This window comes from Burkholderia sp. IMCC1007 (assembly GCF_027257875.1).
In the GTDB taxonomy this organism is placed as follows: domain Bacteria; phylum Pseudomonadota; class Gammaproteobacteria; order Burkholderiales; family Burkholderiaceae; genus Burkholderia.
In genome coordinates this window covers 75481-121543 of record NZ_JAPVQY010000017.1, presented here as the reverse complement: position 1 = coordinate 121543, position 46063 = coordinate 75481, and the positions used below count along the sequence as shown (strand labels likewise).

The 46063-nt window shown below is 66.7% G+C and carries 38 protein-coding genes; 15 read left to right on the top strand and 23 right to left on the bottom strand.

Annotated elements, in window-relative coordinates:
• Positions 1-343 (top strand): 4-alpha-glucanotransferase (locus O1Q03_RS17385; RefSeq protein ID WP_269505003.1); only part of this gene is annotated, 343 nt, incomplete at its 5' end.
• Positions 340-3105: a malto-oligosyltrehalose synthase gene (gene treY, locus O1Q03_RS17380; protein ID WP_269505002.1), complete on the top strand. Its 2766-nt coding sequence runs from the start codon at positions 340-342 to the stop codon at positions 3103-3105. The genes O1Q03_RS17385 and treY, both read left to right, overlap by 4 nt.
• 427 nt (positions 3106-3532) lie before the next feature.
• Here treY and O1Q03_RS17375 read toward each other — a convergent pair whose 3' ends face one another.
• From O1Q03_RS17375 to O1Q03_RS17350, 6 genes are read right to left on the bottom strand one after another with little or no spacing between them, the layout of a single operon-like run.
• Positions 3533-4921, bottom strand: coding sequence for an aspartate aminotransferase family protein (locus tag O1Q03_RS17375; protein WP_269505000.1), 1389 nt, complete (start codon positions 4919-4921; stop codon positions 3533-3535).
• Positions 4922-4925: 4 nt separating this feature from the next.
• On the bottom strand, positions 4926-6566 hold the full coding sequence (locus O1Q03_RS17370) for an amidase (protein WP_269504998.1): 1641 nt from the start codon (positions 6564-6566) through the stop codon (positions 4926-4928).
• Positions 6509-7546 carry an extracellular solute-binding protein gene (locus tag O1Q03_RS17365; RefSeq protein WP_269504996.1) on the bottom strand — a complete coding sequence of 346 codons (1038 nt, stop codon included), beginning with the start codon at positions 7544-7546 and terminating at the stop codon, positions 6509-6511. The genes O1Q03_RS17370 and O1Q03_RS17365 overlap by 58 nt, the downstream gene beginning before the upstream one ends.
• 37 nt (positions 7547-7583) lie before the next feature.
• Entirely contained in the window at positions 7584-8402 is an 819-nt protein-coding gene (locus O1Q03_RS17360; protein ID WP_269504994.1) for an ABC transporter permease, read from the bottom strand.
• Positions 8399-9349, bottom strand: a complete 951-nt coding sequence (locus O1Q03_RS17355) for an ABC transporter permease (protein ID WP_269504992.1) — start codon at positions 9347-9349, stop codon at positions 8399-8401. The genes O1Q03_RS17360 and O1Q03_RS17355 overlap by 4 nt, the downstream gene beginning before the upstream one ends.
• A gap of 1 nt (position 9350) precedes the next feature.
• Positions 9351-10457, bottom strand: a complete 1107-nt coding sequence (locus O1Q03_RS17350; protein WP_269504990.1) for an ABC transporter ATP-binding protein — start codon at positions 10455-10457, stop codon at positions 9351-9353.
• Positions 10458-10691: 234 nt separating this feature from the next.
• On the opposite strand from O1Q03_RS17350, the gene O1Q03_RS17345 reads away from it, so the two are divergent.
• Positions 10692-12281, top strand: coding sequence for an IclR family transcriptional regulator (locus tag O1Q03_RS17345; RefSeq protein WP_269504988.1), 1590 nt, complete (start codon positions 10692-10694; stop codon positions 12279-12281).
• A gap of 247 nt (positions 12282-12528) precedes the next feature.
• Positions 12529-13785 (top strand): serine hydrolase domain-containing protein, encoded by a 1257-nt coding sequence (locus O1Q03_RS17340; protein ID WP_269504986.1) that lies wholly within the window; start codon positions 12529-12531, stop codon positions 13783-13785.
• A gap of 462 nt (positions 13786-14247) precedes the next feature.
• On the opposite strand, the gene O1Q03_RS17335 is transcribed toward O1Q03_RS17340, so the two are convergent.
• The 14 genes from O1Q03_RS17335 to O1Q03_RS17270 form a co-directional block, all read right to left on the bottom strand.
• A complete protein-coding gene (locus tag O1Q03_RS17335) occupies positions 14248-15222 on the bottom strand; it encodes a type II secretion system F family protein (protein WP_269504985.1) in 975 nt (324 codons plus the stop codon).
• A gap of 37 nt (positions 15223-15259) precedes the next feature.
• Positions 15260-16237, bottom strand: coding sequence for a type II secretion system F family protein (locus O1Q03_RS17330; RefSeq protein WP_269504984.1), 978 nt, complete (start codon positions 16235-16237; stop codon positions 15260-15262).
• A 33-nt stretch (positions 16238-16270) separates the two neighbouring features.
• On the bottom strand, positions 16271-17638 hold the full coding sequence (locus tag O1Q03_RS17325; RefSeq protein WP_269504983.1) for a CpaF family protein: 1368 nt from the start codon (positions 17636-17638) through the stop codon (positions 16271-16273).
• A gap of 19 nt (positions 17639-17657) precedes the next feature.
• Positions 17658-18866 carry an AAA family ATPase gene (locus tag O1Q03_RS17320; RefSeq protein WP_269504982.1) on the bottom strand — a complete coding sequence of 403 codons (1209 nt, stop codon included), beginning with the start codon at positions 18864-18866 and terminating at the stop codon, positions 17658-17660.
• A gap of 21 nt (positions 18867-18887) precedes the next feature.
• On the bottom strand, positions 18888-19331 hold the full coding sequence (locus tag O1Q03_RS17315) for a TadE/TadG family type IV pilus assembly protein (RefSeq protein WP_269504981.1): 444 nt from the start codon (positions 19329-19331) through the stop codon (positions 18888-18890).
• Positions 19328-19861, bottom strand: a complete 534-nt coding sequence (locus O1Q03_RS17310) for a TadE/TadG family type IV pilus assembly protein (RefSeq protein ID WP_269504979.1) — start codon at positions 19859-19861, stop codon at positions 19328-19330. The genes O1Q03_RS17315 and O1Q03_RS17310 overlap by 4 nt, the downstream gene beginning before the upstream one ends.
• A 13-nt stretch (positions 19862-19874) precedes the next feature.
• Positions 19875-21146, bottom strand: a complete 1272-nt coding sequence (locus O1Q03_RS17305; RefSeq protein ID WP_269504978.1) for a pilus assembly protein TadG-related protein — start codon at positions 21144-21146, stop codon at positions 19875-19877.
• Between the two features lie 25 nt (positions 21147-21171).
• The gene (locus tag O1Q03_RS17300) at positions 21172-21468 is read right to left on the bottom strand and encodes a hypothetical protein (RefSeq protein ID WP_269504977.1); all 297 of its coding nucleotides are present in this window, start codon (positions 21466-21468) and stop codon (positions 21172-21174) included.
• Positions 21469-21488: 20 nt separating this feature from the next.
• Entirely contained in the window at positions 21489-23465 is a 1977-nt protein-coding gene (locus O1Q03_RS17295; protein ID WP_269504976.1) for a type II and III secretion system protein family protein, read from the bottom strand.
• Between the two features lie 113 nt (positions 23466-23578).
• Positions 23579-24421 carry a Flp pilus assembly protein CpaB gene (gene cpaB / locus O1Q03_RS17290; protein WP_269504975.1) on the bottom strand — a complete coding sequence of 281 codons (843 nt, stop codon included), beginning with the start codon at positions 24419-24421 and terminating at the stop codon, positions 23579-23581.
• A 35-nt stretch (positions 24422-24456) separates the two neighbouring features.
• Complete coding sequence (locus O1Q03_RS17285; RefSeq protein WP_269504973.1) at positions 24457-25857, bottom strand: ATP-binding protein; 1401 nt, start codon at positions 25855-25857, stop codon at positions 24457-24459.
• Between the two features lie 31 nt (positions 25858-25888).
• A complete protein-coding gene (locus O1Q03_RS17280; RefSeq protein WP_269504971.1) occupies positions 25889-26422 on the bottom strand; it encodes an A24 family peptidase in 534 nt (177 codons plus the stop codon).
• Positions 26423-26447: 25 nt separating this feature from the next.
• Positions 26448-26744: a Flp family type IVb pilin gene (locus O1Q03_RS17275; RefSeq protein WP_332112539.1), complete on the bottom strand. Its 297-nt coding sequence runs from the start codon at positions 26742-26744 to the stop codon at positions 26448-26450.
• An 80-nt stretch (positions 26745-26824) separates the two neighbouring features.
• Complete coding sequence (locus tag O1Q03_RS17270; RefSeq protein WP_269504969.1) at positions 26825-27007, bottom strand: Flp family type IVb pilin; 183 nt, start codon at positions 27005-27007, stop codon at positions 26825-26827.
• Between the two features lie 1033 nt (positions 27008-28040).
• Between O1Q03_RS17270 and O1Q03_RS17265 the strand changes: the two genes are divergently transcribed.
• The 8 genes from O1Q03_RS17265 to O1Q03_RS17230 all read left to right on the top strand — a co-directional run bounded on the left by O1Q03_RS17265 (position 28041) and on the right by O1Q03_RS17230 (position 38718).
• Positions 28041-29276, top strand: coding sequence for a glycosyltransferase family 87 protein (locus O1Q03_RS17265; protein ID WP_269505012.1), 1236 nt, complete (start codon positions 28041-28043; stop codon positions 29274-29276).
• Positions 29276-30655, top strand: a complete 1380-nt coding sequence (locus O1Q03_RS17260) for a glycosyltransferase family 87 protein (protein WP_269504967.1) — start codon at positions 29276-29278, stop codon at positions 30653-30655. Before O1Q03_RS17265 ends, O1Q03_RS17260 begins: the two co-directional genes overlap by 1 nt.
• Before the next feature lie 25 nt (positions 30656-30680).
• Positions 30681-31724, top strand: coding sequence for a glycosyltransferase family 2 protein (locus tag O1Q03_RS17255; RefSeq protein ID WP_269504965.1), 1044 nt, complete (start codon positions 30681-30683; stop codon positions 31722-31724).
• Positions 31725-31739: 15 nt separating this feature from the next.
• On the top strand, positions 31740-32123 hold the full coding sequence (locus tag O1Q03_RS17250) for a GtrA family protein (RefSeq protein WP_269504962.1): 384 nt from the start codon (positions 31740-31742) through the stop codon (positions 32121-32123).
• 335 nt (positions 32124-32458) lie between these two features.
• Entirely contained in the window at positions 32459-33886 is a 1428-nt protein-coding gene (locus O1Q03_RS17245; RefSeq protein WP_269504960.1) for an MFS transporter, read from the top strand.
• A gap of 383 nt (positions 33887-34269) precedes the next feature.
• Positions 34270-35478, top strand: a complete 1209-nt coding sequence (locus O1Q03_RS17240; RefSeq protein WP_269504957.1) for an AAA family ATPase — start codon at positions 34270-34272, stop codon at positions 35476-35478.
• 4 nt (positions 35479-35482) lie between these two features.
• Positions 35483-37186, top strand: coding sequence for a cobaltochelatase CobT-related protein (locus tag O1Q03_RS17235; protein ID WP_269504954.1), 1704 nt, complete (start codon positions 35483-35485; stop codon positions 37184-37186).
• A 419-nt stretch (positions 37187-37605) separates the two neighbouring features.
• Positions 37606-38718: an extracellular catalytic domain type 1 short-chain-length polyhydroxyalkanoate depolymerase gene (locus tag O1Q03_RS17230; RefSeq protein WP_269504952.1), complete on the top strand. Its 1113-nt coding sequence runs from the start codon at positions 37606-37608 to the stop codon at positions 38716-38718.
• A gap of 156 nt (positions 38719-38874) precedes the next feature.
• On the opposite strand, the gene O1Q03_RS17225 is transcribed toward O1Q03_RS17230, so the two are convergent.
• Positions 38875-39777 carry an NAD(P)-dependent oxidoreductase gene (locus tag O1Q03_RS17225; RefSeq protein WP_269504950.1) on the bottom strand — a complete coding sequence of 301 codons (903 nt, stop codon included), beginning with the start codon at positions 39775-39777 and terminating at the stop codon, positions 38875-38877.
• 64 nt (positions 39778-39841) lie between these two features.
• Positions 39842-41170 carry an MFS transporter gene (locus O1Q03_RS17220; RefSeq protein WP_269504947.1) on the bottom strand — a complete coding sequence of 443 codons (1329 nt, stop codon included), beginning with the start codon at positions 41168-41170 and terminating at the stop codon, positions 39842-39844.
• A 394-nt stretch (positions 41171-41564) separates the two neighbouring features.
• On the opposite strand from O1Q03_RS17220, the gene O1Q03_RS17215 reads away from it, so the two are divergent.
• The 3 genes from O1Q03_RS17215 to O1Q03_RS17205 all read left to right on the top strand — a co-directional run bounded on the left by O1Q03_RS17215 (position 41565) and on the right by O1Q03_RS17205 (position 45337).
• Positions 41565-42485 (top strand): LysR family transcriptional regulator, encoded by a 921-nt coding sequence (locus O1Q03_RS17215; protein WP_269504946.1) that lies wholly within the window; start codon positions 41565-41567, stop codon positions 42483-42485.
• Positions 42486-42781: 296 nt separating this feature from the next.
• Positions 42782-43885 carry a tartrate dehydrogenase gene (locus O1Q03_RS17210; RefSeq protein ID WP_269505010.1) on the top strand — a complete coding sequence of 368 codons (1104 nt, stop codon included), beginning with the start codon at positions 42782-42784 and terminating at the stop codon, positions 43883-43885.
• 3 nt (positions 43886-43888) lie between these two features.
• Complete coding sequence (locus O1Q03_RS17205; protein ID WP_269504944.1) at positions 43889-45337, top strand: aldehyde dehydrogenase family protein; 1449 nt, start codon at positions 43889-43891, stop codon at positions 45335-45337.
• Positions 45338-45398: 61 nt separating this feature from the next.
• On the opposite strand, the gene O1Q03_RS17200 is transcribed toward O1Q03_RS17205, so the two are convergent.
• Positions 45399-45836 (bottom strand): tetratricopeptide repeat protein, encoded by a 438-nt coding sequence (locus tag O1Q03_RS17200; RefSeq protein ID WP_269504942.1) that lies wholly within the window; start codon positions 45834-45836, stop codon positions 45399-45401.
• Between the last annotated feature and the right edge of the window lie 227 nt (positions 45837-46063).

The following is a 46063-nucleotide window of genomic DNA, read 5'->3' as shown; positions in this document are numbered from 1 at the left end:
CGCCGCCGCGCACGCGGAACGCGCGAGCGACCGCGCGGCGCTGTGGCGCGCGTTGCAGGACGCCGGCTGCGCGCCGGCCGCCGACCCCGTGCCGCCCGCCGATGCACCGCCGGTCGGTCCCGTGCTCGCGTACGTCGCACGCAGCCCGTCGCCGCTCGCGATCGTGCCGCTCGAGGATCTGCTCGCGCTGGATGCGCAGCCGAATCTCCCCGGGCCGCCGTGCGGCCACCCGAACTGGCTGCGCCGGCTGCCGCGCGCGGTCGACACGCTGTTCGACGACGACGTCCGCACGCGCATCGCGGCGCTCGAGCACGCCCGCCATGCACCGGAGGACGACGCATGACGCCGCGCGCAACGTTGCGCCTGCAACTGCACGCCGGGTTCACGTTCGACGACGCGGCCGCCCACGTGGACTATTTCGCGCGGCTCGGCGTGAGCCACCTGTACCTGTCGCCGATCACGACGGCCGAGCCTGGCTCGATGCACGGCTACGACACCGTCGACCACCACGCAATCAGCGCGGAACTCGGCGGCGAAGCCGGCTTCGAGCGGCTCGTCGACGCGCTGCGCGCACGCGGCCTCGGCGTGATCGTCGACATCGTGCCGAACCACATGGGCGTGGGCGGCGTATCGAACGGCTGGTGGAACGACGTGCTCGAATGGGGGCCGGCGAGCCCGTACGCGCACTATTTCGACATCGACTGGCATCCGCCCGACCGCGCCCTCGACGGCAAGGTGCTGCTGCCCTGCCTCGGCGCGCCGTACGGCGACGCGCTGGCGGCCGGCGACATCACGCTCGGCGCCGACCTGTCGGCCGGGCGCTTCTTCATTGCGTGCCCGGGCAGAAAGCTGCCGGTTGCCGCCGCCACCTACGCGGACATCCTGCGCATCGCGAACCGCGCGGATCTCAACGCGCTCGCCGAGCGTTTCGATGCCGCGGCGGTGCGCGGCAGCACGCGCGTCGCGGCCGCGCACGCGGCGTTGCGCGACTACGCCGCCGCCCAGGGCCCGCATGCGCTCGACGCCGTATTGCGCGGCGCCGATCCGCGCCGCGCCCGCTCGCGCGCTTGCCTGCATCGGCTGCTGGAGCGCCAGTGCTATCGGCTCGCGTGGTGGCGCACCGCCGCCGACGAGCTGAACTGGCGGCGCTTCTTCGATATCGCGACGCTCGCGGGCGTGCGGGTCGAGGACGAAGCCGTGTTCGACGCGGTGCATGCACTGCCGCTGCGGCTTCATGCGCAAGGACGGATCGACGGATTGCGCGTCGATCACGTCGACGGCCTCGCCGATCCGCGCGCGTACTGCCGGCGCCTGCATGCGCGCCTGGCCGCGCAGCGCGACGCGCGGCCCTACGTCGTCGTCGAGAAAATCCTTGCGCCCGGCGAGACGCTGCGCGAAGACTGGCACGTCGCCGGCACGACCGGCTACGACTTCATGAACGACGTCGCCGCGCTGCTGCACGATCCGGCCGGCGCCGAGCCGCTCGCCGCGCACTGGGCGGCCGTGTCCGGCTCCGCATGGTCGTTCGCGCAGGAAGGCGTCGCCGGCAAGCGGCGCGTGCTGAAACGGCAGCTCGCCGGCGAGCACGAGCGCGTCGCGCGCGCCTTCCACCGCATCGCGCGCGCGGCCCCCGCGACCCGCGACGTCAGCCGGATCGCGCTTCAGCGCGTGCTCGCCGAGCTTGCCGTGCATCTGGCCGTGTACCGGATGTACCCAACGCCCGGCGACGAGCCGAGTGCCGCCGATCGTCACGTGCTCGCGCAAGCGTACGACGCTGCGTGCGCCGCGATCGATCCGTCCGATCGCTACGCGCTCGATCGCGTCGCCGGGTGGCTCGGGCTGCCGGGCATACGCGCGCCACGGGCGGATGCCGCCGCGCTGCAGGCCGCGCGCGTCGCGTTCGCGCAGCTCACCGCGCCGCTCGCGGCGAAAGGCGTCGAGGACACCGCCAACTACCGCTACGGGCGATTGCTGTCGCGCAACGAGGTCGGCGCCGATGCGGGCGACTTCAGCCTGTCGCGCGGCGCGTTCCATGCACGCAACCGGCGGCGCGCGCGCACCGTCCCGCATACGCTCGTCGCCACGGCGACACACGATCACAAGCGCGGCGAAGATGCGCGCGCGCGGCTCGCGGTGCTGAGCGAGGTGCCGGATGCCTGGCGATCGGTATCGCTCGACTGGTCCGCGCTGAACCAGCCGCACCGTGGCCGCGCGCATCGCGATCTCGCATGGACGCCGGGGCCCGCGGCGGAAGCAATGCTGTACCAGACGCTCGTCGGCTGCTGGCCGCCCGAGCTCGCGCCGGACGATGCGGCCGGCCTCGCGGCGCTCGCGGAGCGCGTGGTGGGCTGGCAGACGAAGGCGCTGCGCGAAGCGAAACGGCATACCGACTGGCTCGCGCCCGACGCGGACTACGAGCGTGCTTGCGAACGGTTCGTGCGCGCGATCCTGCATCCGCACGGCGCGGGGGATTTCGTGCACCGGCTGCATGCGTTCGTCGCGCGCATCGCGCCAGCCGGGGTCGTCAACAGTCTTGCGCAGGCGGCGTTGCGGATGGCGTCGCCAGGCGTACCCGACCTGTACCAAGGTACCGAGTTATGGGATCACTCGCTCGTCGATCCGGACAACCGGCGCGACGTGCCGTTCGCACGACTGGCGGCCGAACGCGTCGACGAGCCCGTTTCCGCGTATCTGCGGGATTGGGTCGATGCGCGCGTGAAGCGTGCGCTCGTCGAGCGGATGCTCGCGCTGCGGGCGCGCTGGCCGACGACGTTTGCGGAGGGTGCGTATGTGCCGCTGCGCGTGCGCGGGAGGCTCGGGCGGCACGCGGTGGCGTTCGCGCGGTGCGATGACAACGCGACGATCGTGGTCGTGACGACGCGGCTCGCGTGCCGGCTGCTTGGCGACGTGCCTGAGGTGCCGCGTGTAAAGCCTGATGAATGGGGGGATACCGCGGTCGTGGTGCCGAAGGGGGCTGGCGCGCGGTGGAGCGACTGGTTGGACGACGGGCGAGAAATCGATGCGGCGTACGGGATGATACGGCTCGATCGATGTCTTGCGGCGCTGCCGGTTGCGGTGCTGGTGGCGGGACACGCGCGGAAGTGAATGCGGTATGGATATGTGTGGTTCGTGGTCCGACGAGCAACCCGCTCGACGCGCCATCAACATCGCGGTGGCAGCGGCTGGACACATGCGCTGCCAACGCGATCGGCCTCCTCACTTCGCTCGCGCTCAACAGCGCGATGTCCCCCAGTCGCAGCCGGTAAGCGCCGATCACGGCATCAATCGGTTCAAGTCTTTCGTTGTTCGTCGCGCGTCCGTACTTGTGGAACGCTCACCGCGGGGTAGCGACAGCCCGATCCGCATCGCGCGCCGATCCCGCGGCCACGCGCGCGATCACGGCCTCCGTCGCCGGTTGATGACGGGCAGCACGCGCGCCGCCTCCGACGGTTCAACCCAAGCTCCGTCCACGTAAAACCGTTCATGCCGGCGCTCGGCGACGGCTTCCGCGCCAGCAAGATTCGCCGTCATCCTAATCTCCCAGCAGCCCCTGCTGGCCGGCCCACACGTATGTATCGTCGAGCGCGCGTTCGATGGCGCGGAACATTTCGTCAAGTTCGGCCGGTGTAATGACGAGCGGCGGGCACAAGGTCACTGTGTCGTTCAACCCGCGTGTGACAACACCATGCGCAAGCGCGCGTTTCGCCGCATAAGCTGCCACGCCGGCGGCCGGAGCGAACGGCTCGCGCCGCGCCTTGTCCTTCGCCACTTCGAGGCCGCCCAGGAGCCCGATACCGCGCGCCTCGCCGATCAGCGGATGCGCGCCGAGCCGCTGCAACTGCGCCTGAAACGCCGGCGCGAGTTCGCGTACCCGGGAAACGATGTCGCGCTCTTCATAAATGCGCAGCGTTTCCAGTGCCACGGCCGCCGCCACCGGATGCCCGGTATAGGTATAGCCGTGCCCGAACGTGCCGGTCGTGCGGCTCTGCTCCACCAGTGCGCGGTATATCTTTTCGTTGACCATCAACGCGGAAATCGGCTGATAGCCGGCCGACAGCTGCTTCGCCATCGTGATCATGTCGGGCTGCAGATCATAGGTCTGCGAGCCGAACATATTTCCGGTTCGACCGAACGCGCAGATCACTTCATCGGCAATGAACAGAATGTCGTACTTCCTGAGAATCTTCTGCACCTTCTCGAAGTACGTGCGCGGCGGCACGATCACGCCGGCCGACCCCATCACCGGCTCGGCGAAGAACGCGCCGACTTCGTCCGGCCCCTCATCGAGGATCAACTGCTCCAGCGTCTCGGCGCAGCGGGTCGCATAATCCTCTTCGGTCTCCCCGGGTTGCGCGAAGCGATAGTGATGCGGGCAGTCGGCATGCACGATACGATCGATCGGCAGATCGAATTCGCGGTGCGCATACGGCAGGCCGGTGAGGCTTGCGGCGGCCACCGTGACGCCGTGGTAAGCCTTCTGGCGCGAGATGATCTTCTTCTTGCGCGGCTTGCCAATGGCATTGTGGTAGTACCACACGAGCTTGACGGCCGTATCGTTCGCCTCCGACCCGGAGTTCGCAAAGAACACCTTGGACATCGGCACGGGCGCCATCGCGATCAGCTTCTCGGCAAGCTCGATACCGACATCGGTCGATTTGTGGCCGAATGCGTGATAAAACGGCAGCTTGCGCATCTGCTTGTCCGCGGCATCGGCAAGACGCGCTTCGCTGAAGCCGAGCGATGCGCAAAACAGGCCTGACAGCGCTTCGAGGTAGCGGTTCCCGTGTTCATCGCATACGTAGCACCCGTCGCCGCGCGTGATGACGAGCGGCCCCTCCTTCTCGTGCACCGCAAGGTTCGTATACGGATGAAGATAGTAAGCGACGTCGCGCTCGTTGTTCGACTTGAAGATTGTGGTCATGGCATTACTCCTGAAGTGCTGAAGATTCGATCTGTTCTTTCAATAAAACGTCGAGTTCCTTCTTCCCGCTGGCCCACGGGCCGATGATGGCCTCGATGGCCGCCGCGACGGACAGCAGGTCCGCCTCGCCGCGCGCTCGCCCCACGATCTGGATGCCGACCGGCAAGCCGTCGGCGGTCATTCCGCACGGAATCGAAATCACCGGGAGGCCAAGCAACGTCAGCCCGTATGTGATCGAAAGCCAGTCGATATAGGTATCGAACTGCCTGCCGGCCGCGCATGCGACGAACGGAAGCCCCGCATCGAAGGCCGGAACGATCGAGGCCGGGCATACGAGCACGTCGTATTGCCGGAGCAGCGCTTCCACGCGATGCGTGAGCTCCCCGCGTGTGCGTATCGCGTCAGCGACGGCGGGGACACCAAGTGCCAGCCCATACTCGATGTTGCCGACGACGTTTGCCCCCAGCGTCTCCCGGTGCTGCCGGAGCACGGGCGCATAGTTGGCCGCGAACGAAACGCCGCGCAGTACGTGAAATGCGCGGTGCCCCGCCGACAGGTCGACATCGGGCCGTTCGACGCCGATACCCGACGCGCACAGACGGTCCATCGTTGCGGCGCAAATCGCGAGCACCTGCGTCTCCGGCACGGCAATGCCGAGCCCGTCGCTATAGGCGATGCGCACCGGAACACGCGGGCGCCGCGCATGGTCGAGAAACGTTTGGGCCGAACGCGGCATCGACAGCGGCGAACGCGGATCGGCGCCAACCATCGCATCGAACAGCAGCGCCGTATCCTCGACGTTGCGCGCCATCGGCCCCTGAACCGCCATCGTGTCGAAGGGATCGCGCGCGGGGCCCGACGGCACGCGGCCGGGCGTCGGGCGCAGCCCGACGACCCCACAGAACGCCGCCGGCGTACGCAGCGAGCCGGCCAGATCCGAGCCATGCGCCACCCACGCGGTGCCCGACGCGAGCGCCGCCGCCGCGCCCCCCGACGAACCGCCCGACGAACGCGAGAGCCGCCACGGGTTGCGTGTCAGTCCAAGTACGTCGTTGACCGTATGTCCACCCGCGCCGAATTCCGGCGAGTTGGACTTCGCGTAGACGATGCCGCCGCTTTCCTCCAGGCGCGCCGGCGTCACGTCGGTCGCGGCCGGAACGAAGTCGCGATAGACCCGCGAACCGTATGTCGTGCGCACGCCAGCCACGGCGGACAGATCCTTGACGGGCACCGGCAGTCCACACAGCGGCCCGCGTTCCGTCACGGGCACGCGCATCAGCCTTTGCGCATGTTCGTGCGCCCGCTCCCAGCACAGCGTCGGCAATGCGTTGATATGGGGTTCGACGAGTTCGACCCGCGCAGCCAGCGTATCGAGCAGCTCGTGTGGACTGACCTCTTCGCGACGAAGAAGATCGACCACCTCACAAGCGGTTCGGTCAATCAGGGTGGTGTCAACAGTCATGGTGCAATCTGTGCTTCTTGTTGAACGGGCGCATCGATTCCGTCGCGTGCATGGCCACCATGCACGAGCGGAAAAGCGTGTTTCCTCGCATGCGGGTATCGACGCGCCCGGAGGCCGGTTACCGGTTACTTCAGGAGACTCGTCCAGACCCGGTCGTGGAGGCGGATCGCCGCTTCGGAGCAAGACTGTTTGAACACGAACTTCGTGCCGGATGGCGGATTGAGCTCGGGCGCACGTTTCACGCTGTCGGTGACAAAAGCAGCGGAACCCGTCACGGCATTTTGATATTTGAGGAAATTCGTATTCGTCGCGGCAGCCTTCGGCGTCAGAAGAAACGCGATGAATTTCCGGGCGTTATCCATATCGGGCGCCCCCTTGGGGACGACGATATTGTCGACCCACGCGAGCGAGCCTTCCTTCGGATACGCGTAGCGAATCGAGCGCTTCATATCCGACGCACGCTGCGCCGTACCGCTCCAGACCGCCGACATCGCAATCTCGCCGGACACCATCGACTCGCGAATCGCACCCGCCTTCGAGCTATAGGTTTTCACGAACGGCTTCTGCTTCTTGAGCACGTCGAGCACTTTCTTCATTTTTTTGGGATCCTCACTGCAATACGGCACGTCGGCGGCAACGGCCGCGAGCGCAATGGCGTCGTCGGCGGAATCGAACATGTTTACCTTGCCGCGCAACGGGCCAGGCGGATCGAACAGCACGTTGATTGCATTGATGTCGCCGTTGTACACGGCAGAATCGACGGCGAAATTCATCGTGCCCCACAGATAGGGAACCGTGTAGTCGCCCTGCGGATCCCATTGCGGCTTGCGAAAGCGCGCTTCGATATTGTCGTAGCCCGGAATCTTCGATGCCTGGATCCTTTCGATCAGCCCCTCACGCGCGAGCACCGGCACCATGGCCTGCCCCGTGACCGCGATGTCGTAACCCGCGCCGCCCTGCTTGAGCTTCGCGAGCAGCGTTTCCTCCGAATCGTAGTTGTCGATCTTGACCTTGATCCCGGTTTGCTTCTCGAACTGCGACACGAGATCGGGCGCGATGTAGCCCGACCAGATATAGAGATTCAGGTTCCCCTGCGCATGTGCGGCAATGACCGGAACCGCGCATGCAGCGGCAATGCATGCGGCTTTCAGAATTCCTTTCATGGATTCTCCAATCGAATACGCTGCGTTGATGTAAGACTCATGAGGCAAGCTTGCGCCCGCTCTTTCCGACGAGATGGGATGCAACCACGAGCACGACCGACACCGAAAGAATGATCGTGGATGCGGCATTGACGTCAGGCGTGACGCCCATGCGCATCAGACTGAAAATGAAGATCGGCAGCGTCGTCGAGCCGGCTTGTGCGATCAGCACCGAGATGATGAAGTTGTCGAGCGACACGACGAACGCGAGCATCAGACCCGACACGATTCCGGGCATCAGGAGCGGCAGTGTCACGTAGCGGAGCGTCTGCCATTCGCGTGCGTAGAGATCCATCGCCGCCTGCTCGAGACGGGTGTCCATGCCCTGCAGCCGCGCACGAACCGGCAGATACGCGAACGGAATGCAAAATACCGTGTGCGCAATGACGAGATTGCCGACCCCAAGCGAAAGACCGATCGCACTGAAGAACCCGAGCGTGGCCACGCCGACGACGATTTCCGGCAGCACGAGCGGCAACATGATCAGACGTTCGGCCGAGCCGGTGAGTCGGGTGCGCTGCCGGCGAGAGATCGCCAGGGCCGCCATAGTGGCAAACACCGTGGCGAGCACCGCGGCCGTCAGGCCGATCGTGACGCTGTTCCGGGCCGCATCGCGCAATCCGTCGTTGTGCAACGCGACCGAATACCACTTGAGACTGAACGACTGCCAGACCGTCGCCGAAACGCTGCTGTTGAAGGACAGCGCCACGAGTACCACGATGGGCAGATACAGATAAACATAAAATGCGGCGGTAAAGATCCCGAATCCGGCGAAATGACGGGCGCGAAATCCGGCGCGCATGGACACCTTGCTCATTGGAACCTCCGTGCTCGCGAAGCTTCGAGGCTTCTGCGCATCAAGGTGATCAAAATGCCGGCCATCGTGATGGCCAACAGCAGCACGACGGCGAACATCGCGCCGAACGGCCAGTCACGCGCCTCGGTGAACTGCCGATAGATGAGGTTGCCGAGCATGAGCTTCTTCCCGCCGCCGAGGAGCTCCGGTGCGATCATGGCGCCGAGGCACGGAATGAACGTCAGCATGCAGCCCGCCACGATACCGGGTGCCGCGGCCGGCAAGACCACACGCAGCAGTGCCTGGCGCTTCGACGCATAGAGGTCGTGCGCGGCCTCGAGCAACCGGATATCCATCTTCTCCACGCTCGAATAGATGGGCAGAACCATGAACGGCGCATACGTATAGACAAGGCCGACCAGCACGGCGCCGTCGGTATAGAGCAGCGGCAGCGGGTGAGCAATGAGGCCGGTCGCCTGCAACGCACCGTTGATGACGCCCGTGTCGCGCAGCAGGAGAATCCACGCATAGGTACGGACCAGCAGATTCGCCCAGAACGGAATCGTGATCCACAGGATCAGCCTGCTGCGACGCGCCGCGGGCTGCATCGCGATGTAGACGGCGACGGGAATGCTCGCGGCCATCGTGATGAGTGTCGTCGCGCCGGCCACGGCGATCGAGCGCAACGCAATCGTCAGATACGCATCCGTAAATTCGAGGTTGTTGTCGAGATTGCGTTCGAACAGCAACTGGACATATGCATCGACGCTGAACTTGTGGATCACGCCGCCGTAGCCGCTTGCCTGCATGAACGAATAGGCAATGACGAGCAGAAGCGGCACGACCAGAAAGATCGCGAGCGTGAGCGTGGCGGGCAGCAGGCTCAGAATCTGGTTGACACGCTCGCGGTCGGCGAGCGATCTGCGCGGCCCGGCCGCCCGAAGCGAATGATCGACGTTGGCGGCCATGTCAGTCCTTGAGCAGGTTGATGGCGTCGGCGGGCAAGGTCAGCGTAACGGGCTGCCCCGCTTCGGGTGTCGCAGCCGTGCGCGCGGCCGCCATGTCGCGAACCACGATGCGCTGCCCGCTGCCGAGCCGCACGTGACAGGCGGTATCGGTGCCGAGATATACCGTGGCGTCCACCTTGCCGTCGATCCGGCTACCGTCCTGCGGCCCGCCGTTGCCGAGGACGATGCGTTCCGGACGAATCGCCAGCGTGACCGCGTCGCCGACGGCATGGTTGCCCGCGCATGTCGTATCGATCTCGCCGACCTGCGGCACCGCGATCCGCACACGGCCGGCCTCGCGAGCCGCGATGCGTCCCGACAGCAGATTGTTCTCGCCGATGAAATTCGCGACGAAACGGGTGGCGGGACGGTTGTAGATTGCCTCCGGCGTATCGATCTGCTGAACCAGTCCGTCCGACATCACGGCGATCCGGTCGCTCATCGCAAGCGCTTCCTCCTGATCGTGCGTGACGAATACGAACGTGATACCGGTTTGCTCCTGAAGCGTTTTCAGTTCGAGCCGCATGGCCTGCCGCAGCCGCAGATCGAGCGCGGACAACGGTTCGTCGAGCAGCAGCACGCGCGGCTGCGGCGCCAGCGCCCGGGCGAGCGCGATGCGCTGCTGCTGGCCGCCGGAAAGCTGATGCACACGCCGCTCGGCGAATTTTTCCATCTTCACGATCGCGAGCATCTCGGCCACCCTGCGCTTGATGTCGGCGCCGTTGCGCTTGAGCATCTGCATGCCGAACGCGATGTTCTGCGCGACCGTCATGTTGGGAAACAGTGCGTAGTGCTGAAACACCGTATTCACCGGGCGCCGGTACGGAGGCAGTGCATGAACCGGCTCTCCGGCAAGCAGAATCTCGCCCTCCGACGGCTGCTCGAAGCCGGCAAGCAGTCGCAACAAGGTCGTCTTGCCGCATCCCGACGGACCGATCAGCGTGAAAAATTCGTTGTCCTTGATGGATACGGTGACCCCTTTCAGCGCATGCGCGGCACTCGTGCCGTCGCCCTGATAGATCTTGTGGACGTCACGCACGTCGATGATTGGGATACGCGCGCGGGGCACGGCATTCTCATGCTCGCCCACCTGACGAACGGCGGCTTCCTCCGCACCCACGAACCGAGATGCAGGCCGGTGCGCCCGTTTCATGAAGATCGACACGATGTTGCTCCTCGAATATCTCGAAAAACTTTACTTTTTACCGCCATCCGATTACCATACTCGCAATACGATTTTTACAATCATTTTACGGTCAAAAGTCGGTGTCAATGCTTTTTCTGCATTTGAGGGGAATCCCTAGTGAGTGAAGACCGTCGCGCCCGAATCGGAACGCTCGAGAAGGCGCTGGCAGCATTGGAAGCCTTCGGGCCAGCCACGCCGGACCTGCGCATCGCCGAACTGGCCGAAGCCACCGGAATGAATCGCAGCAGCGCTCAGCGTGTCGCGCACACGCTCGAGAAATGTGGGTACCTGCGTCGCGATCCGGTGTCGTCCGCGTTGTCGATGACGTATCGAAACGCGTACATGGCCCACACCTTTCTGTCGACCAGCAATCTGATCGATCTGGCCGTCCCGGCATTGGTGGAGTTGAGCGCGCAAACTCACATGCGTGCGGACCTGTGGGTCAGGCAGGGCGACGACGTGATCAATATTTCGCGCATCCCGTCGGCCGCACACTCGCGCGCCATGGTGCCGATCGGCGAGCGCCTGTATGCCCTCACGTCAGCGCCGGGAATGGCGATGCTCGCGTGCGGGCCGGAGAAATCGTTTGCGGATTGCGTGGCATCGCTGTCGGCGAGCCAGCGCTCCGACGCCACGGCCGACGAGCGGCATCGTTGGGTACTCGCGCTCAAGACGGCGGCCAAAGCCGGTTACGTCTACGAACCCGGACTCAACCCGCATGACGAATCGACGATCAGCGCGGCCGTCCTGGATGCGGACGGACACTCTCTTGCGGCTGTCTCTATTTCGGGAAGATTCGGCGAGAAAAGCGGGAACGAGCTGACGACGCAGTTCGTGCTCCCCGTCCTCAATACCGCGCATGCGCTGTCGCAATTGAGAATCCAGCCCTGGGCGCGCGCACTCTCCCGGCCTGCCGAGGAGCGCATTGCCACGCCGCCCATTTCGGAAAACGATGCCGATCCGCTCTTCATCGAATCCGTGGCACGCGGATTGTTCGTACTGGAAAGCTTCTCGCCGACTCGTTCGGTCATGACGCTGACCGAGCTGCACCGGTTGACCGGGTTGCCGGTCGCGACGGTCCAACGGGTCGTCGACACCCTGATCGCATGCGGCTATATCGAAAAGGACCCGCGTCTGAAAACGTTCCGCCTGAGTGTCAAGACGCTCGATTTGCTGTTCCGCTTCCAGATGAGCGACCACACCATCAAGGCAGTCTGGCCGCGTCTTGTGCAACTGCGCGACGAATGCGGATTGCGTTGCTCGTTCTGTGTGCTCGCGGGCTCGGAAATCGTCCACCTGCTTCATGTGCAGAGCCATCCCCACAGCCATTTTCGGACAGCGTTCGTTGGCCGCAGACTCCCGACACTTTCGACCTCCGGCGGCCTGGCCATATTGTCGACGCGTTCGGACACGGAATTGGACATGATGCTCTCGAGTATCGAGGTGAAGCCAACGACGCCCTTTACGATCATGGATAAATCGATGCTGCGCGAACGCATCATGACGGCGCGCGAAAAGGGATATGCATTTACCGATCAGCAATCCATTCCAGATGAAGTCAATATCGCCGCGCCCGTCTTCGATTCCAACGGGTGCGCGCTCGGCGCAATCGTGGTTTCCGCTCCGCGACGCGATTGGAACGTTGCGCGACTGGAAAGCGAGGTTGCCCCGCCTTTGCTTGCCTACTCGCGGTCGATATTCAATTAGGTAGAGGTGCTCGTGTATTGCTCAGATGGGTCGCGCCGCAGGCCGGCCAGACCGTTCATGCGAACTGGCCGCAGGCACGCGAATGGCGCTGCGTGACGTCATCACTTCCCGTGACGCGCGAACCCGGCCCGCCTCCCCGCACCCATTCATCCGACGAATAAACGCATCGTTCGCCGCGGGATGCGTGTCCTATAGTTCTGGAGATGGCAAGGAGGCCAACGCATCACGAACAGGAAGGGAACACGCGATGACAACTTTTGCTCCTCCCCCGCTTTTCCCGCGCGCCACGAAGCGGCTGATGCATCGCGTGGCGGCACTTGCGCCGGCGCTGGCCGTCGGCATCGCCGTCACCGCCTGCGGCGGCGACGTCAACTCCGACGAACCGGCTTACGCGACCGAGGCGCGCCCGCAGATCAACGCGTTGCTCGCGCAGACGATGACGCCCGGCGCGGTCGTCTATGTGCAGTCGCCGCACGGCAACTGGCTCGCGTCGTTCGGCACCGCCGTGCGCGGCACCAATACGCCGATTCCGACGAACGCGCATTTTCGCATCGGCAGCGTGACGAAGACCTGGACGGGCACCGTGATCCTGCAACTCGTCCAGGAGGGCAAACTGAAGCTGACCGATCACGTCAGCCAGTACGTCGCGAACGTGCCGAACGGCGACTCGATCACGATCGAGCAGTTGCTGACGATGCGCAGCGGCCTCTACAACTACTCGACGAGTCTCGCGTTCAACCAGACGCTCGATGCGCAGCCGGACAAGGTGTGGACCACCGGCGAACTGTTGAGCATCGCGGAGAACCAGCCCGTCTATTTCGCGCCGGGCGCGGACTTTCGCTACTCGAACACGAATACGGTGCTGCTCGGCCTGATCATCGAACAGCTCACCGGCATGAGCGCCGCCGATGCGATCCGGACGCGTCTGTTCGCGCCGCTCGGCCTGACGGAAACCTCGCTGCCGCCGCAGGACAATACGGCGCTGCCCGCGCCGGCGCCGCACGGTTACCAGTGGGGCACCAATACCGAGACGATCGACAGCGATGCGCTGTCGCCGGCACGCCAGGCGGCCGCCGCGAACGGCACGCTGCAGCCGACCGACGTGACGACCGTCAATACGTCGTGGGCCTGGACGGCCGGCTCCGGGATCTCGACCGCGACGGAGCTGGGCGCATACGTGCAGCGGATGGTCGGCGGCGGATACCTGAATGCCGACCTGCAGGCGCAGCGGCTCGCGAGCTGCACGTCGACCGATCCGTCGGATCCGGCGGCGGCGAGTTACTGCATGGGGCTCGCGAAGTTCGGCACGTTTTACGGGCATACCGGCGAAATACCGGGTTTCAATACCTTTGCGGGCTACGATCCGCTCACGCAGACGACGATCGTCACGTGGACGAACACGGCGGCCGCTCCCGACGGACACGCACCGGCCAACCAGATCGCGCGGATCATCATGGGCGAGCTCAGCAAGGCAGCGGACGTACCGAGCGAGGGGCGGCCGTGACGGGGAGCGTGTTGCTGCTTGCGGACGACGAGCGAGCGGCGTATTGACACGCGACGCCGGCGGACAGCACCGGGCAGAATTCGATGTGCGGAACGTCGTCTGCGCGCCCGCCGTGCATCGCGCGGTCGATCAGCGACTCACGGAGACTGCCGAGACGCCGGCCGGTAACGCGAACGAGGTCGTACGGGCCTCGTTCCGTCACGGTCGGTTGCTTGCCTGCGGTTGCATCGATAGCCGTAGGGGGCCACCCGCGCGGGCAGTGGACTACGGCTGTGTCCAGGGTCGACCATGGGTCCGGGTTGCATTGACGCCGCTATGATCAACCTGTCTCGCGACGCCGCCCGGGGGGGAGAAGGAGCCTCCCATGAAGACGGTGGTCGTGCCGGCCAGGCGGTGCTGCCGAGCCGACACACGAATTCCGTTGCTCCCGTTACGTCCGTCACATGCGGTCGCTCGGGATGCTCACTGCGACATGCCGACGAAGGTCGGCAGCAACACGCGATACACGTGAATCATCGCCGGCCCGAGCAACACGCACATCAGCGCGGGGAAGATGCAGAAGATCAGCGGGAACAGCAGCTTCAGCGCGATCTTCGCGGCCCGCTCCTCGGCGCGCATCCGGCGCCGCGTACGCAGCATGTCCGACAGCACGCGCAGCGATTCGGCGATGCTCGTGCCAAAGCGATCGGCCTGGATCAGCATCGCGCAGAACGACTCGATGTCCTCGACACCGGTCCGCAGCGCCAGATTGCGCAGCGCGGTTTCCTTCGTGAACCCGGAACGCATTTCGAGCAGCAGCAGGTCGAACTCGCTCGCGACCACTTCGCTGCGAAAGCGCAGTTCCTCGCTCACCCTCATCAATCCGGCGTCGAGCCCGAGCCCCGCTTCGACGCACACCGTCAGCAGATCGAGTGCATCCGGAAAGTCCTCGAAGATCGCCCGCTGCCGCGCCGCGATCCGCCGCGACAGGATCAGGTTCGGCACGTAGTAGCCGATCCCGGCCAGCGCGACGAGGATGAACGACAGCAGCATGCGCTGTTCCGCGAGCCGCGTGGTGATCAGCGCGAGCAGCGCGGCGCATGGCAGCGCGAGTGCCAGCAGCGTCTTCGCCGTGAAATACAGCGCCGCCGCGTTCGAATCGCGCCATCCGGCATTCATCAACCGCACACGCAGCGGAGAGTTCTCCCAGCCGTCCTGCGGCAACGACAGCTTCGAAATCGGCTTCGACATCTCGACGAGCTTCTCGACCCAGCGCGGGGTCGATTCGCCGCCGTCGGACGCGCCGATGCCGACACCCACGGCGGCCCCGCCCGCCTGCTGGATCCGGCGTTGCATGTTGCGCGGCGCGAACACCAGCATCGCGACGAGCACGCCGCCGGCCACGAAGATGAACAGGCCGGCCAGCATCACGGTATGTACTACGCTCAGGTTTTGCATGACAACCTCGAAAGGTTCGTGAAGCCTGTGACGCGCGTCAGACGCGAATCCGGATGATGCGGCGAATCCAGAAGAGACCCATGAGCATCGACACCATCAGGGTGCCGACCATCTTGATCCCCGCCGGGTCGGTCCAGAGCACGGACAGAAACTCGCGGTTCACCAGCGCCATCACGGCGGCGGTGCCGAACGGCAGCAGCCCGAGGATCCAGGCCGACAGCCGCCCTTCTGCCGACAGCACGCGGACCTTGTCGAACAGCTTGAAGCGTTCGCGCACCAGCGACGCGATGCCGTCGAGCAGTTCCGCGAGATTGCCGCCGGTCTCGCGCTGGATCAGCACCGCGATCACGAAGTAGCGCAGATCTTGCGCCGGCACGCGCGTCGCGAGGTTCACCAGCGCATCGTGCAGCGACACGCCGTAGTTGATCTCGTCGAACGTGATCCGGAACTCGCCGCCCATCGGGTCGGGAAACTCCTCGCCGACCATCCCGAGCGCGCTCGTGAACGAATGGCCGGAACGCAACGCGCGCGCGATCATGTCGCAGATGTCCGGCAGCTGCCGCTGCAGCTTGGCCATCCGCCGGTTGCGATGGCGCGTCAGGTACAGCGCCGGCAGGCACGCGGACAGCAGCGCAACGAGCGGCACGACGAGCATCGGCAACGGGGTAACGCTCAGGATCAGGGCCACCGCCGCCGGAAACGCGGCAGTCAGCGTCGCCAGCTTCGCGACGCTCCAGTCGAGGCCCGACTGCTGCAGCATCAGGTCAAGCGCCTGGATGCGCGGCACCCGCATCAGCAGCCGGTCGAACGGCTTCGACTCGTCGAGCATCCGCTTCTTGAGGATCGACAGCCGCTCCTCCTGCACGTTGCCGCCGGCCGACATCGCGCGCAGCCGCGACTCGATCCGGCGCGCGGCCGCGCCGTGCCGCGCGTTCCACCATTGATAGGCGCCTTCGATCGTGAGCACGACCGCGATGAAGGTGAGAATCACAAAACCGTAAAAGATCGAGTCCATGTCGCCTCCCCAGGATCGGACAGCGGCCGCCCGTCAGTTCGTCTCGTAGTGCCGGGACGGGTCGTACAGCGAATCCGGCAGGTTGATGCCGAACGCCTGCAGCCGCTCGGCGAACTTCGGCCGCACGCCGGTCGCGCAGAAGTGTCCGCGCACCGTGCCGTCGCGATCCATGCCGCTGCGCTTGAACGTGAAGATCTCCTGCATGTTGATGATGTCGCCTTCCATCCCGGTCAGCTCCTGGATGCTGACGATCTTGCGCTTGCCGTCGGTGAGCCGCGTCGCCTGGACCACCACCGAGATTGCCGACGCGATCTGCTGGCGCATCGTCTTCGGCGGCAGCGTCAGGCCGCCGACGCTGATCATGTTCTCGAGCCGCGTGAGCGCATCGCGCGGCGTGTTCGCGTGGATCGTCGCGAGCGAACCTTCATGGCCGGTGTTCATCGCATTGAGCATGTCGAGCGCTTCCGCGCCGCGCACTTCGCCGAGGATGATTCGGTCCGGCCGCATCCGCAGCGCATTGCGCACGAGCGTACGCTGCGTGATCTCGCCCTTGCCCTCGATGTTCGGCGGCCGCGTCTCGAGCCGCAGCACGTGCGGCTGCTGCAGCTGCAGCTCGGCCGCATCCTCGATCGTCACGATCCGTTCCGAGCGCGGAATGAAGCCCGACAGGATGTTGAGCAGCGTCGTCTTGCCGCTGCCGGTACCGCCCGACACCAGCACGTTCACTTTCGCGCGGGCGAGTGCATCGAGCAGCTCGGCCATCGGCGGCGTGAGACTCTGGTAACTGACGAGGTCGTCCATCTTCAGCGGGTTGACCGCGAAACGACGGATCGACATCAGCGGCCCGTCGATCGCCGACGGCGGGATGATCGCGTTCACGCGCGAGCCGTCCGGCAGCCGCGCGTCGACCATCGGGCTCGATTCGTCGATGCGGCGCCCGACCCGCGACACGATCTTCTCGATCACCTTCATCAGGTGCGCGTCGTCGTAGAACGTCACGTCGGTCAGCTCCAGCTGGCCGCAGCGCTCGACATAGACCTGCCGGCAGGTGTTCACGAGAATGTCGGAGATACCGGGGTCGCGCAGCAACGGTTCGAGCGGACCGAAGCCGAACATCTCGTCGTAGATGTCGATCGCGAGCTGGCGCCGCTCGATGTCGTTCGCCGGCATCCGGTCCTCGTCGAGAATCCGCGAAATCAGCGCGGCGATTTCCTGCCGGATCTGATCCTGCGGCATGCGCGACAGGCGCTCCAGCTCGACCCGCTCGAGCACCGCCAGGTGAATTTCACGGCGCAGCTTCTGATAAGCATCGCGTACCGACGAGTGCGTCGACGCAACCGGTTCGGTGCCAGCCGCCTGCGGCTGAGCCCGATACAAGGACATCTGTTCGCGCAATGACATGATGGTTTCCCCGAGAGATTTACATGGACTTGAGCTTCGGCGTGGCCTTGCGGCCGAACAGCCGGGACATCAACGGTTCGCTGCTGACCGCACCGTGCGAGTGGCGCACGTCGCCTTCGACGATCTGCTTCGCGCAGGCCTGCAGCGCACGCGTCACCGCGGCGCCGCGTGCGACACGCGAGGCCGGATTGCCCTGGTCGAGCGCTTCGCGCACGGTCTCGGCATCGTCGGGAATCGTGCAGCTGGCGTGCAGGCCGAGCACTTCCTCGAGCGCGGTGCGGGTGCGTTCGCCCGCGCGAGTCAGCCGGTTCACCACGAGCCGCATCTGGTCGGTCGAGTAGCCGAGCGACACGAGAATCTCGAGCAGCCGGCGGCCCGCGCGCACGTGCGGCATCGCGGGCTGCAGCACGAGCTGGATCTGGTCGCTGCGATCCAGCGCGACGATCGACAGCGGATTGATGCTCACGCCGATGTCGAAGATCACGAAGTCGTAGCGCGGCGACGCGACGCCGAGGATCCATTCGAGCGCGTCCTCGCGCATCTCCGCGGCCTTGACCGGATCACCCGCGCCCGCGAGCACGTGGAACGTCGGCGTCACGTGCGCGACGCTCGCGTCGAGGAACGGGCCGTCGAGCCGCTCGATCTGCGCGCACAGTTGCGGCAGCGTCGACGGCGGCGTCTCGTCACTGACGAGGAATGCGGCATCCGCGAACTGCTGGTTCAGATCGACCAGCAGCACACGGCGCTTGTGTCCTTCGGCGATCTCGTACGCGACGTTGCTCGCCGCGAAGCTCGTGCCCGCACCACCCTTGCACGACATGAACGACACGAAGCGCGTATCGTCTGCATCGCGCCGCGTGCTTTGCGCGGCGGCACGTTCGAGCGCACGGGCGAGCATGGCGGGGTCGAGCGGCCACTGAAGCACATCGCGCACGCCGGCGCGCATCGCTTCCAGCAACACGCCCGGCGATGCATCGGCGGTCACCAGGATGCCGGTCAGGCCCGGGTGCAGCCGGCAGATTCGCTCGACCGCGGACAGCTCGGCCGCATCGGCCGTCGCGCCGTCGACCAGCAGGACGTCGAAGGCGTCGAGTCCGTCGGTGCGGTGCTCGATCTGCGACGGTCGGCCGGCCGCGCGGGTCACGCGATAGCGTCCGCTGTCGCTGACGAGGCGCGCGATTTGCGTGAGCCGGGCCGTATCGTCGGAAGCTACGAGGATATTGATCATGACGGTGCCTCGTCGATTCAGTTATTGACAGGCGGTGCCACCCGTCGCGGAATTCAGGCTTTCCCGCGGCAGCGTGGTGGTGAACGGCGGCATCTTGATCGCGAAGTTCGCGATCGGAATCATCGTCCTGACGTTGACGTTGGTGACGCTCACGGTCACGAACGAGCAGGAACTCACGTCGCAACCCGTCGGCGAGTAGCTCACCGACACGTTCGAGTTCGCCAGGATCGGCAACAGCGACTTCACGCGCTTCACGACGCCGGCGGCATTCACGTCGCAGACGATCGCGGTACGGGCGCCGAGCCGCAAGGCCTCGCTCGCTGTGTTCCAGTAGAACAGCACGCGCCCGAATTCGAACACGCCGATCAGCAGCATGATCAGCATCGACGCGATCAGCGCGAACTCGACGATCGTCGCGCCGCGTTGGCCGCGGCGGCGCGACGGCGGAAGGGGGCGCGTATTCATGACACTTGCCTCATCACGGTGACGATGTTGCCGAAGGTGATCGAGGACAACCCCGGGTACGCCGGAATCGGCTGGTACTGATAGCCCTTCACCTTCACCTCGACGACGTTGATGCTGCCGGTCGCCGTGCCGCTTGCCGAGTTGTTGGTCGAGTCGTAGGTCGGCAGGTTCGCGAACTGCGGCGGATCGGATGCGTCGCCGCAATCGGTCGAATGCGCGGCATCGCAGACGATCACCATCGACGTCGTGAGCCCCGGCACCAGCTCGGTGCCGGCAGCGCCGCAGGTCGTGTTGCCGTAGACGACCAGGCACTGCGCCGCCGCGAGCGGATACGCGCTGTCGCTCGGCAGATAGACCGACAGGTAGCGCGCCGCGTTGCGCGTCGCCTTGGTCAGCGTCTCGTACTGGTAGATCGCGCGGCCGAACTCGGCCACGCCCGTCGCAAGTACCACCATCGGCATCAGTACGAGCGCGAATTCGACCGCGGCGACACCGCGCATGCGTGACCGGCGAATCGGGAGCCTGTTCATGATCGCGTCTCCTCTATTGAACGAGCATCGGCACCTTGAGGCCGACCGAGCTGCCGCTGCCCGGCAAACCGTGTGTCGCGCAAGGCGTGTTGCCGGACGACGCCGAGCCGAGGAATTCGAGATGCGCGACGACCCCACCGGCGCCCGGGCTGAACGGCAGCGGATCGAGCATCAGCACGCAGTCCCACTGCGTGACGGTCAGCTGGTTGCTTGCCCCGTTCAGCGTCGAGCAGTCGCCCTCGGGGGCAAGCGCGACCCGGCGGTCGCCGCCGAACGTCTGGTAGTTGCTGGCCGGGTAGGACCCGTTGGTCGCGATGCCGCTGCCGCTCGGCGGCGTGCCGTCGCCCTGGTAGGACTTGAAGCCCGCGCGATCGAGCACGAACTGCGTGTACGCGTCGCCGACGATGCCCGCGGTTCCCGGCGGTCCGTAGTTGGGGCCGACGTACGCGTAGCCGGTGAAGTCCGGCTGGCCGCTCGAACCGTTGGCGCCGTTCGTATAGATGCCGAAGCGGGTATTCCACGCGCGCAGCGACGCGGCCTTCAGGCCCGTCGAACCGAGGGTGGGCGGCGACGTGATGTTGCAGGTATTGCCCGACAGTTCGTTGGCGATGGTCGGTTCGTCCGTCGAACCGTCGAGCGCCGCCCAACCGAAGTTGCCGGGCCCGTACGTCGTCGACGAGCCGGACGGCGACGAGATCCAGTCGCCGACCTTATACGGCGCGCTGGCCGCCGCACGACACACGAACACCGGAATCGCACAGGTCGTCTGCCCCGCGCCCACCGTCGCGATCGCACTCGCCGAGACCTGCGCCGCGTTCGCGACCTGCACGCCGGGAATCGTATTGAGCACCTCGATGAACCAGTGCGCGATGTTGGTCAACTGGGCGGTGCACTTCACATACTTGATGTTCGCCGGCGTGGCGACCGCCGTCTTGGTCAGGAACGGATTGGTCAGCGAATCGCTGAACGTCACGTTCGAATCCGTCTGCATCTGTACCGCGTTCTGCTGAAAGAACGCGAAATTCGAGTGGCCGGCCGCAATGCCGTCCGCTTCCGCGACCTGCAGGCTGATGGCCGAAGTCAGGTCGCGCGCAGCGGACAGCGCGCATGCGTCGGCGCTGTTCTGCAGTTCGCTGCGCGTGACGTACAGCTTGCCAAGGTCCAGCGCGAGACCGACGAACCCGATCATCACCGCCAGTGCGAGGCCAACGATGATCGCGACGGCGCCTTGCTGGCGACGCATACCGCGACGCGTGAGTTTCGGATGACGAGCTGCGCTGGACATGGCGTTCTCCCTGAGCGTGCCTGTGTTACTGCGTCGCCTTGCCGATCCCGATCACGAATGCATTCGCTTTCGGCTCGGGCGCCTTGAACGACTTGTCGTAGTTGTCGAGTGCGGCTGCCGCGGAGCTGCCGTCGACGCCCGGGCGCGATGCCGCGTGGTCGGCGGCATGCGGATCGATGATCTGGGCTTGCGTGACGGCGCGGACCGAGTCGCCGAAGCGGCTGTCCCACACCGGGCTCGACGACATGCAACCGGCAAGGGCGAACGCGAGCGGGACGGCGAGCGCCGCACGGCGCGCGAATACGAGGTAGGCGGATTTCATGAGCTTCCCCTTGGATGGCTTCAACGATCGGTGGATTCAGAGCCTGCATTCGCTCGTGCGACCTGCGCACGCGTGGCGGCCGGCAAGCCGTGCTGCGAATGCGGCGCGGATTTGGCCGGCGTGGCGGCGTCGGCCGCCGCGAGGCGCGCGGCAGCGGCCTCGATGCGCGCGATCCGCGCCGCACTGGCCGTATCGGCCTGCGGCTGCGTCAGCGGCGCCGACTTGAGCTGCTCGGTCGGCACCGGCTCGACACGCACCGCCCCTGCCGCGTCGGCCGCAGCAGCCGCGGCCTTCTCCGGCTGTGCCGGCACCGGGGCCGGCGCATCGGCTGCGTGCGGCGCACGCGGTGCGGGCAGCGCGGCGGACGAGGCGGCCGGCGCACCCGATTGCGGTGCAGGAGCCGGCGCCGGAGCCGGCGTCCGCGGCGCATCCGCTGCGCCGTTCGCGGGCTGCGTACCCTGCTCGCGCACACCCTTGCGACCTTCCATATTGCCGGTCGCGTACACGTCGGCTTCGTTCGGCTTCGAGAAGCTGTCCGTCGGCAACGGCACGTCGGCGGTCTGCAGCGGCCTCACCAGGTGCGGCGTGATCAGGAAGATCAGCTCGGTGCGGTCCTGCTGGAACGACGTGCTGCGGAACAGCGCGCCGAGTACCGGCACTTCGCCGACGCCCGGGATCGCCTTCAGCGAGCCGCTCGCGTTGTCCTTGATCAGGCCGCCGATCGCGAACGATTCGCCATCGCTCATCTGGACCGTCGTCGACGCGCGCCGGGTCGTGATCAGCGGCAGGATCGACGTGCCGCCGACGTTGGTGGCACTCAGCGTGACGCCCGTCTGCGACAGCTCCGATACCTCCGGCGCGACCTTCAGGCTGATCCGGCCATTTCCGAGTACCGTCGGCGTAAACTTCAGCGCGACGCCGAACTCCTCTTCCTGCAGCGTGATCGTCGACGTGCCGTTGCCGCTGCTCTGCGGAACCGGGATGAAGATCTTGCCACCCGCGAGGAACGTCGCTTCCTGGCCGCTGATCGTCACGAGGTTCGGCTCCGCGAGGATCTTGACGAGGTTGTCGGTGTTCTGCACATCGGCAGCGATGCTGAACGGCTTGTTGTTCGCCTTGTTGAACACCGCGCCGCTCGCAACACCCGCGAGCAGGTTGCTGACGAGCGCGCCGCTCCACGAGCCGAAGCCGCCCTGGATGTTGAACGCGCTGCCCATCTGGTTGATCAGCGTCTTCGACACTTCGGCGACCTTCACCTCGAGCATCACCTGCTGCGGCGACGTGACGGCCAGCATGTTCAGCACCCCGGCGCCCTTGGCGCCGCCACCTTCACCGGCGCTGTCGCTGTACGCACGGGCGATCTGCACGGCCTGCTGCGCGGCCTGCGAGTTCGACACGGTGCCGGCGAGCACGATCGTGCCGGCGGCGGTCGATACATGAATGTCGCGCTCGTTCGGCATCAGCTGCATCAGCGACGCCTGCAGGCCGCCGGCATCCGCGCCGACCGCCACGTCGATCACGCGGCATGCACCGCTGCGACCCTGCACGATCATGTTGGTCGTGCCGACCGACAGCCCGAGGATATACAGCGTCTGCGGCGACACCATCGTCGCCTGCGCGACGGCCGGATTGCCGATGGTCCGGTTGCGGACCGGCTCCGGCATCGGCACCAGCAGCGACTTGCCGAGCGGCACGCTGACGCTGGTCGACTCCCGCACCGCGCCCACGCAGTTCGGCCCGCGCAGCGGCCCTTCCGACGCGGCAGGCGCGGCGGCGACCGCCGGCGCCATGCTGATCGTCATCTGCATCGGCCCCTTCGCGACGGCGGCCGGTGCGCTCGCGCCGCCCTTCATCAGCGCGGCCGATTCCGCGCCTTCCTGGGCCAGCGCGCTGTATACGGTCAGCGTCCCGGCACACAGGATCGCGACCATCATCGTGCCCCGTGCGATGCGCGTGCGCATCGGGCCAGCACCTGAATGTTGCGGATTGATCTTCATTTCGTCTGATCCCCCGAGTGACCGGCGATGCGCCGGTTTTCGACTTCCAAGGCCGCCGTGCCTTGCCGGCGGCCGATCTGGTCAATCTGGTTATCTGGATGTGTTCTACGAATTCAGAAGCATTCGACGCTGCCGTGCACCCCCGTCAGCACGCCGACGCAATCGTGGCGCGCTTCCGGTGCGACGTGCGACGCGACCCGCACGCGCACGGTCTTCACGCGTTCGGGTGCGGGCGCCGGCGCGTCGGGTACGGGAGCCTTGCCGAGCAGCGTGAGCTTGGTCGCGCCGTCGGTGGTCAGCGTCTTCTGGTCGACCTGGTTGCGCAGCACGAGAGACAGCGTGCCGACGCTGCGCGCGAGGTCGAGACGCTCGGCCTGGTCCGGCGTGACTTCGAGCGTGACCGCGTTGACGACCTTCGGCGCCGTGTCGTCACGGCTGACCTGCTGCGCGACGGCGAGCACGAGGATGTGCTCGAGCACGATCTTGGAGATGCTCTGCCCGTCGGTCTTGCCCTGCTGTGCCTGCGTGTTGACGATCACGTCGACGTAGTTGCCCGGCAGCGCGAAGCCCGCGACGCCGACCACGTCGTTCACGCGCACCGTGATCGCGCGGCTGCCGTCGGCGATCACCGCGGACAGCCCGCCCTTCGTGCCGACCGGCGCGAGCTTCGACTCGATCACCGGCTCGCCGCGCGCGAGGCTCGTGCGCACGACGCGCCCTTCGAGTTCCTTCGTGTCGGTGAACGCACCGGTCGGCACGCTGCCCGACGGCCAGCTCACCATGTGGATCTGGTTCGGCCCGAGCGGTTCGCCCAGGTTCAGATCCGTGGTCGCCACCGCGACCGACGTGACCGAGCTGCTGGAGGTATTCACCAACCAGCGGGACGCGAACACGACCGCGGCAAGCCCCGCGACCATCGCGACGACCAGCATCATGACCGCTCGACTGTTTTTCATGGCAATGCTCCTCGACGAATCGTGAAAGAAACGGCTCAACCGGCTACATACGTGTGACCGCCGTGCTCGGCAGGCGGCAGATATCCGCCGTCGCGCTCGGGCGCCGAGCCGAAATAGCTGGCCCATGCGTCGTGCAGCGCGTCATGCGTGACTTCGAGCGGATCGCCGCGATACCGCGCGCCGGCAGCGACGAGGCGCAGCAGATCCATCGGAAAGCATGCGAGGTACGCCTTGCCGGTCGGCAAATGCAGCCCATGCAGCAGATAGTCGAATGCGTCCTGCGTCGGCACCAGGCCGAGCGACTCGCATGCGGCATCGAACACCGCACGGTAGTGGTCGATCGCCAATGCACCGACATGAAGCTTGCAACCGAGCCGGCGCAGGAACGCGTCGTCGGCGAACTGCTCCGGCGCCAGGTTGCTCGAGAACACCGGCCAGACATCGAACGGCAGCACGAAGCGATTGCCGGACTCCAGCGTCAGGAAATCGACGCCGCGATCGAGCGGCCGCAGCCAGCGGTTGAGCAGATCGCGCGGCTCGACACGCTGGCGGCCGAGGTCGTCGATGATGTACATGCCCATGTTCGCCTTCATGTGCGGCGGCGCCTGGTAGAAGCCGGCGCCTTCGTCGCGGCGCAGGTCGAGCTCGTCGAGCGTCAGTTCGCCGCCGGACATCACGACCGGCCGCTCGCAGAGGCGCCAGCGGCGATCGACCGCTTGACCGTCCGTCTGCGACGCCGCTTCGACATGCACGAGCGGATCGTAGATCTGGATCACTTCGCCGGCTGCGTAGATCGCATGCGGCACCGGCACGTGGCCGCCCATCAGCGCGCCAAGCCGCTCCGCGAGGAAGGTCTTGCCGCTGCCGGCCGGGCCGTAGATCAGCAGCGGCCGGCCGGAATTCAGCGCGGCGGCCGCCGAATCGAGGATCGCCGTGTCCATCACGACGCCGTCGAAGATGGCCCACACGTCGTTCTGGGACACGCGCAACTTGCGCACCGAATGGGTGGACAGGCAGTCGAGATACGCGTCCAGCGTGACGGGCGCGGGCCCGCTGTAACTGCTGCGCGAACGTTCTTCGAGCGCGGCCACACGGCCCGCGTCGGTCAGGCGGAACGTCACGTCGAGGTCGGTCTTGCCGCGATGGGTCAGTTCGACGAGATGCTCGCGCACCAGGAACGCGAAGATGTCGTCGAGCACCGCGAGCGGCAGGCAGTGCCGTTCGATCAGGTCGCCGTAGGACGGGCGGCCGAGCACCAGCGTCGACTTCAGCACCAGCCCTGCGACGAACGCCTGGCTCAGTCCGGTTTCCGCGAGCGAGCGCGGGGCCGCCGCGAGCTGCTGGCTCTTCTTCGTGTACGCTTCCCGCGACGGCGACGGATCCGGCAGGTGTGCAACCTGGGCGTCGCGTCTCGGTTCGATGTGGTTCGGGTTCATGATGGTTCTTCCTCGCAGCCGGTTCCCGGGTTCATGCGCACGACGCGAACACCATGCCGAGCGTGCCGGCCGCGATCGCGACGCCATACGGCAAGGTGCCGACCGACGCGATCTCGACGGGGTCTCCGCCTGCACGCGATCCGTTGGCGCGACCTGTCATCAGCATCCGGACATTCGTCAGCATCTGGCGCATCCGGCCATGCGCGAACGCGAAGGCCAGCGCCCCAATCCCGCCGGCCACGAATGCGGCCAGCACGATGCAGAACGCCATGTGCGCGCCGACCCACGCACCGATCGCGAGCATCAGCTTCACGTCGCCGGCGGCCATTCCGCGCAGCAGGTAAAACGGCAGCAGCAGGCCGAAACCGGTGGCCGCGCCGGCCAGCCAGGTGAGTACGCCCACCGTCACGCCATGCAGTGCGCACTGCGCGACCAGCGCACCGACGAGGCCGATTGCGATGACGCGATTCGGAATGCGACGGCTCGTGATGTCGGTACTGGCCGCGACGATCGCGAGCAGCGTCACGCACAGCGGAACCGGGTAAGGCAGCGTGGCAGGCAACATGGCGAACCTCGATTGAATGGAAGAATCAGGGCAGCAGGCCCAGTGCGATATTCATCGCCGTATTGACCGCGTCGACGACCGCACCGTACGCATCGAGAAGCGCGTCTCTCAGCGTGACGACACTCGCGAGCGCGGCCAAGGCGAACATTGCCGCGAGCAACGCATATTCGATCGCCGTCACACCCTGCTCGTCGTCGATCCATCGCGTAACGGCACGTATCCTGGCCTGCATGGCGACCTCCGATTCCGGTTGATCAAAAGAGCGGGGAAAGCTCGAGCACTGCACCGGCCGAGCCGTCCGCCGAGCGATCCCAACAGACATCTGCTTGTGTCGTGTCCGGCCCTGCACACGTGACGGAATGGCGACGAACGGGCCGGACCCACCGTTCGCCGCTCCGTCATTCAGACGACCGCGTTCAAATCGGTTGCGATCTCGTTGAAGACCGTTGCGAGGTCCTTACCGATCGTCGACACGGCGGTCAGGATCGCGACTGCGATCAGCGCGGCAATCAGGCCGTATTCGATGGCCGTCACGCCTTGCTCGTCTTGAGCGAAACCGCGGATCTTCTGGATGAACGTGAACATGGCAATTCTCCTTTGGACTACTATGAAATTCCCCTTGCCGGGATCGACAGGGGAGCGGCTGCTACAGGCACTACAAACGAATTCGGATATGACGTTCAGCAACCGGCACGACAGGGTGTGGGCCTGTCCGGGCGAACGTATGTCGGTGAGCTGGTGCGTGCGAAACGCATGCGCGGCGCGATCGTCGAGATATCGTGATCGAGCTGAACGGCATGACGGCCGTCCGGTGCATGGAGTCGGATTGAACGGATGACGCAAACGCGTCGATCGTCTTGCAAGTATTCAGTGCGGCGTGCGAGCCGCGACGTGCGCTGGTCTTTCATTTTTATTCCCCAATGCTGTCATGTGATTCTTATTGCGTGACGCTGTCGGCGCCTGATTCGATCGGTCAACGTTACTGGCGGCTTTCAAGGCCTGGGCTGCGTATTCCCCGACGCGCCCTCGATCCGTTGCTTACCGCAGGTGATTCGGTCCGGTTTTGTGAGTCTGTTGCGTCAACCGGCTGTTCATCACGTCGTCGACTGTCGTGCGGACCATCTCGCAAAGAGCAGGCCAGCCACGAAGAAATCCAGGCGCACCAAGGGTTTGGGCGTTTCACCCGGATGCCCGGTCCCGGCGCGAGCGCGGAAATGTTTCAAATTTGATATATGCGAGCCAGCCGGCCTCGGGGAGCTGCCCGGGCGCCGCCGCGCTGCGAAGGGCTCCAAAAAATTTTGTCAGGATTTTCCCGAATCCGCGCAGTCACGCGTCGGACGAACATTCCGGGCGATGCCGGGCCGGCCAAAAACACGGAATGTTTCAGGCGAGAAACGTCGATGACGCCGACACCCATTTCTCAGACGTGAAAACCCGGTTTTCAGCCATATCGCCACCGCCTCGATGTCGCGTGAGTCAGCACGCGGTTTGCGCCAGACGATTTTTTCTCCAACAATGCATTCACCGGACAGCGCCATCGAATGCGATTCGATCCGGATACACGACAACACAAAAGGGCTGCGGCACACCAGGCAGCCTTCACTGCAGACGGGGCATCATGTACACAGCCAATCGTGGAGTGCGCATTCGCGCCAAACGCTGTGCTCAATGGTTGACGGCAGAGCGGGTCGTTTCGTACAGCTTCATCATGCTGATTCTGTGCGTGGCATTCCTGATCGTCTGGGCCGTCGTCACGCACGCGTTCACGTCGCACGCCACCGCCCGTCCGGGCATCGACTTCTCCGTCTTCTGGACCGCATCGCATCTCGTGCTGCAAGGCCACGCCGCGGCGGTCTACGATCCGGCCACGTTCTTTCGTGCCGAGGTCGAGCAGCTTGGTGCCTTCATGAATCACCAAGCGCTCGCCTGGCTCTATCCGCCGACGATGTTGCTGTTCGTCGCGCCGATCGCCCTCGTGCCTTTGCTGCCCGCATACATCCTCTTTTTTGCGGGCAGCCTTTTATGCTATGCGTACGCTGTCCAGCGGCTTTCCGGGCTGCGTGCGCAACTCACCGCGCCACGCGCCACCGTACTCGTCGTGCTCGCGTACTCGGCCGTGTTTGCGTCCCTCGTGTATGGACAGAACAGCGTCCTGACCGCCGGCATCGCCGCGCTGGCGGTGCATCTGCTCGGCCGGCGCCCGATCGTCGCCGGCATCCTGATCGGGCTGCTCGCCATCAAGCCGCAAATGGCGATGGTGTTTCCGTTCGTACTGATCGCCACGCATGCATGGCGCACCTTCGCGGCTGCCGCGCTCGCTGCAACCCTGTTCGCCGCCGCCGGCATTGCACTGACCGGAACCGATGCGCTGACCGGCCTCGCCCACACGATGTCGACCGTGCGCACCCTGCACTTCATGCATCCGACCTATTGGTTCAGTTCGCCCACCACATTCGCCGCGCTGCGACTCGCGGGCGCATCGATTCCGGTCGCGCTCGCCGCGCAATCCGCGATCGCGCTGCTCGCGATCGCCGCCGCAATCGACGTCTGGCGCCGCACGCCGGACATGCGGCTGCGCGGTGCGGTGCTGGCGATCGCCACGCTGCTGACGACGCCCTATTTGTGGCATTACGAGCTCACGTGGCTCGGCATCGCGGTGTTCTGCCTGATCGCTCACGGGCTCGAGACCGACTGGCTGCCCGGCGACCAGATCGTGATCGTGATCGCGTGGCTGCTGCCGCTGTTCGAGTTGTTCAACCGGATGATGAAGCTGCCGCAGATCGGTCCGCTCGTACTGCTCGCGATGCTGTTCATCACCGTGCGCCGCGCGAACCTTGCGACGCGGAGGTCGTGATGAAATCGCACCTCTCCGCCCGGGATCCCCATTCCGCGATCGACGCCCATCCGGAGTTGCCGATCGCCGGTCCGCGCCGATTTCCTCACTGGCTCAACCGCGACCGCGTGCGCCTCTACGCCGCGGTGGTGCTGCTGACCGAACTGCTGTTCATCGGCATCTACGTCGCCCGCTCCGTTTGGTCGACGACGTCCGCACCTGCTCCGCTGTCGATGGATTTCTCGGCGATCTGGAGCGCCGCGCGGCTCGCCGTGCACGGACACGCGATCGACGCGTGGCATTTCCCTGCGCTGTTCGCAATCGAGAAGCTCGCCATTCCGACGATGAACACTGCCGGCGGCGTGCTGCTGTGGCTCTATCCGCCCACGATGCTGCTGTTCGTGCTGCCGCTCGGCTGGCTGCCGTACACGCTCGCACTCGTGCTGTGGCTCGGCGTCACCTACCTGCTGTTCGCGGCGACGATACGCGCGATCGTACAGCGCGAGACCGCGCTCGTTTGCGCGCTCGCGTTCCCGGGTGCGTTCCTCACCGTGATCATCGGACAGACGAGTCTCTTCACCGCGACCGTCGCCGGCGTCGGGCTGCTCATGCTGAACCGCCGCCCCGTCGTCGCTGGCATCTGCTTCGGCCTGCTGACGACCAAACCGCAGATGGCCGCCCTGTTCCCGCTCGCCCTGCTGTGCGCCGGACAGTGGCGCGCGCTGGCCGCATGGGCTGCGACGATCACCGGCGGCGTCGCGCTGACGACGCTCGCGTTCGGCACCGGTTCGTGGATCGCATTCGTGCACGGGATCAACGACGCGTACCAGGTCGTCGGCGCCGGCCACGTGAAGCTTGCGCGCATGCCGAGCCTGTTCGCTCTCGCCACGCTCGCCGGCTGGCCCATCCATGTCGCGCGCATACTGCAGCTGCTGTCGGCCGCGATCGCCGCAATGGCCGTCGTGTACGCGTGGCGCGGCGCGTGTTCGTACGCGCTGCGCGCCGCGACGCTCGCGTGCGCGTGCCTGCTCGTGAGCCCCTACCTGTACGACTACGACCTGACCTGGTACGGGCTCGTGATCGCGTGGTACGCACGCTATGCGTGGACGCACGGCTGGCGGCGCTTCGATCGCGAATGGCTGTTGCTGATGTGGGTGATGCCGCTCGCCGGCCTCGTGCTGGTGCCGCACCTGTCGTTCCAGTTCATGCCGCTCGTCACGCTGGCCTCGCTGGCGCTGCTCGCCAGCCGGATCGCACAGGAACGGCACGACATGCCGTCGATGCCCGACGCACACGATCACTCGACCGACACCGGCTTCACGCATCCGGTCCGATCGCATCACCGCACGGCGCACGGACTGCGCCGCATCGGCCGCGCGAGCTTCCGCGCCGATCGCTGACACGTCATTAAACGGGGAAACCATCATGCGCGAATCGCTCTACACACCGCTCGTCTCGCTGGTCGTGCCGTTCTACAACGAAGGCGAGGCCGTCGAACGTTTCTTTGACGTCGTGATCCCGCTGATGGCCGGCATCGAAGCGATCCGCTTCGAGATCGTCTGCGTGAACGACGGCAGCCGCGACGACACGCTCGAACGGCTGATCCGGATCAGCATGAACGATCGCCGCGTGCGCGTGATCGATCTCACGCGCAACTTCGGCAAGGAGGCGGCGCTGACGGCCGGCCTCGACGAAGCGGCCGGCGACGCGGTGATCCCGCTCGATGCCGACCTGCAGGATCCGCCGAGCCTGATTCCGGTGATGCTCGAGCACTGGCGCGACGGCGCGGAGGTCGTCGCCGCGAAGCGCAGCAGCCGCGCGTGCGATTCGTTCGCGAAGCGCACCGCCGCCGCGATCTACTATCGCGTGCACAACCTGCTGTCGGACGTGAAGCTGCCGGAGAACGTCGGCGACTTCCGGCTGATGGACCGCAAGGTCGTGAACGCGCTGCGCAACCTGCCCGAGCGGCATCGCTTCATGAAGGGGCTGTTCGCATGGGTGGGCTACCAGACCGTGATCATCGAGTACCAGCGCGATGCACGCAGCGCCGGTAAATCGAAGTTCTCCGGATGGAAGCTGTGGAATTTCGCGCTCGAAGGCATCACGAGCTTCAGCACCGTGCCGCTGCGCAGCTGGACCTACATCGGCGTCGGCATCGCCGCGCTCGCGTTCCTGTACGGCTCGTTCATCGTCGGCCGCACGCTGCTGTTCGGCAATCCGGTGCTCGGCTATTCGTCGCTGCTGTCGGTCACGCTGTTCATCGGCGGCATCGAACTCGTCGGCATCGGCGTGGTCGGCGAGTACATCGGCCGCATCTACGACGAGTCGAAGCAACGGCCCCTCTATCTGATCCGCCGCCGCTACCAGGCGCACAGCAAGGTGATCGAACTGCCGGTCGCGCGCGATGTGCGGCGCCCGATCGCACGCCGCCGCGCGCAGCCGGCCCGCGCGCGGGTCGGCACGCGCTGACGCACGGAGGCAACGATGCTCGCGCTGCTCTATGCGGAACGCGCACGGCTGGTCCGCTTCGGGCTGGCCGGACTCTGCTCGACCGGCCTTCACGCGCTGATCGCCGGCACGATGTATGCGCTGTTCGACGCCACGCAGGTCATTGCGAACGCAGTCGCGTTCCTCTGCGCGACCGTGTTCTCGTATCTCGCGAATACGCTGTGGAGCTTCTCGTCGACGGTGCATTCGCGCAACCTGCGACGCTTTCTGGTCGTCGCGCTGGCCGGCTTCGCCGAAACGATGGCGCTCGCGCGCATGGCCGAACTGCTCGACGTCCCGCGCGACTGGAGCATCGTCGCGATCGCGCTGCTGATTCCGCCGACGACGTTTCTGATGCACCGGTTGTGGACGTATCGGTGAAGCGGCGCCGGATGTCGCGATCGCCGGGGGCACCACCTGCAGGCCGATCGATTGCATACGAGAAATCGATATAAGCGCCGCGGCCAGCGCCGGCCGCACGCCGTCGTTGCGTCGCCGGTCCTTTCCACGAATCGTCGTTAAATAATCGCCCGTTGTTGTTTGTGCCCGCTCGCGCGGCGATGCTAGTTTCTGTCGGATTCGACGATGCGCACGGCCGGCCGCCGTCACGCGAGCGTCGCTCACGACGGAAACCGCACGATGCTCCCCTCTTGCCTGCCGCGTCGCACATGCACATGCACCGCTTCGCCGCGCAGTCGCGCGGCACGGAGCCTGCGATGAGCGAGCACGTGCCGGCGCTCGACGCCGCGCCGACCGTCGACGCGCCGTCGCACCGCACGCCGCAGCGCGCGATCATCCCTGCCGTCGCGGCGGCCAGTATCGGCTTCGCGATCGTCCAGCTCGACGTGACCGTCGTGAACGTCGCGATCCCGAGCCTCGGCCGGACGTTCGGGTCGACCGTGCACGGGCTGCAGTGGATCGTCGATGCGTACACGCTGTCGTTCGCCGCGCTGCTGCTGACGTCCGGCACGCTCGCCGATCGCTTCGGCAGCCGACGGCTGTTCGCAGCCGGTCTCGCGCTGTTCCTGCTCGCGTCGCTCGGCTGCGCGCTGGCGCCGTCGCTCGCGGCGCTGATCGGCGCACGGGTCGCGCAAGGCGTCGGCGCCGCGCTGATTTTGCCGACGTCGCTCGCGCTGATCACGCATGCATGTGCGACCGATGCCGCCGCGCGCGTGAAGGCGATCGCGTGGTGGAGCGCGACGGGCGGCGCGATCAGCGCGGCCGGCCCGACGTTGGGCGGCCTGCTGATCGATGGGGCCGGCTGGCGCGCGATCTTTTTCATCAACCTGCCGATCTGTGCGCTCGGGCTGTGGCTCACGCTGCGCCACGTGCGCGATTCGGCCGCCGCGCGCACGCGGCTGTTCGATCCGGCCGGCCAGCTGGTCGCGGTGCTCGTGCTCGGGCTGCTGACCGGTGGGATCATTCGTACCGGTTCGCACGGCGCCGCGGACCCTTATGCGGCCGGTGCACTCGTCGCGTCGATCGCGCTCGGCGTGCTGTTCGTCGCGATCGAACGGCGCGTGGCCGCGCCGATGCTGCCGCTCGCGTTCCTCCGGATTGCGCGGGTGCCGGGTCTCCTCGCGATCGGCGGCATCACCAATGCCGCGTTCTACGGGCTGATTTTCGCGCTCAGCCTCTATTTCCAGAGCGCGCGCGGCTATACGGCGACCGAATCGGGACTCGCGCTCGCGCCGCTCACCGTGATCATGCTCGCGAACCTCGCTAGCGCGCGCATTGCCGTGCGTTACGGGTTTCGCGCGACCGTCATCGCGGGGCTCGCCGTGTCGGTCGGCGGCTATGCGTGGCTCGCGCAGACGCTCGCGGAACACGCGCGCTACCTGCTGCTGGCGCCGGGGATGGTCGCGATGGCGGTCGGCGGCGGCATCGCGATTCCGGCGCTGACTTCGATGCTGCTCGGCAGTGTCGAAGCCGGCCGCTCGGCGACGGCTTCGGCGATATTCAACACCGCGCGACAGGTGGGCGCGGCCGTCGGCGTCGCATCGCTCGGCGCGCTGGTCGCGGGCCGGGGCGCGGCGATCGTCAGCGGCGCGTCGCACGCGTTCGCGATTGCCGCGGTGCTGGTCGCTTCTTGCATCGTGCCGGCCGCGTGGTGGCGCGGGGATGATGCCAATGCCCGGGGCTGAGCGGCTCTGTTGATCGGGCGGAACTCGACTGCGCTTCATCGCAACGATCTAGGCAATTCGCGCTGGACTCGCACTGGATGTAACCACCCAGCGTCCAGTCGCCGGTCCGGGAACGGCATTCGCCGCGATCGGCGTCGATCGCGCGGCCAGACCGCCTGATCCATCCTTCCCGAGCGTCGCCCACGGCCGGACCGACATCGATCCGATGCGATACAGTACGGAGCATGCACCGTGGACGTGACGTTCCGGTTCGCCGCTCATGCGTTTCGTGGCATCCGGCCGGCACGGCCCACGCGGTTCGCACCGAGCACCACCGGCGTCGGCCCACCGAGTGTGCCCCCCCCCACGACCGCCGATTCGGCCGCCTCTTTTCGCTCCCGACCATGAACGCAACCGCTGACAACGCACCTTCCGCCCCATCGGTCCTCGGCGTCTATCGGCAGCTGGCGGATCCGTCCGCCGGGCAATGGATCGTCAGCCGCTCCGAACGCGCGCACATGTTCCGCATCCAGCATCACCGGCCCGACGGCAGCACGTCGGTCGATACGGTCGTCGACGCGGACAACCTCGACGCGAAGCTGCGCAAGTGGCACCACGAAGGCTACGCCCGCCGCGACGAAGACGACGGCGAGCGCGCCGCCCCGGCCCGTCGCGGAGGCTTCATGCACGACCTGCGCCGCGCGCAGGCTGCCCGGCCGGCCGCCTCGCAGCACGCGGCGAACACCGTGCCGATCGGCGGCGTGCCGATGCCGCGCGGGCCCGGCGGCCCGCTGGTTCCGCCGCTCAATCCCGCGTACCTGTTTACCGCCCGCGCGACCAGCGTGCTCGAAGACATCGTCGAGAACCGCCGCATCCTGCTGATCGGTCATACGGGCACCGGCAAGACGAGCCTGATCGAACAGGTCGCCGCGCAGAGCGGTCACGGCGTGTTGCGCTCGAACATGAACGGCCAGACCACGGTCGGCGACTTCGTCGGCTTCTGGACCGTCAAGGGCGGCGAGACGATCTGGGTCGACGGCGTGCTGCCGACCGCGATGCGCGAAGGGCTGTGGCTGATCGTCGACGAGATCGACTTCGCGGAGCCGGCGATCCTCGCGGTGCTGACCGCCGTGCTCGAACCGGGCGGCCGCCTGCTGCTGAAGGAGAAAGGCAACGAGATCGTCGCGCCGCATCCGTCGTTCCGGCTGTTCGCGACCGCGAACGCGGTCGGCGCGATGGGGCAGTTCCGGCACCTGTACCAGGGCGCGAACGTGATGAACGACGCGTTCCTCGACCGCTGGCGCGTGTACCACATCGATTACCTGCCGCCGCACGACGAGGCGCAGGTGCTGCAGCAGACGTTCGGCCCGCGCATGTCCGCCGCGATGGCCGCGACGCTGGCGGCGATCGCCGCCGATTGTCGCGCGGCGTTCGTCCGCGAGGATCTCGCCGGCGCGTTCTCGACCCGCCGGCTGCTCGACTGGGCCGAACTGATGCTGCGCACCGGCGATCCGGAGGCGGCCGCCGGCCCGACCATCTATGCGAAGGTCGGCGCGGAAGACGCGGCACTGATTCGCAGCATCATCCGCCATCACATCGATTTCGAGGCTTGACGCGATGGACCGGGACGACGACGCGCGCGCGGTTCACCTGACGCGGCTCGCGCGCACGCTGTCGCAACGGCACGGGATCGACGTGCGCTTTGCAAGCCACGGGCCGCTGCTGCAACGCGACCGGCTCGTGCTGCCCGACACGCTGCTCGACGGCGACATCGACGACGACGCGATCACCGGCTTCGTCGATCTCCATGCGGCCCGCGCGCGCTTCGGCGCGATCGAGTCCGTGGCCGCGCTGACGTCGCCCGTCGTGCAACGCATCGCACAGGCGATCGACGACCGGCGCGCGGCCGGGCGCCTCGTGGCGCTTTATCCCGGCGCGACGCGATTCCTGCTCCGGATGCGTGCGGCATCCGCCGCCGACATGCTGCGCGGCTGGCCGACCCGCGCGTGGCGCGACAAGCTGCTGTGGCGCATCGAACGCGCGTTATGGGACGAGCCGCCGATGGCCGCCGAGCACGTGCCGTCGCTCGATGCGACCATCTCGGCCACTGCCGATCTCATCGACGAAGCACGGGCGTCGACGTCGACTTCCGACAGCATCGAGGCCGCCCGACGGATCGTGGCGCGCGTCCGCGCGCTCGCGTCGGCCGGTGCCAACACCATGATGTTCACCGCCGATCCGGGCAGCACGCTCGACAGCAACGCGATCGCCGCCGAGTTCGAAGCGGACGAACCCGGCGCGTCGGACGACACGCGCGCGCCTGCGGCCACCGATTCCGCCGCCGGCGCGATCGCCGAAACGGCGTCGTCACCCGACGCACCGGCGCAAGGCGACGCGGCGCACGGCACGATTCGTTTGTCGGCGGACAACCGGCCGCTGCTGTCGATCCCGCTCACGACTGCCTTCGACACGGTGACGGACTTCACCGGCAAAGGCGAACCGGCGCGCTGGCATCGTCTGCGCCGCGCGGCGCGCGCGCAGACGGAGCCGCTGCGGATGCGGCTCGAACGCGCGCTGAAAGTCGACGAGCAGACACACTGGAAACGCGAACAGGAACGCGGGCAGCTCGATCGCGCATCGCTCGTGCGCGTCGCAACCATGCCCGGCTATCGCACGCCGTTTCGCGTCACGCGCGCGGCGCCCGGGCGCGACGCGGCGGTGAGCCTGCTGCTCGACTGCAGCGGCTCGATGGCCGGCCGGAAGATCGAACTCGCGACGCTCTGCGCGGCGGCGCTGTGCGACGCGCTGATGCAGCTCGGCTTCGCGTGCGAAGTGCTCGGCTACAGCTCGGTCGAGGATGCCGCGATGCGCGCGCATTATCAGCGCTGGCTCGACGGCGGCCACGACACGTTCGGCTACAACCGCTTCGTCGAACGGCTCGACCTGCGCGTGTACAAGCGCTTCGATTCGGACAACCCGAGCGGGCTCGCCTGCATCGAATGCGGGCACGAGAACCCCGACGGCGAAGCGTTGAGCTGGGCCGCCGAACGGCTGCTGTCGAAGCGCGCGCGCCGCCGCATCCTGATGGTACTGTCGGACGGCTATCCGGCCACCGGCGACGGCAATCCGGCGATCCTGCGCACCGACCTGCGGGCACGCGTCGACGCGCTGCGCGACCAGCGCGTCGAACTGATCGGCGTCGGGATTCTCGACGATGCGGTGGAGTCGTTTTATCCGGTCAGCAGCGTCGTCGAGCAACTGAACGAGTTGCCGGGCGCGGCTTTCAGCGTGCTGAGCAACACGTTGCTGGATCGGCGCTGATCGCGCGAAGCGGGTCGGTCGACGCAGCTGCGTCCGCGCAACGCCGATATGGGCGGGACGGCGGGAACGGCGGAACGGCGGAACGGCGGAACGGCGGAACGGCGGAACGGGCCAGCATACCGGTTCGATACAGCGTGCAGTAGGGTCAAATCGTTCATCGCTACGTCACGGAACCATCGCACCGGCCGCAAGCGACGCCTGCTAGCATGCCGTGTAGCGGCGCCGAATCGCACCGCTTCTGTAAAGATGTCGCGTTGCATGTCATCGGTCGGCCGAGCACCGGCTTGCCGCCCATGGCCGGTGGTTTCGACGCGAACGCTTCCCCGCAGCACGAATCGTGCTCTGCCCGCATTCGACTTCCATCCGACCGTCGATTTCGCCGCATCCCGTGGCGCAAGCCGGCGGCACGAGATTCGTCCATGCCCAGGAAAAAAACCAGTCTCTGGCTACGCCCTTTCGATCTGCTTGCCGCCGCGACGCGTACGCGGCCGAGGAAGAAGCCTGCAAAAGCTGCCAAGCCCGCCAAAGCGGCCAAACCAGCCGCACCGGTCAAGCGAACGACCGCGCGCGCCGCCGGCACACCGGCGCCGCGTCGCGCGAGCCCCGCGCCGGCCGCACGGACCTCGCCGACCCAGGCGCCCGGCACGTGGCTGCGCTCGTTCCATTCCGCGCGCCCGGTAGCCGGGCGCTTCGTCAACCATCTCGCGTACGGACTGTATCTTCCCGTCGCGGCGGTAACGACCGTCGGCATGCCCGTCGTCGTGATGCTGCACGGCTGCAAGCAGACGGCCGAGTCGTTCGCCGCCGGCACGCGCATTTGCCGCGTCGCGGAGCGCGCCGGGTTTGCCGTGCTGTTTCCGGAGCAGGCGAAGACCGCCCATTCGCATCGCTGCTGGAACTGGCATGGCGATGGATCGGAGTCGGAAACGCCGGCGATCGCGTCGCTGATCGATGCGATCGTGCAGGAGCGCGGGTTCGATCGCGACCGCGTGTATCTGGCCGGCATGTCGGCCGGCGCGGGGCTCGCCGCGCGGCTGGCGATCGAGTATCCCGACCTGTTCGCGGCTGTCGGCCTGCACTCGGGGCCGGCCATCGCGCCGCCGTTGTCGACCATGGCCGCGATGAGCCTGATGCGGCGCGGGCTGCGCGACGATCCGGTCCAGGTCGTCGACGCCTGCGTCGACGTTCGTGCGCATCCGGGCATGCCCGCGCTCGTCATGCACGGCGGACTCGATACGGTGGTCGCCGAACAAAACGCGAGGCAGCTCGGCGTGGAATTCGCGCGCATCAATCGGCTCGTCGACGAACACGGCGAGCTGCGCGTCGGCGAGCACCACACGTACGCCGACGACGGCGCCGAATACACCGACTATCTGCGCGGCGGCCGGGTCGTCGTGCGGGTCTGCATCGTGCGCCGGCTGGCGCACGCGTGGAGCGGCGGCGATCCGCGCGAAGCGTTCCACTCGGCCACCGGGCCGGACGCGACCGCGATGTTCTGGAATTTCTTTCGCCGGCGGCGGCGTAAGCGATAGCGATAGCGATAGCGATAGCGGCAGCGGCAGCGGCAGCGGCAGCGGCAGCGGCAGCGGCAGCGGCAGCGGGAACGATAGCGCGAACGAGACGCACCCACGCCCCATCAAGCGCCCTCCCGCGCCACTCCACGATCAAAAGCCCGAACGACGGATCCCCTACCGCGCGTCGCCATCCCCCGGCGCATCCGTCGCCGCGAGCACATCCGACAATTTGAGGACCGGACAATGCGCACCGGCGCTCGCCACCGCATCCCGATAGGTATGCGTGATCGCGCTCGCGATCGCATGCGCCGCGTCGTTGCCCTCCGCCATCGCCGAGTAGTAGGACAGATCCTTGAGCGCGTTCGCCATATGAAACGGCAACCCCGACGTGTCGCCGGTCTGCAGGAACGGCAGCAGCCGGTTCAGCGCCACCCCGCCGCCGCCGCCGTTTGCCAGCACCTCGGCGAGCACCGCGACGTCCACGCCGGATCGTTTCGCGCAGGCAACGGCTTCGGAAAGCAGCGCGATGGTCCCGAGCGACACGTAGTTGTGCAGCAGCTTCATGCTGTGGCCGGCGCCGAGCTCGCCCACGCGCGTGATGTTTTCCGCGAAACACGCGAGTACCGGCCGCAACTCGTCGAACAACCCGGGCGTCGCGCCGACCAGCAGGTTCAGCCGCCCTTCGTGCGCTTCCCTCGCGCCGCGCGTCATCGGCGCGTCGACGAGACGGCCGCCCGCGGCTTCGACGAGCCGCGCCATCCTGACGGTCGAATCCGGCACGGCAGTCGAGCAATCGACGACGATCGCGTTGTCCTTCAAACCCGCCAGTACGCCGAGCTCGCCGGTGAGGACGGCTTCCACTTCCGGCGAACCCGTCACGCAGAGGATGATGACGTCCGCTTCGCGGGCCAGCTCGCGCGGCGTCTTCACGGTCCGTACGCCGCCGCGCAACAGCTCGTCGAGCGGCTGGTTGCCGGGATGCTCGACGACCGTGAGCGGATAGCCGTGCTTCAGCACGTTGCGTGCGATACCGTGCCCCATCAAACCGACGCCGATCAGGCCAATCTGTTGTTTCATGTGATGTCCTTCCGTCAAAGACGATGGCGCCGCGGCACCGACGCCGCGGCGAAATGGGTAACCGTTATCGATCGACCAGGCGTGCCGGCAGCAGCATCGTGAGAACCAGGCCGAGCAACAGGCAGCCGACCATCAGGAACAGCGGGGCGGCGAGGCCGCCCGACATCTGCTTCAGATAGCCGACCGCATACGGCCCGAAGAAGCCGCCCATGTTGCCGAACGAACTGATCACCGCGATGCCCATCGACACCGATGCGGTGCCGAGCGCGGTGGTCGGCATGCTCCAGAACAGCGGCGGAAACGAGATGAGCCCGGCGTTCGCAATGCAGAGCGCGAACATGCCGAGCCACAGCTGGTCACGCCAGATCACCGACAGCGCGAGCCCGGTCGCGCCCATCAGGAGCAGCGCGGCGACGTGCAGGCGCCGGGCGCCGCGCCGGTCCGCGCTGCGTCCGAACAGCACCATCACGACGACGGCCACCGCATTGGGCAGCGCCGCGAGCAAGCCGATCACGAAGTCGCTGCCGATGCCCATCTGCTTGATCATCGTCGGCGCCCAGAACGTGTAACCGTAAATGGCGAACACGTCGAGAAAGTAGATCACGCAGAACGCCCAGACGAGCCAGCTCGAGAAGAGGCCCTTGTGACTCGCGGCCTCGGTCGTCTCGCGATCGTCCGCCAGCACGCGCGCCAGGATCGCGCGGTCCGTCGGCGCGAAGCGGGCGCTGCGCGTGACGTCGTCGTCGAGCCCTTTCCACACGTAAAGGGCCGCCACGAAGGCCGGCAGCGACTCGACGATGAAGATCCACTTCCAGCCCGGGATCTGCATTGCACCGTCGAAATACTGGAGGATGAAGCCGGTCAGCGGCGAGCCGATCAAGCCCGCGAGCGCAAGGGCCGCATAGAACATCGATAGAATCCGCGCGCGACGGTGGCGCGGAAACGACTGGGTCATGTAGAGCACGATGGCCGGGATGAATCCGGCCTCGGCGACACCGAGCAGGAAACGCATCACATAGAACTGCATCGGCGTGGACACGAAGGCCGTCAGCCCCGACACGATGCCCCACGACACGACGATCCGCGTGATCCAGCGCCGCGGCCCCACCCGCACCAGCAGCAAGTTGCTCGGCACCTCGAAGATCACGTAGCCGAGAAAGAAGATCCCGGCGCCGAAGCCGAACACCGCGTCGGAGAAGCCCAGATGCTGGCTCATCTGCAGTTTGGCGAAGCTGACGTTGACGCGATCGATGTACGACGTGACGTACGCGAACATCAGGATCGGCAGGATATGCAGCGCAAGCCGACGAAACAGCCGGTCCTCGTGCGCCAGGTCGTGCGTCGGTGCCGGGATTGCGATGCCTCCCGGGCTATAGGTCGCGTCGATTTCCACGTTTGTCTCCGAAGGTTTTCTGGATGGTCCCGCTCGCCTGCGCCGCACGTCTGGATCGCAGCGTGCGCGCGCTGTCGAGATAGGTATGTGCGAGTGGGGTCCGTTCGAATCTACCGGCTGCCGGATCCGGCCGATATGCGAAATCCTTCAAGCGGCACTTCGAATATCTCGAATGCACGCGCGATTCGGTCACGGCACGGTGCGCTGCACAAGCAGCGAGATCCTGCATTCTAGCGGCCGAAACGGCCGTGCGCGTCATGCACCGACGTGCGGCGCGCGTCGCGGTGTGCGGCGCAGCATCGGCCGCTCCTCAGGGTTAGCCCCAAAGCGCCCGACGCGATGGCGGCCGTCGAGCAATGACATACTTCCGCAAGCTTCAATGGAGAATCCCCGCTTGTTCGATCTCACGTCACTCGCCCTGTTCGTGCGTGCAGCCGAGCTGGGCAGCCTTTCACGCGCCGCGCAGCAGTCCCACATGTCGCTGTCCACCGCCAGCCGCCGCATCGCGCTGCTCGAGCATCACTTTCGCGTGGTGCTCCTGAACCGCACGGTGGCCGGCGTCGAACTCACGCCGGCCGGCGAAGCGCTGCTGCGCCATGCGACCGACCTGCTGCTGCGCACCGACGCGATCTACAGCGAGCTGTCCGACTATACGAAGGGCTCCATCGGCCGGGTCCGCGTCTTCGCGAACATCTCGGCGATCAGCCAGGATCTGCCGGACCAGTTGCGCGCGTTCTCGCAGCGCTACCGCGACATCAAGCTGCAGATCAGCGAGCTCAGAAGCGCCGACATCCTGCAGGCGCTGCGCGAAGGCCGCGCCGACGTCGGGATCGTCACGTCCCGGACCGCGACCGAAGGCATTCATCTCGCGCCGTACTGCATGGACCGGGCGAGCGTGGTCGTCCCCGAGGACTACGGCCTGACCGGCGACTCGATCGACTTCAGCGCGTTGCTCGAGCACGATCTGGTCGCGCTGGACGACCGGTCGGAGCTCACGCGTTCGATCGTCAGGGAAGCCGCGCTGCTCGGCAAATCGGTGCGCTTTCGCGTGCAGGTGCAGAGCTTCGAGGCGATGTGCCGGCTGATCGCCGCGGGCCAGGGCATCGGCATCCTGCCGGAGCGCGCCGTCGCGCTGTTTCGCGAACCCATGCACCTGCGCTTCATCCGGCTCAACGCGCCGTGGGCCGACCGGATCATGTCGGTCGGCATCCGCACCGGCGCCGTGCCGCAGCCCACCCGCAAGCTGTTCGAGTTCCTCGCATCGTTCGCGCCGGCTTCGCTCGCCGCGCACGACACCGAGCCGTCGAACGACTGACGCCGCGTCCACGCGCACGGGTGCGCCCGCGCCTTGCAGATTTTCGAAGGTCCCGTTCACGAATCCGCACTTCCTTCGCGCGTCGGCGACGCGGTAGATTGGACGGACAGATTCAGTCGTCCGCCCGTTACCGCAACGGAAGAGACGCAGGAGACACGTCAGCGCCACCCGGTGCGATCGGGTGTGGCGTCGCGTACGGCGCAGTGCACCGCGCGCTACCCGACTCGCCGCCATCCGCCTCCTGCCTGCCCCCTTCCCTGCGCCACGCCATCGTCATCCTGGAGGTTTCCCATAACATGAAGAACCCACATCGCATCGCGGTCATCGCCGGCGACGGCATCGGCAAGGAGGTGATGCCCGAAGGCCTGCGCGTCTTGCGCGCCGCCGCCGAGCGCTTCGACATTCCATTGGCGTTCGACGCGTTCGCCGACTGGTGCACCGATCACTACGTGCGTCACGGCACGATGATGCCGGCCGACTGGGCGCGCCAGATCGGCGGCCACGATGCGATCTTCTTCGGCGCGGTCGGCGCGCCGGATATCGTGCCCGACCACGTCGCCGTGTGGGAATCGCTGATCAGGATCCGCCGCGAATTCGATCAGTACGTGAACCTGCGCCCGGTGCGCCTGATGCCGGGCGTGCCTGCTCCGCTGGCCGGACGCCAGCCCGGCGACATCGACTTCATCGTCGTGCGCGAGAACACCGAAGGCGAGTATTCGTCGGTGGGCGGCCGGATGTTCGCCGGCACCGAGCGCGAGATTGCCGTGCAGGAGTCGGTGTTCTCGCGCGTCGGCGTCGACCGCGTGCTGAAGTTCGCGTTCGAACTCGCGCGCTCGCGCCCGCGCAAGCAGTTGACCGCCGCGACGAAATCCAACGGCATCTCGATCACCATGCCGTTCTGGGACGAGCGCGTCGCCGAGATGGCCGCGCGCTTCCCCGACGTCGAAGCGCGCAAATATCACATCGACATTCTCTGCGCGCACTTCGTCCAGAATCCGGATCGCTTCGACGTCGTCGTCGCGTCGAACCTGTTCGGCGACATCCTCTCCGACCTCGGGCCCGCATGCACCGGCACGATCGGCATCGCGCCGTCGGCGAACCTGAATCCCGAGCGCCGGTTTCCGTCGCTGTTCGAACCGGTGCACGGCTCCGCGCCGGACATCGCCGGCCGCGGCATCGCGAATCCGATCGGCCAGATCTGGTCGGCCGCGTTGCTGCTGCAGCATCTCGGCCACGGCGACGCGCGCTATGAAGCGGCGGCCGCCGAAATCGTCACCGCGATCGAGTCCGTCCTCGTGTCCGGCCCGCGTACGCCCGACATGGGCGGCACGGCCACCACCGTGGAACTCGGCGCGGCGATCGCCGAAACCATCGCAAATCCCGCTTCGATCGAGGAATGACCCATGCAATTCGGCCACTACATCGACAACGCCCGCGTCCTGCGCGATTCGGGCGCGCACATTGAAGTCATCGATCCGAGCACCGGCGAACCGTTCGCGACGATCGCACGCGGCGACGCGGCGGACATCCAGCTGGCCGTTTCCGCCGCGCAACGCGCGATGGGCGAAACGCTCGACGGCCCGTGGGCGAGGCTGTCGCCGGTCGACCGCAGCAATCTGCTGTTCGCGTACGCCGCCGCCGTCCTCAAGCACGCCGACGAACTCGCGCAGCTCGAGGCACGCGACACCGGCAAGGCGCTGAACACCGCGCGCACCGATGCCGCCGTGCTCGCGCGTTACCTTCAGTACTACGCCGGATGCGTGGACAAGCTGCATGGCGACACCCTGCCGTACACCGCCGGGTACACGGTCCTGACCGTGCGCGAGCCGATCGGCGTGACCGGGCACATCATTCCGTGGAATTACCCGATGCAGATCTACGGACGCAGTGTCGGCGCGTCGCTCGCCGCCGGTAACGCGTGCGTGGTCAAACCGGCGGAGGACGCGAGCCTGTCGATCCTGCGGCTGGCCGAGATCGCGGCCGAGGTGGGGTTTCCGGCCGGCACCGTGAACGTCGTGACGGGATTGGGCGCCGAAGCCGGTGCGGCGCTGTCGGCCAATGCGGGCATTCGTCACATCTCGTTTACCGGGTCGACCGGAACGGGCGCGATGGTCGGCCGCGCCGCCGCCGAGCGTCACTGCCCGGCCGTGCTCGAACTGGGCGGCAAGTCGCCTCAACTGCTGTTCGACGACGCCGACCTCGAACAGGCGCTGCCCGTGATCGTCAACGCGATCGTGCAGAACGCCGGGCAGACCTGCTCGGCGGGTAGCCGCCTGCTCGTCCAGCGCAGCATCTACGAGTCCGTGCTGGATCGTCTGGCGCAGCGATTTGCGTTGCTGCGTTCGGGGCCGCCGTCGATGAATCTGGAGATGGGGCCGCTCGTCAACGCGAAGCAGCATGCGCGGGTGCGGGCCATCATCGCGCGCGCGGAAGCCGACGGTATTCGCGTGGCGGCCCGCGGCACGATCGCGGCCGGCGCATCGCGGGCCGGTTACTACCAGGAAGCGGTGCTGTTCCGCGACGTTCCGCCCGACAGCGAACTCGCGCAGGAAGAAGTGTTCGGCCCCGTGCTCGCCGTCATGCCGTTCGACGACGAAGCCGACGCGGTCGCGCTCGCGAACGGCACGCAGTATGGCCTCGTCGCGGGCGTGTGGACCCGGGACGGCGCACGCGGGCTGCGGCTCGCGCGCAAGCTGCAGGCCGGGCAGGTGTTCATCAACAACTACGGGGCCGGCGGTGGGGTGGAGCTGCCGTTCGGCGGCGTGAAGGCCAGCGGGTATGGTCGCGAGAAGGGGTTCGAAGCGTTGCTGGGTTTCACCGCACTGAAAACCATCGCGATCAGGCACGATTGACGACTGCAACGCGCGACGACGCGCTCCGACCGGAACGCCGGCAACGAACGGCGGAGCCGTGTCAGGGCGCGTCGATCCCTTCCGCCCGTGTCGCCAGGAAGCGCAGGTACTTGTCGTCTTCGTCGTCGAACAGCTCCGGGCCGCCGCCCATGTACGCACGCATCAATTCGTCCGCGGCGCGGTCGAGCTCGCCGAGTTCGAACTGACACTGGCCGAGCCTCAGGTGCAGAAACGGATTGCCGATCGCCTCGGGGAAATGCATCGCCTGCTCGAGCGTGTCGCGCCCGGCCGCGTAATCGGCCTGAAGGAAATGCGTGTCGCCGATGGCGGCCATCAACCAGGTGCCGGCTTCCCAGTTGGTCTTCGGTTCGGGAAGCAGGTCGAACGCTTCCCGGTATTGCGCCAGCGCGCCGGCGAAGTCGCCGGCTTCGGTCAAGTCATCGCCGGCTTCGCTCAGCGTGCCGATACGTTCGTAAAGCACGTCGTCCAGTTCTGCCATGTCCAACCCCTTTCTCCGTAAATGAATGCCGCGCGGTGGTCGAGCGGTGTTGATCCGTGACCGGATACGTCAATCGCTCGCTACTCGCGCACCGCATTATGCAGGTGCAGCTTCATGTCGTGACCGGCGTCGCGGCGGCCGGCGGCCTCGCGGGAACGGCCGGCGGCCACCGCGACGCCGACTTCCGGGAACGGTGTCGGCGGCGCGCCACACCGCCCGCCGCGCCA

What these genes read in the sequence shown, in the direction of transcription:
- O1Q03_RS17340 (WP_269504986.1), top strand. Translation starts at nt 12,529, where the DNA reads ATGACAACTTTTGCTCCTCCCCCGCTTTTCCCGCGCGCCACGAAGCGG.
- O1Q03_RS17365 (WP_269504996.1), bottom strand. Translation starts at nt 7,546, where the DNA reads ATGAAAGGAATTCTGAAAGCCGCATGCATTGCCGCTGCATGCGCGGTT.
- O1Q03_RS17240 (WP_269504957.1), top strand. Translation starts at nt 34,270, where the DNA reads ATGAACGCAACCGCTGACAACGCACCTTCCGCCCCATCGGTCCTCGGC.
- O1Q03_RS17205 (WP_269504944.1), top strand. Translation starts at nt 43,889, where the DNA reads ATGCAATTCGGCCACTACATCGACAACGCCCGCGTCCTGCGCGATTCG.
- O1Q03_RS17200 (WP_269504942.1), bottom strand. Translation starts at nt 45,836, where the DNA reads ATGGCAGAACTGGACGACGTGCTTTACGAACGTATCGGCACGCTGAGC.
- O1Q03_RS17285 (WP_269504973.1), bottom strand. Translation starts at nt 25,857, where the DNA reads ATGAACCCGAACCACATCGAACCGAGACGCGACGCCCAGGTTGCACAC.
- O1Q03_RS17275 (WP_332112539.1), bottom strand. Translation starts at nt 26,744, where the DNA reads ATGTCTGTTGGGATCGCTCGGCGGACGGCTCGGCCGGTGCAGTGCTCG.
- O1Q03_RS17225 (WP_269504950.1), bottom strand. Translation starts at nt 39,777, where the DNA reads ATGAAACAACAGATTGGCCTGATCGGCGTCGGTTTGATGGGGCACGGT.
- O1Q03_RS17375 (WP_269505000.1), bottom strand. Translation starts at nt 4,921, where the DNA reads ATGACCACAATCTTCAAGTCGAACAACGAGCGCGACGTCGCTTACTAT.
- O1Q03_RS17315 (WP_269504981.1), bottom strand. Translation starts at nt 19,331, where the DNA reads ATGAATACGCGCCCCCTTCCGCCGTCGCGCCGCCGCGGCCAACGCGGC.
- O1Q03_RS17280 (WP_269504971.1), bottom strand. Translation starts at nt 26,422, where the DNA reads ATGTTGCCTGCCACGCTGCCTTACCCGGTTCCGCTGTGCGTGACGCTG.
- O1Q03_RS17235 (WP_269504954.1), top strand. Translation starts at nt 35,483, where the DNA reads ATGGACCGGGACGACGACGCGCGCGCGGTTCACCTGACGCGGCTCGCG.
- O1Q03_RS17245 (WP_269504960.1), top strand. Translation starts at nt 32,459, where the DNA reads ATGAGCGAGCACGTGCCGGCGCTCGACGCCGCGCCGACCGTCGACGCG.
- O1Q03_RS17320 (WP_269504982.1), bottom strand. Translation starts at nt 18,866, where the DNA reads ATGATCAATATCCTCGTAGCTTCCGACGATACGGCCCGGCTCACGCAA.
- O1Q03_RS17255 (WP_269504965.1), top strand. Translation starts at nt 30,681, where the DNA reads ATGCGCGAATCGCTCTACACACCGCTCGTCTCGCTGGTCGTGCCGTTC.
- O1Q03_RS17305 (WP_269504978.1), bottom strand. Translation starts at nt 21,146, where the DNA reads ATGTCCAGCGCAGCTCGTCATCCGAAACTCACGCGTCGCGGTATGCGT.
- O1Q03_RS17210 (WP_269505010.1), top strand. Translation starts at nt 42,782, where the DNA reads ATGAAGAACCCACATCGCATCGCGGTCATCGCCGGCGACGGCATCGGC.
- O1Q03_RS17295 (WP_269504976.1), bottom strand. Translation starts at nt 23,465, where the DNA reads ATGAAGATCAATCCGCAACATTCAGGTGCTGGCCCGATGCGCACGCGC.
- cpaB (WP_269504975.1), bottom strand. Translation starts at nt 24,421, where the DNA reads ATGAAAAACAGTCGAGCGGTCATGATGCTGGTCGTCGCGATGGTCGCG.
- O1Q03_RS17310 (WP_269504979.1), bottom strand. Translation starts at nt 19,861, where the DNA reads ATGAACAGGCTCCCGATTCGCCGGTCACGCATGCGCGGTGTCGCCGCG.
- O1Q03_RS17250 (WP_269504962.1), top strand. Translation starts at nt 31,740, where the DNA reads ATGCTCGCGCTGCTCTATGCGGAACGCGCACGGCTGGTCCGCTTCGGG.
- O1Q03_RS17260 (WP_269504967.1), top strand. Translation starts at nt 29,276, where the DNA reads ATGAAATCGCACCTCTCCGCCCGGGATCCCCATTCCGCGATCGACGCC.
- O1Q03_RS17335 (WP_269504985.1), bottom strand. Translation starts at nt 15,222, where the DNA reads ATGCAAAACCTGAGCGTAGTACATACCGTGATGCTGGCCGGCCTGTTC.
- O1Q03_RS17360 (WP_269504994.1), bottom strand. Translation starts at nt 8,402, where the DNA reads ATGAGCAAGGTGTCCATGCGCGCCGGATTTCGCGCCCGTCATTTCGCC.
- treY (WP_269505002.1), top strand. Translation starts at nt 340, where the DNA reads ATGACGCCGCGCGCAACGTTGCGCCTGCAACTGCACGCCGGGTTCACG.
- O1Q03_RS17325 (WP_269504983.1), bottom strand. Translation starts at nt 17,638, where the DNA reads ATGTCATTGCGCGAACAGATGTCCTTGTATCGGGCTCAGCCGCAGGCG.
- O1Q03_RS17330 (WP_269504984.1), bottom strand. Translation starts at nt 16,237, where the DNA reads ATGGACTCGATCTTTTACGGTTTTGTGATTCTCACCTTCATCGCGGTC.
- O1Q03_RS17230 (WP_269504952.1), top strand. Translation starts at nt 37,606, where the DNA reads ATGCCCAGGAAAAAAACCAGTCTCTGGCTACGCCCTTTCGATCTGCTT.
- O1Q03_RS17265 (WP_269505012.1), top strand. Translation starts at nt 28,041, where the DNA reads ATGTACACAGCCAATCGTGGAGTGCGCATTCGCGCCAAACGCTGTGCT.
- O1Q03_RS17355 (WP_269504992.1), bottom strand. Translation starts at nt 9,349, where the DNA reads ATGGCCGCCAACGTCGATCATTCGCTTCGGGCGGCCGGGCCGCGCAGA.
- O1Q03_RS17300 (WP_269504977.1), bottom strand. Translation starts at nt 21,468, where the DNA reads ATGAAATCCGCCTACCTCGTATTCGCGCGCCGTGCGGCGCTCGCCGTC.
- O1Q03_RS17270 (WP_269504969.1), bottom strand. Translation starts at nt 27,007, where the DNA reads ATGTTCACGTTCATCCAGAAGATCCGCGGTTTCGCTCAAGACGAGCAA.